Genomic DNA, 45,900 nt, shown 5'->3' on the forward strand with positions numbered 1-45,900 from the left:
CTCAGTTGCAGTTCAAATGCCCGTTGCAGTGAGTGGGTCGACCGATCAACGGCGGCTTCAACGGCCCAGATCCAGCTGCTGATCTGACCGACAACCTGCAGCACCTGCACATCCTGCTTAACCTGAGGCGCATTGCCGTGGCTGTACATCCGTTTACGCTGCGCGACCCCCTGTGACGCATCGCGTACTACGGCCCGGCCTATACCCGCCAGCGTGGCTAATAACACATGCTGATAAAATGCGGTCTGATAGCGAAAGCGCTCACTGAAATCATAAACATGCGGCTGCTCCACGCGGGCATGATGAAAGCGTGTGGTGCCACTGCCGGTCAGCCGCTGCCCGAAACCATCCCAGTCATCATCACGTTCCACCTCTTTCTGATGCGTGTTCACCAGCGCGATGACGTCGCGGCCGTTGTCAGTCCGCTGTGCATAGACATCAATCCAGTCCGCATAGAGCGTGCCGGTGCTGTAAAACTTCTCACCGCTGATCCGCCATTCTCCCTCTGCCGGTGAGACCTGGGTGTTGACCTCACCCAGCTTAACCGCTCCGATTTCACTCCAGCCACTGCCCACCAGCTCACCATCTACGAAACGGCGGAACCAGCGCCGCCGCTCTTCACTTTCTGGCTGGTTCAGGCGATCCTCAATAAAAGCGAAGTGCGCACGCAGCGCCTGTGGCAGATTCGAATCCGCTTCAGCCAGCGCGGTCAGCAGGGAAAAGAGCTGCGGCAGCGAGACGCCGAAACCGCCTTCTTCTTTAGGGATACGCAGGGTGCCAAACCGCGCCTCCTTCAGCCAGCGGATCGGCTCATGCAGCAGAGTACGGTTGATTTCACGCGCGGCGGCACCTTCAGCAATACGGTTGAAGAGGGGCCGGAAATGTTCGGTCAGCGCGGCAAATTCAGTATGGGTTAAGTCAGACATGTTCTTCTCCTGTTGCAGGTTGTTCATCAATGTCCTGTCGGGTCGGTTCAAACCGGATAATCAACAGGAAAATAATGGGGATAAGGGCGGCGAGAGAGACGATCCAGAACATGTTGGTGCCATAACGGGCCTGCAGAATGGGCAGGATAAATAGCGCCAGCGCACTGCCGATGCCGGAGAGCGAGCGACTAAAGCCCACGCCGGTTGCACGAATGTGGGTCGGATAGGATAGCGCCGGATAGATCATCAACTGCGCGCCGGGTCCAAATCCTTCGGCAAACAGCCAGAGTCCCAGCATCAGTACGGCAAATACCACGCCGATAGTCGCCTGCGGATGACCGATCAGCGCCAGCGAGATTAGCGCGATAAACTGCAGCGCAAAACCCGCAATCGCCACATGCCTGGAGGGAAATTTCCATGCCAGTCGCATCCCCAGCAGACCGCCGGTAAAGGCGAACAGCGCGTTCAGCCCCAGTGAGGCCGAGATGGTTTCAAACACGCCCGCGCCCAGAAATTGCGCCAGGATAGATGGCAGGAAGAAAGCAATGGCGGTGTACTCAAAGGCGATACAGACGTTCATTACTGCGCTGACGATGGTGCGTTCAAGGTATGGCTTCTGAAACAGCACGCGGAAACTCACCTTCGGGGCCGCTTTCACGGTTTCGGTTTTTTCGGGCTGCTCTTCATGCGCAATAATGCCGTAGGAGTCGCGCAGGATACGAACTGCTCCGCTCAGGTCTCCCTGATTGGCTGCCCACAGCGGTGACTCATTCATAAACTTGCTGCGTACCGCGATAATGAGCAGGGCCGGTACCGCGCCAAACAACAGCGAGGCGCGCCACAACCAGTCGATGTGTTCTGCAGGTAGCAGGAAATAGAGCGCAAAAATAATAAAGAAGCAGGCAGATGACGCGGCATACCACATCGGGCACCAGGCGGCGAGGCGCGACGCTTTGTTCCCTTTGCCGGAGAATTTAGAGAACTCCGCCAGGTAGGCCATGGCAACCGGCAGATCGATTCCTACCCCGATTCCCATCAGAAAACGCGCGCCAATCAATACCCAGACGTTGGGCGCCAGACCCGCAGCTATCGCAGAGACCACAAAGAACAGCATGTCCGCCATAAACACCGAGTAGCGGCCATATTTATCGGTCAGCCAGCCGCCAACCAGGTTACCGACGATGGTGCCGATCATAATTGAAGAGGTCACCAGTCCGGTCAGCACCGGGGTTAAGCCAAACTCTTTCACCACATCGTCAATACCATAAGAGAGCGTGGTGAGATCGTAGGCATCAAGAAATACACCGCCCAGCGCCAGGAACACAATCCAGCGGGCGTAGCTGTTTTTCTCGGTATTACTGTTGATCAGCCGGGCTACATCACTCACCGAACGAACCGGCGTGGAGTGGGGCGGCGGGGCAGTCAGGGTGTTGTCAATCTCTAATGTACTCATCATATCCTCGTTATTATATTCAGCAGGTAACGAGGGTTTTATAGGCATTCCCGGCTCAGTAAACAACCAACAAATAACGATAACTATTTCAGTATATTCAATAAGTTAATCATTAAAACACGACCACGACAGACGCCGGATGAATAGCAGGATTCATCCGGTACGAATTAAAGCATTACTCTTTTCCTGACCTGAAATCGGCGCTTTTCTCAGCCGTTAATAAATCTGTTAAGCGATGACTGAGACTATTAACCGGCAGATTTCATCCTGATTTTTCAGCGCTATTTACCCGAGTTTCTGCGTCAGCGTTACGACGATAACCGGCACCCGGGTGCGGCAACGCCAGCCGCGGCCCCTGGCCAAATAACTTTTCACGCAGCGTACCGGGCTGATACTCCTGCTTGTAGACGCCACGCTTTTGCAGTTCCGGCACCAGCAGTTCCACCACGTCAGTAAAGGTTTCGTGCGTCACGGCGTAGGCGAGGTTAAAACCATCGACGTCTGTCTCTTCGACCCAGCTTTGCAGCTCATCGGCCACCGTTTCGGCGCTGCCCACCAGCAGCGGACCAAATCCGCCAATGCCCACCCAGTCTGCCAGACCCTGCACCGTCCATTGGCGGTTGGGGTCGGCGGTGGAGAAGGTCTCAACCGCCGACTGAATGGCGTTGGTGTGCAGATGTTTTAGCACCTGATCCGGCTGATACTGCCCGAAATCGATACCGGTCCAGCCTGAGATCAGCGCCAGCGCGCCTTCGTAACTGACATAGCGTTTGTACTCCTGCCATTTCGCCTGCGCCGCCAGGTCGGTTTCACCCACAATCGCCGTCTGCAGATTGAAGATCAGTATGGAACGGGGATCGCGTCCCGCCTCAGCGGCCCTGCGGCGAATATCTGCCACAGTTTTCTTCAGCAGTACTTTCGACGGTGCCGCGACAAATACACATTCAGCATGCTCTGCTGCAAAGGCTTTCCCGCGGCTGGAGGCTCCGGCCTGGTATAGCACCGGCGTGCGCTGCGGTGACGGCTCGCAAAGATGAATGCCCGGCACCTGGAAAAACGTTCCCTGATGGTTAATCGGATGGATTTTATTGGGGTCGCTGAAAATATGACGTTCACGATCACGCAGGACAGCGTCGTCTTCCCAGCTTCCTTCCAGCAGCTTATAGATAACCTGCAGATACTCATCGGCGTAGTCGTAGCGCGCATCGTGGTCGGTCTGAGCCTGATGCCCGATATTGCGCGCACCACTTTCCAGATATGAGGTGACAATATTCCAGCCAATACGGCCTTTGGTCAGATGATCCAGGGTCGATATTCGCCGCGCAAACGGGTAAGGATGTTCAAACGACAGCGAGGCGGTCAGGCCAAAGCCCAGGTGTTCCGTCACCATGGCCATCGGCGTGATTAACGCCAGCGGATCGTTTACCGGTACCTGTGTAGCCTGACGGATGGCGGCATGGTTATTACCGTTGAGCACGTCATAGACACCCAGCACGTCAGCAATAAACAGCCCATCAAATTTACCGCGTTCCAGCAGGCGTGCTAAATCGGTCCAGTACGCCAGGTCTTTGTACTGCCATGAGCGGTCGCGGGGATGCGCCCATAAGCCGGGTGACTGATGACCGACACAGTTCATATCGAAAGCATTCAGGCGAATTTCACGTTGCGATGACATAGCGACTCCTGAGCGGATGCGGCAATTGCTTGCCGCCCACCTTTTAATGTGTGTTTTATAAGGAAGATTCAGTAGGTGAGTGAGTCGGGACATCGCTCGCTGAAGGGTAGCGGCGGGGCGGCGAGGAGCTGTCGTGCAACGGACTCGGCATGTTCCGCCACCTGCGGTAATCCCATCAGCTCGCCAAAACGACCCCGTGCGGCAGGCCCGGCAATATACAGTCCGGGATTAGCTTCACCGTTCACATTCAGCGTCTGAGACAGCGCATTAACCTGGATCCCCAGCGCCAGCGAGTCAGGCTGGATCACGCCATCGCCATGGAGCTGACGCAGCAGCGCATTGCTGTTAAGCAGCGCGTTGTGTGCAGGGCCGGTGGTGACAAGGACTTTCTCCACCTCTAGCATGTGTGATTGCGCACCACGCAGGCGCAGCGTCAGCCGGAGCGTTGCGCCACCCGATTCAGCGGCGATAAGGCGCGCCGCCAGCAGATTCAGCTGACCGCTGGCCTGCTGCTGGCTGAGAACCTGGCTCACCTGTGGCGCAATACGATAGCGATGAACATCCCACCAGGGACGGAGATGATGCAGAAAGCGCTGCTGCTCGTGCAGCGACAGACTCTGCCAGATGCGCTGACCGTTACGGCGAATATCATCCAGCACCAGCTGCCAGGGCAGATTCAGCGCCGCCGCCTGTTTAACTTCCTGTCGCACACGATGCAACCAGCCGCGCGCGGTAGCAGGTTGCGGCTGACTGAAATCCAGGGCGTAAGTCTCATTGTTGCCACTCAGATTGGCACGCGGCAGCTGGCCACGACGGGAGAAGACGGTAATCTTTCCACGGTGCTGCTGGCGATGCAGCGAGGCCACCACGTCAGACATCGTCAATCCTGAACCGATAATCGCGACCCTGTCGTCAGGAGCCACCTGAGCCAGCGCATCGCGCTGCCAGGGATTAGCAATCAAAGCCGGATGGCCCTGTAGCGGCTTCAGCAGAGCAGGCAGATCCGGTGGGGGATGGCTGATCGCCAGCACTACCTGATCGGCATGAATTTGCTGCCCGGAGGCCGTGGTCACCACGCCATTCTTAAAGGCAACCGCACTGTCACGCAGATGACTCAGTTTTACCGGCGAATGCTGCTGCTGATGCACAAACTGCGCATTGACCCAGCGCCCGAACTCACCACGCTGCGGGTAGACGTTGTCGTCATGCCACAGTGCCTCCGGGTCGTTGTTAAAAGCAGGAGAGGCGCGATAGTCGCAATCAAATGCCCCTTCTTCATCACCGGCAAGCTGCATTCTGGTGGCAGGCACATTAATGCGGTGAGCTGGATCGGTGGTGCCGTATGCCACGCCCTGCGCCAGCTGCGCGCGGGGTTCAATTACCGTCACCTGCAACCCCGCCTGGCCAGCCCGTGCCAGATGGATCGCCAGCGCGGTGCCGGTGAACCCGCCGCCGATAATGACAATCTGCTGTTGTGACATAAGCGAGCCTTTTTCCTGTTAACTGACTAGCTGGCGCTGGTCTGTTTAGCCGGGCGACGGTCGCCGCCGATGGTTTCACCAAACGGACCGGTGTTGACGCTGCGCTGTTTCTTTTCGGCGTTGGCGGCCAGCGGCAACAACGGCATTACCAGCTCAGCAAAGCGGTGTGCCTCTTCAAGATGCGGATAGCCGGAGAAGATAAAGTTCTCAATGCCCAGTGCCTGATACTCCCGGATGCGATCGGCAACCTGCTGCGGATTGCCGACCAGCGCAGTTCCTGCACCGCCGCGCACCAGGCCAACGCCCGCCCAGAGATTGGGACCGATGCGCAGGCTCTCACGCGACCCCTGATGCAGGGCACTCATCCGCGCCTGACCGGTGGAGTCCATGCGGGCAAAGATTTTCTGCGCGGCGGCGATAGTTTCTTCATCCAGGTGAGAAATCAGCCGATCGGCCGCCGCCCAGGCTTCCTCTTCCGTTTCACGTACTATGACATGCAAGCGGATGCCATAAGAGAGCGTACGGCCCTTCTCCTGCGCCCGCTGACGAACCACCGCCAGCTTCTCCGCGACCTGTTCAACCGGCTCGCCCCACGTCAGATAGGTGTCGATCTGATTTGCCGCAATGTCGATAGCTGCCTCCGACGAACCACCAAAATAGAGTGGCGGACCGTCTTCCTGCACTGGCGGGAAGAGGATCTCAGCGCCTTCCACGCGAATATGCTCACCTTCAAAGTCTACCTTCTCGCCTTTCAGCAGGCGGGAGTAAACCTCAAGAAACTCTTTGGTCACCTGATAGCGCTCTTCATGACTCAGGAAGATGCCATCACCTTTGTTCTCCACCGGATCGCCACCCGTGACCACGTTGATCAGCAACCGGCCGCCGGAAAGACGGTCCAGCGTTGCCGCCATGCGCGCCGCCAGGCTGGGCGGTTGCAGGCCGGGACGCACGGCCACTAAATAGCGCAGCTTTTTGGTGATCGGTGCCAGTGCCGAGGCGACCAGCCATGAATCCTCGCAGCTTTTACCGGTCGGGATTAACACACCGTAGTAGCCCAGATTATCTGCCGCCAGCGCAACCTGCTGTAAATAGGGTAAATCGACTGCTCTGCCGCCTTCGGTGGTACCCAGATAGCGCCCGTCGCCGTGAGTAGGCAGAAACCAGAAGAGGTTGGGATTTTCCTGTGTCGCATGGCTCATTAGCAGATTCCTTTATAACGATATTCGAATTTATCACATAGGGTTAATCCCTTTGGTTATATATCCCCTAGCAGGATGCGTGCCAGTGCGGTTAAATAATTTTATTTTTAAAATTCAATGATTTATCATTTTTATGGCAGATGTTAATCTGCTGTATTCGCAACAGAAGGAGTTGTACTCTGCTGCATCGGCAACAACCTGGTGTGTTTCAGCTCTCGTTTCAGCGTCAGCGGCGCGGTATGGTCATGACTTTCCTGCTCACCCGGTAAAAAAGATGCAGATAGCCAGCCCTGAGTTAATTGACCCCGCATCACGCGCCTTTAAAAGCGTGCTGGATCAGCTCGCGCCCACCGATGCAACCGTATTAATTATTGGCGAAACCGGCACCGGCAAAGAGGTGATGGCGCGCTACCTGCATCATCACAGTGCGCGCAGCCGACAGCCTTTTCTGGCCGTTAACTGCGGCGCACTTACCGAGAGCCTGGCGGAGTCGGAGCTGTTTGGTCATGAGAAAGGCGCCTTTACCGGCGCACAGGATAAACATCGTGGCTGGTTTGAGGCGGCAGAGGGCGGCACGCTGCTGCTGGATGAGATTGGTGAGCTAAGCCCGTCGCTGCAGGTGAAGCTGCTACGCGTGCTGCAGGAGCGTGAGATCACCCGCGTGGGATCCTCCAGGCCAGTAAAAGTCAATGTGCGGGTCATTGCCGCGACCAACCGGGATCTGGTGATGGCAATTCGTGAGCGGCGATTCCGGGAAGACCTTTACTATCGGCTGAATGTGGCCAGCGTCACACTGCCGCCGCTGCGTCAGCGCTGCGAAGATATTCCGGTGCTGGCCAGTCACTTCCTGCAGCTCTATGCGCGCCGTCTTGGTCGTCCTCAGCTTCGCCTCAGCGATGAAGCCATGACGGTGTTGATGAACTACAGCTGGCCGGGCAACATCCGTGAACTGGAGAACACGCTGCACAACGCCGTGCTGCTCAGCAAAACCTCACTGGTCACGCCCCAGCAGCTGCGGCTAAGCCCTCTTGCGGGGAGCGATCTGCCGCAGGGAGAGGAGGCACTGGATCAGTTTTTACGCCAGCAGATGCAGCAGAGTGACACGCCGCTCTATCCGCGGGTAATTGCTGCGCTGGTAAAAAATGCGCTGGAACTCACCCAGGGTAATCAGTTACAGGCGGCCGCGCTGCTGGGTATCAGCCGACATACATTGCGCACGCAGCTGGGGCATCTGGGGGTGATTAAACCGCGCCGCGGTTCAGTGCGTCAGCGCGATGCTGCTCCTGGTCAGCAGCCTGAGCGGGAGCGGGAACTGCGTATTGGTTATCAGAAATTTGGCAACCTTGGCATCCTGAAAGCCCGCCAGTCGCTGGAACAGCAGCTGGCCGGGCAGGGCGTCAGCGTCATGTGGAGTGAGTTTCCTGCGGGTCCCCAGCTTCTGCATGCGCTGAGCAATAAGGAGATCGATTTCGGAACTACTGGTGAAGTCCCCCCCTTGTTTGCACAGGCCAGCAATAGTCCGATGGTCTATGTCGCCTGGGAACCTGCCGCCCCGCAGAGCGTGGCGCTGCTGGTTCCGAAGAGCAGCCCGGTTCAGCAGATTGGCGATCTCCGGGGCAAACGCATCGCCGTGAATCGCGGTTCCAACGTTCACTATCTGTTATTGCAGATTCTGGATGAGGCGGGTTTAGCGCTGGATGATGTGCGCATTGTCTATGCCCCACCTAAATATCCGCTGACGCCCAGCGATCTCAACGCGGTGGATGCCTGGATGATGTGGGATCCGTTACTCAGCGATGCGGAGAACAGCGGAGAGTTCAGGGTAATTGCGGATGGCACTGGCCGGGTCAATAACCATCAGTTTTACCTGGCTGAGCGCGGATTTGCGACGCACTCTGGCGATCTGTTACAGGTTCTGCTTAACGCGCTCGAGCAGACCGGCCGCTACATTGATGCGCATCGTGCTGAAGCTGCCGGGCTGCTCTCCACGGAACTCGGCATCTCTGCCACCTCACTGATGCACGCCTTAGCCCGGCGCAGCCATCAGACCCAGAGAATGAACCTGGCCATTATCCGGGAACAGCAGACCATCGCGGACCGCTTCTATGCGCTGGGGTTATTCAGTCGCGCCATTCGCGTACGCGAGTCGGTCTGGCATCCATAGCGTTTTTTTAGCTAAGCATCGAACATTTCATCGCTAAGCGCTTCAACCCGCGTTTGTTATGTTGCGCAGACAACAAACAGACTCAGGAATGAGAGATGAAACAAGTTTTACTCAGCGCTTTGATTATTGCCGCCCAGGCGGGTTTCGCGTTCAACACCCAGGCAGCAGAGAAACCCGAGACAGTGAACATCGGTTTTCAGAAAGCCAATATCTTTGCGCTGCTGAAGTATCGCGGCACGCTGGATCAGGAATTAAAAAAGCAGGGTATTGCGGTGCACTGGATTGAGTTCCCGGCCGGACCGCAGATGCTGGAAGGCTTAAACATCGGCAGTATCGATCTGGCCGCTACCGGCGACGCGCCACCGACATTCGCTCAGGCAGCGCAGGCCGATCTGGTTTATCTGGGACACTCGCCTGCTAACCCTAAAACCGAAGCGATTGTGGTGCCCGCAGACTCGCCAATTAAAAGCGTGGCGGATCTCAAAGGCAAGCGTGTGGCGCTGAATAAAGGTTCTGACGTTAACTATCTGCTGGTCACCGCGCTGGAGCAGGCAGGGCTGACTTATAAAGACATTACGCCAGTCTATCTGCCACCTGCGGATGCGCGCGCCGCTTTCCAGCGCGGCGCGGTAGATGCCTGGGTCATCTGGGATCCCTACTACGCCGAAGTGGAAACCAACGCCCATGCGCGGCTGCTTAAAAATGCCGAAGGGCTGGTGCCGCACTACACCTTCTACCTTGCCAGCCGCAAGTTCGCAGAAACTTATCCTCAAATCGCCACTGAGGTGGTGGATGAGCTGGGTTCGCTGAGTCAGTGGGCTAATCAAAATCAGGAAGAGGCAGCAAAAATCATGTCCACCTCAACCGGTCTGCCGCAGCCGATCTGGCAGCGCGCCCTGGCAAGGATGCCGTTTGGCGCAGAGCGGATGACGCCAGACGTCTTCACCCAGCAGCAGGCGCTGGCAGATACCTTTACCCGGATTGGTCTGTTGCCGGTGAAAGTCGATATCCGCAGCGCGACGTGGTCGCAGGATAAGAAGTAGGCAAGCATCAGGCGAATATTTATCCGGATAAGCTTCGTCTGACATCTGATAATCAGTCTCTCTAAATAGCAACCGGCGGCCTTGCTAATCTCTTTCCGGTAATAGGTCCGTAGCATTACAGCAGGGTGAGGATAAGCAGAAAGGCGGGGAAGACAAAAGGGAATTTAGCGAAGCGGTGTTTATATTTCATAGAGTTACACGATGTTAATGTTAGCAGCCTGCTTCATAATCTGTTCTACACTTACGCATTCAATTACGCCCGTTGATTGAAAAGCAGCATCACGAAGAGGGTACGCGTCAGCAATGCATCATGCAGTCGCCACCCTCAAAACTGATCATGCCCGTGAGGTAAACATTATGAAAGCAGTTGTCTATAACGGACCTTTTGACGTTTCAGTCAAAGACGTTCCGGATCCGAAAATCGTTCGTCCCACCGATGTGATTGTCCGTATTACCACCACCAATATCTGCGGTTCTGACTTACATATGTACGAAGGGCGAACCAGCTTCGAGCAGGGTCGCATCTTCGGCCATGAGAATCTGGGCCAGGTTGTTGAAATCGGTAGCGGTGTAGAGCGGATTAATGTCGGTGATTATGTCTGCCTGCCCTTTAATATCGGCTGCGGCTTCTGTGAAAACTGCGAGAAAGGGTTAACCGGTTACTGTCTCACGGCAAATCCGGGTACGGCCGGTGCCGCCTATGGCTTTGCGGAGATGGGCGAATGGGAGGGTGGTCAGGCGGAGTTACTTCGTGTTCCCTTTGCTGACTTTAACTGCCTGGTACTGCCGCCGGATGCGGCAGAAAAGGAGGAAGACTACGTTATGCTGTCCGACATCTTCCCTACCGGCTGGCATGCCACGGAGCTGGCAGGATTACGCCCTGGCGAGAGTGTTGCCATTTACGGTGCTGGCCCGGTCGGCTTAATGGCGGCACATTCGGCCATGATTAAAGGCGCATCACAGGTCTTTGTGGTCGATACCCATCCTGACAGACTGGCGTTAGCCGAACAGATTGGTGCAGTGGCGATCAATGGCGTGGGCGATGAGGCGGTCAATAAAATCCTCGAACTCACCGATGGGCGCGGCACGGATTGCGGTTGCGAGTGCGTGGGTTATCAGTGCTGCAATAAACATGGCCATGAGGACAACTCCGCAACGCTGAACAGCCTTGTTGCATCAACTAAGGCCACGGGCGGGATTGGTACGGTAGGCGTTTTTGTTCCTCAGGATCCCGGCGGTGCAACTGAGCTGGCTAAAGAGGGTAAAGTGCCGTTCGATTTTGGTACGTTCTGGTTTAAAGGTCAGTCAATGAAAACCGGCCAGTGTAACGTGAAAGCCTACAACCGCCAGCTCGCCAGGCTTATCCATCAGGGCAGAGCTAATCCGGCGCAGATCATCTCACATCGTCTTGCACTGGCAGATGCTCCCGAAGGCTATAAGCATTTTGACGATCGTGATAATGGCTGGACAAAAGTTATTCTGAAACCCTGAATCGTGAGCCATAGCCGCATAAGCCACATTCAGGCGGAAATGAGAAGGAGAACTAAAAGCCTGTCTGTGGTTTGATGCTTTCAGCGTGTGTTATGACTCTTATGAGAAAGAGGCGAGGTGAAAGCGCCGGGGCGTTTTGCAAATCAAATCGAACGGCTCTTTGCAGAATGATTTAGCGTTTAGCTTTTTTGATAAAGAACACATCAGTTTCAACGGGTTCTGAACATGCCGTGGCTGATTAACAGTGCCTCATGCTGATACGATAAAACGCTGTCAGGTAGCCCTGGAGGGGTTATGTCATACATAGTTTTGCGATACCCGTGCCCGCACAGAGGCGCTGAAAAGCGATCCCATTGCCATTGTTAAAGCAGGGAAGGGTTATCCGGTCGCAATACTCCACCAAAATCAGCCTGCATTTTATTGCGGCCCGGCAGAGCTTTACGAACTGATACCTGATGCCCTTGACGATAATGAACTGGTTAAACTGGTCCACGAACGCAGCAACCCGCCTCTGCTTGATGTCGTTCTGGATCAGCTTTTGTGAGTTATATCTTCGATACTCAATCGCATCAGTAAGATACGGCTGGTTCGTGTTTTGCAATGGTTCGGGCTTGTAACTGCTATTCAACACCGACAAATCCACTGTTTTAGCCGTCCGATCAAGGTCATAGGCAACCTGAATTCGAAGCTACATCTCAGGTGTACTGCCGATAACAGCAGCCAGTTTGATAGCCATCTCAGGCGTTGCAGCGGTGATACCAGAAACCATTCCTGATGCTGTAGAGGGTGCAATAGCCAAAGCACGAGCCAACTCCCTGATTCCATTGTCGAGATCTTCCATGATGTCGGAAATAACTTCACCTGCGTGTGGGGGATTAGGCATTGTCTTTAGCGATAGTCCTCATAATTTAGAATCCAGGCGTTACCGTTTTTAAACTAAAAGTAATGCGCCCCTTTCCCGTAACAATTATGTATTATTTAACATAATTAGTATTATGCGCTCTGTTTTCAGGCTTGAATTACACCTGGTTTTGCTAATCTACCTTCAACCCTATCGCTGCCTCCACACCTTGAGCAATCTTCCTCAATGTCCTACCTTCAATCAGCGCCCAAACGCCTCACAATCACACTCGTCCGATCTACCGGAGGCCCAATGAGCAACATTAGCAGCCCCAAACCCTATAGCGGCACCCTGTTTTTCGATGTGAATGAAACCCTTTTGTCCACTACCGAACTGAACCATGCTGTCGCGCAGCGGCTTGGCAACAGGCCGGAGCGCGCCGAGGCCTGGTTTACCTCACTGTTGCATCATTCACTGGTCGAGTCAGTGACCGGCAGCTGGCACAGCTTTGGTGATATTGCCGAAGCGGTACTGAAGATGACCGCTGCGCGTTACGGCGTCACTCTGCCAGCTCACCCGACGCCGCTGGCTGACATTATCGCCGCCATGCCCGCCCATCCTGACGTTGCCGCAGGACTGACGGCCCTGAAGCAGCAGAGTTTTACGCTGGTTGCGCTGACCAACTCCTCTGCCGCGCTGGCTGAAAAACAACTCAGCTCAGCCGGACTGGGACCGTTGTTCACTCGCATTCTCAGCGTGGAGGAGGTTCAGATTTATAAGCCCGACCTGAGAGTTTATCAGTGGGCAATGGAGGAGATGGGCAAACCCGTGTCTGAGTGCATGATGGTGGCGGCGCATGGCTGGGATGTGGGCGGCGCAAAACGGGCAGGCATGAAAACTGCCTTTGTCAGCCGTCACGGACAGGTACCTTATCCGCTGGCACCTGCACCTGATTTGATCGTCAGCGATATCCAGGCGCTGGCCGCACAGCTTAAACTGCCCGGCTAAGCATAGTGCTCAGTGATTCCCGGTAAAACCCAGGCAGTCAGTCTGCCTGGGTCTCAAACGCCGCTCTGACCGCTTCCACGATGCGCCCGGACAGCGTCGTATCGTCCAGCACCGGAAACGCTTTTTTAAGCTTGCCAGAGATCTGCCAGCCATTTTCCTTCAGCGAACGAATAATGCGACTCGCGTCCTGATCGGGCATTTCAACGACGTCCTTCAGACGCTGCTGTGCACGCTGAAATATCACCAATACGCGCGCTTCATCAGCCATCTCTTTTCTGACGGTATGCTCTATAACTTTGCAGGTATAAAGCACATGCTCGGTTAAGTCGGGATAGCGCCAGGCGAACCGGGCATCCTCATACTCGCTGAAACTGAAGTTGCTCAGCGTGTCATCTTCATAGGTTTTCAGTTCGCCAAACCGATAGCAGCCCGCATAGCGCCGCATCAGCCGTTTCGAGAACACGTCCAGCGTGCGATCGTAGCCGACCCGAAAATCCATCGAACTGGTGATAGTGGCTGAGACCGGCAGGATGACCCCATCCGGTATCGCTCCGTCACGAATCAGCGTGTCATTGATTAAAAATCGGTGGATGCGGCCATTGCCATCACGCATCGGGTGGATATAGACGAAGCCAAACGCAATAACCGCGGCACGGGCCAGTGGCGCGGCACCCCGCGTCGCCAGGTCAAAGGCTTTCAGGCCCTGCATGAAGCGAGGAACATCATCATAGTGCGGCGCAATATAGTGGACGATATCCTCACGCATTGTCGACTGCCCGACAAACACGGGTGAGCGGCGCAGGCCCAGTCCCAGTGCGTCCTGGCCAAGAATGCCCTGCTGTATGGTATGCAGGCTGCTATCACTGAGCGAATCGTCAAGCTGTCCGCAATACTGCGCAATAACGTGAGCAAACCGCTGAATGCGGTCGCCCTGATCCGACTCTTTCTCAATGAGAAAACTGGCGCGCGACTCTTTAAATGTCAGCCAGCTGGCAGTGCGCATCAGAATGTCTGCGCCAAAGGCGTTATCCAGATCGTTTAAGGCATCATTGAGATCGAACGTAAGCGCCTGCTCAACGGCCGCGGTCCTGCGTACCAGCGGGCAGAAATCCACCGATCCTGGCAGGTTATCATTGATGCGCCAGCGTCTGACGCGCTTTACTGTCGTTCGGGTCAGATAGGCTTTGGATGAAATGGCCTCAATATAACCTCCATTGGTGACATCCGGTACCTGCAGCGTGTTGCCGGTCAGCCATTCATAGAGAAAGCCAGCCCGTCGCGCATACTGTCCGAACGGCTCCTGACGGCACCACGCCTCCAGCGGTTCCGGGCCGACAGCGGTAAACAGGCGGGCAAAAAACTCCAGGTGAATCTCTTCGTACTTGAGACCAAAGGCAAAGTGACCGGCAAAATCATCTTCCGGTTGATAGCCAGGTGGATAATGATTTTCAACCTGGCCCTGGCTGTCATGATGAGAGCGTACCGTTCCAATAGCTGACTTAACGCGTAATGGCTGCGCCAGTTGGATAGCATAACGTTCGCGCAGTGCGCTAAAGCCGACCAGCATAATGAATCCTTTATCCGTTGCCCGAAAACGATAACAAAAAAGATTTTTAACACTAAAACGCTAATATGCCTATCATGGCGACATTAATTTTTGCCCGAAAACGATAATAACAATGATTTATGATGCGGAAACGCTAACTTATCTGTTCAGGGCTTAACCACAATGCACAGCAGCCCGATAACAATAATCGCTACGCCCGCCAGGCTATGCCAGCTGAACGCCTCATGGAATACCGGCACGCAGACCGCCACCAGCCAGACCAGCACGTAACTCAGGCTGAGCAGCGGATAGACCCGATTCAGCGGAAAATAGTGCAGCGCGCGAATCCAGCAAAGCATCGAGACACCATACGCGCCCAGCCCGGCCAGCAGCAGCAAGGCGGGCAGTATGGCAACAGCAGGCAGAGACACAATGCTGCTGGCATCGGGCAGCCGCGGCATCGCCCAGCGCATCATCAGCTGTGCCGCTGAGACCAGCAGCACGCTGCAGGCGACCCATCCATACCCTTTCATAGCTGACTCGCCATCAGCGCCACACCCGTCACCACCAGCAGCGTGCCGGCAATCTGGCGCAGCGTTAACCGTTCGCGCCAGAGGATGCGCCCGGCCAGCGCAACGAAAATGAAGTTCAGGCTCAGCATGGGATAGGCCTGACTCACCGGCACCCGCTGCAGTACCAGCAGCCAGAGGAGCATCGCAACGCCTAACAGCAGCACGCTCATGCCAATCCAGCTTAAGCGAATTCGGCGCGAAGTCGCGTGGGTCGCCTGTTTCTGGCACAGCTGCGCGCTGCAGCTGAGCAGACTCACCAGCACAATCAGCAGCAGCATTACTTCATCTGACCGTAATAGAGGCAGACCAGCCTGCCCTGACGATAGACCGCATCGGGCACCGGCACATCCTCACCGATATCGCTGTGCACCGAGTCGACCAGCAACATCAGCGACACGCTTCCGATACGGCGATGGTCAGCAAGCCAGCCGCCAAAGTCAGCCTGAGAGACAAAGCGGGACTGCGCATCCGGGTAGCTCAGCCCATATTCCAGCTCGCCTTTAGTGTCATAGAAACCGATATCGCTGCGTTGCAAATGCCAGGCTGCCGCAGAGGCTACGCCAGGATTGTCCGCCAGGATAAAGCGGCTGGAGGCCAGACGCGCGCTAATCGTGGCAACAAAGTGCTGCGGCTGTTTAGCATCGCGGATTTTATCCGGGATCGCAGCGCCAATAAGCAGTGCGACCCCCAGCGGGCAAAGTGCGGCCGCCAGCCAGCGGCGTTGTGAAGATCGACAACTGTATGCGCCCACCAGCCCCCAGATGAGAAATGCCATCGCGCCCAGTACTAGCTTCAGCATCTCATGCGTAGCGAACAGCGGATGATGCGTCACGCTCCAGGGCGCCAGCACCAGCAGGACCGTTGCCAGAGTAAGGATGCTGAAAATCAGGTTAAGCCAGCCATTGACCGTTAAAGCGCGCCCTGCACGCTGGGCGGCGTTCAGCCCATAGTGCGCCATCAGCAGCGACAGCGGCACAAAACAGGGCAGTATATAAGTCGGCAGCTTGCCTTTAGCCAGGCTGAAAAAAAGCAGCGGCATGACCGTCCAGCTCAGCAGATAGAGCGCGCCCGGATGGTGCTGACGTTCGCGCCAGCCGGTCATTAATGCACCCGGTAACAGCGCCAGCCACGGCAGCGTGCCCAGCAGCAGAACCGGCAGGTAATACCAGAACGGCGCCTTGTGTTGTGCATTGTCCTCAGCAAAGCGCTGAATATGCTCAACCCAGAAGAAGTAGTGCCAGAAATCCGGTGCCTGATGATAGATCGCCAGCGCCCAGGGTGCGCTGATCGCCGCGGCTGAGAGCAGCGCCAGCGGACCGAAGCAGAGCAGTTCGCGCAGTCGCTGCCGCCAGAACGTCCAAGGCAGAATCGCCAGCACAGGCACTGCCAGCGCCAGAAAGCCTTTGGTCATAAATCCCATGCCGCAGGCGAGACCTAGTAGCAGATAGCCGCCCGCGCGCCCGGCGCGTCCGCTGGCCTCCGTCGCCAGCCAGAAGCTGCACATCCCGGCCGCCAGCCAGAGCATCAGCATGGGATCGAGCACTGCATAGGTGCCGACGCCATAGACCAGCAGCGAACTGAGGAAAATCAGGCTACTGACAGCGGCGGTGCGCGCCGAACCAAATATCCCCCTGCCGAGCCAGAAGATCAGCGCGGCAGTAATCGCCGTTGAGAATATCGCTCCTGCCCGCACGCCAAAGTTGTTATGACCGAACAGCCACTGACCCAGCGAATTGACCCAGTAGCCAGCAATCGGTTTTTCAAAATAACGCAGGCCGAAGAAGTGCGGCGTGACCCAGTTACCCGTGGCCAGCATCTCCCGACTGATCTCCGCATAACGGGTTTCATCCGGTTGCCAGAGGTCGCGGAACATCGGTGGGATCAGGTAATAGAGAACAAAAAAGCCGAAAAAAAGTAGCCACTTCGTGTTGTTATGTATCCGCACTAGTTCGCCTCTTCAGTCAGTTTCTGGCAGCCCAGCCACCCTTCCCGTCCGGGAATTTCGCCTCTGACGACCCTGCCCATCGGTAACGTGCTGAGATCATCGGGCAGCAGCTCGCCTAACGGACAGAACTGAATACCGTTACGTTCTGCAGCATCCAGCAGCTGGTCAAAGTCCGGGTAGCCGATGATCCCCTCGACTTCGGCATGTATGGTGTAAACCGCGCCCTCATCAGACGCGAGCATCTTCGCCAGAATGTAGTCGTTATAGCCTGCTGCGCTGACCTCGCGGCCAACCACTTCATCCCATGTGGGCAGCGTCACCGGAATCTGTACCGTGCCGATCTGCCCATCCGGCAGCAGAGGCCGGAACGGGCCGCTGCCCCGACAGTCGCTGTTGTAGTGAAAGCCAAAGTCCTGTTTGGCAGCGATGACCCGGCCATCAGCGCGCCAGCCTGCAACGGCCGAGCAGCTGACCGGGTGACCGAGGATTTCACTCAGCGTTTCGGTGCCGCGCGCTATCTGCTCAACCAGCTTGTCCTGCGGCCAGACGCCGGCCCAGGTCTGCCAGGCAAAGTGGTCCCAGGCATGCAGGCCGACCTCATGCTGACGGGTGGCGTCCTGCATGATTTGCCGCAGGCCGCGTCCCATCTGCTTTCCCGGCCAGGCCGTGCCGGCGAGCAGAATGTCCCAGCCATAGAGCGATGCAGCACGGGAACGCAGCATCTTCATGAGAAACGCCGGTTTCACCAGCCGCCAGAGATGACGGCCCATGTTGTCTGGTCCCACGCTGAAGAAAAAGCTGCCCCGCACCGCATGACGCCGGAACAGCTCAAGCAGCGCCGGCACACCCTGCTTCGTGCCGCGCCAGGTATCTACGTCAATCCGCAGACCAATCTTCTTCATCACTTATCAGCCTGTTGCTCGACGGTGCGCAGGAAGAAGTCGAGGGTGTTGTCGATAGTGACATCCATCGTGACGGTCGGTGTCCAGCCGAGCAGGCGACGCGCATTACGGATAGCCGGTTTACGGTGCTCCACATCCTGATAGCCTTTGCCGTAGTAGCTGCTGCTCTCCACTTCCCGGAAACCGGCAAACGGCGGAAACTGGCTGCGCAGCGGATGACGCTCGAAACTTTCCAGCAGCTGCTCGGCCAGCTCTTTGATGCTGGCTTCGTTGTCCGGGTTACCGATATTGATGATCTGACCATCACAATTCTGCTGCCTGTTTTCGATGATGCGGAACAGTGCTTCCACGCCATCCTGAATATCGGTAAAGCAGCGCTTCTGTTTGCCGCCATCGATCAGCTTAATCGGCGAGCCTTCTACCAGATTGAGGATGAGCTGGGTAATTGCGCGTGAACTGCCGATGCGTGCCGCATTGAGGTTATCCAGACGCGGTCCCATCCAGTTGAAGGGACGGAACAGGGTAAAACGCAGCCCCTCTTTTTCACCATATGCCCAGATCACGCGGTCCAGCAGCTGTTTAGATACGGAGTAGATCCAGCGCTGTTTGTTGATCGGCCCGACCACCAGATTTGAGCAATCCTCATCGAAGCTGGCATCGGTACACATGCCGTAGACCTCAGAGGTGGACGGGAAAATGATGCGCTTCTGATACTTCACACAGTCGCGAATGATTTTCAGGTTCTCTTCGAAATCGAGTTCAAACACGCGCAGTGGGTTACGGGTGTACTCAATCGGCGTCGCGATCGCCACCAGTGGCAGGATGACGTCACATTTTTTGATGTGATACTCGATCCATTCGGAGTGAATAGCGATATCGCCCTCAACGAAATGAAAACGCGGATGTTCCAGGAAACGGCTGATAGCGTCTGAACTGATATCCAGGCCGTAGACTTCAAAATGTTCATCCTGTAACAAACGCTCGGTGAGATGGTTACCGATAAAGCCGTTAACACCGAGGATCAGCACGCGGGTACGGCGTTGCAGCGCCGACTGCGGCTGTGAATAGAGCAGCGCACCTGGCACCATGCCCAGGCTCTGCGCCAGCTGGCTGCCGTTCATATAGACGCCATGCTCAGACTGTCCGGTCTGGATTTCCAGTGCGCCTTCGCCACAGGCGATCAGGAATGGCTGTTTAGAGATGACAGTGCCCGGTTTTGCCTGCTGCTGCTGCGGATGAACCCGGCTCTTCCAGACGATAAATTTAACCGAACCGGCAAAGGCGAATGCCCCAGGCCAGGGATCGGTGACCGCTCTGACCAGGTTGTGAATTGTCTCAGCAGGCTGATTCCAGTCAATGCGGCCATCTTCGGCCGTGCGACCGCCCACGCGGGTTGCCTGGCTCTCATCCTGTGGCCACTCACTGACTTCACCCTGACGCAGGCGAGGCAAGACGTCGCTTAGCAACTGCTCTGCGGCCTGGGTCAGCTTGCGATGCAGCGCCAGCGCGTTGTCCTGAGCGTCAATGGCCACTTTCTGCTGCGCCAGAATATTACCGGCATCTGCGCGCTTCACCATGCGATGCAGCGTGACGCCCGTTTCGCGCTCGCCATTGACCAGCGCCCAGTTCAGCGGTGCCCGGCCACGGTATTTTGGCAGCAGGGAGCCATGCAGGTTAAAGGCCCCCTTCTGAGCGCATTGCAGGATCTCATCGCTCAGCAGATGGCGATAGTAGAAGGAGAAGATCATCTCTGGTGCCATGGTCCGGATGCGGTCAAGCCAGATCGGATGATTCGCCTCATCCGGCGCATAGACCGGAATGCCGTGTTCTGCCGCCAGGCGGGCTACCGAGCCGAAAAAGTTATTTTCGGTCGCCACGTCGTTGTGCGTAAAAATGGCGGTGATCTCATAGCCTGCATTCAGCAGGGCATTGATGCCGACACAGCCCATGTCGTGATAGGCGAAAACAACGGTCTTCATGATTGAGTATCCTGTACTGAAGGCTCTTCAGGAGCCTGAACAATGCGTTGAACGAAATAGCGCGGACGCGCGCGAACGTCGTTATAAATGCGCCCGATGTACTCCCCGAGCAGTCCCATACCCACAAACTGGGCGCCGATAAACATGAACAGCACGGCAAACAACACGAAGACACCGTCACCCGCCCAGGCCGCACCAAAAAAGAGTCGCAGTACGATGAGCACCAGCGAGAAGGCAAAGCCGGAGAGCGCAATCAGGCTGCCGACCACGCTGAGCAGTCGCAGCGGCGTGGTGGTCAGGCAGGTCACCAGGTCGTACATCAGATTGATCAGCCGCATAAAGCTGTATTTCGAATCGCCAAAAGCCCGTTCGGCATGGATCACCGGCAGCTCGATGGTGTGACGGGCAAAGGTGTTGGCCAGAATCGGAATAAAGGTGCTGCGTTCGTGGCAGTTGAGCATCGCTTCGACGATATGGCGGCGATAGGCGCGCAGCATGCAGCCGTAGTCTCCCATCGCTTTGCCGGTAACCCGCTGAATCAGGCGGTTAAGCGTGCGCGAGGCCTTGCGACGGAACCAGGTGTCCTGGCGCTGTTGCCGGACGGTGCCCACCACGTCATACCCCTGACGCGCAGCCTCGACCAGCCGCGGGATCTCTTCCGGCGGGTTCTGCAGATCGGCATCAAGGGTAACAATCAGATCGCCACGGACCTGGCTGAATCCGGCCATGATGGCGGAGTGCTGCCCGTAGTTGCGGTTGAGCAGCACGCCGGTTATCCGGCTGCCGGGAACGGTGGCGGCCTGTTCAATCAGTTCGGCAGAGCGGTCACTGCTGCCGTCATCCACCAGCAGAATTTCATATTCAAGGTTGAGGGCGTCGCAGGCGGCGCAAGTGCGCTGCAGCAGCTCAGGCAAACTCTCCTGCTCGTTATAGACCGGGATCACCACGGACAGCACATTGATCGGTTTGATATCGCGCATCTCAGGCTCCGGCAATGTCATGTAAAGCCTGAATCACGCGTTCTGCATCCTGATCCGTCATGGACGGAAACAGGGGAAGTGAACACATCTGCTGGCTGTTACGTTCACTGGCGGGCAGACGCAGATCGGGATAGCGCTCGCGGTAATATTTGTGGGTATGTGCTGCACGGAAATGCAGGCCGCTGCCGATATCTCGCGTCTTCAGCGCCTGCATAAAGGCATCACGGGACAGCCCGCAGCGTTGTTCATCAATGCGGATAATAAACAGGTGCCATGCATGCTGATGTGGCCACTCTGGCCGTGAAAGCGGTGTAAAAGGTAGCGAACGCAGCGCCTCAAGATAGCGTTCGGCAATCTCACGGCGGCGTGCAATAAAGCCCGGCAGTTTCTGTAACTGCACCAGCGCAATCGCTGCGCTGATATCGGGCAGATTGTATTTGAAGCCCGGCATCATCACTTCTGCCTGCGGCAGACGCCCCTGGGTCTGGCGATCAAACGCATCCACGGCAAGGCCATGAAACTTCAGACTGCGGATACGATCGGCGAGAGCAGCGTCATCGGTCACCACCAGACCGCCCTCCGCGCAGGTAATATTTTTGATGGCGTGAAACGAGAAAATTACCGTGCCGCGATGCCCGACCGGTCTGTCTTGATAAGTCGTGCCCACCGCGTGAGCCGCATCTTCAATAATGGCAATGCCATGCTGCTCAGCCAGCTGATAGATCGGTGCGATATCGGCAGGCGCACCGGCGTAATGCACCGGAATAATGGCGCGGGTGCGTGGCGTAATGGCCTGAGCTATCTCTTCCGGCGTCACCATCAGGTTATCCGGGTCGACATCAATCATGACTGGCGTGGCACCCAGCAGCGTAATCAGGTTAAGGGTTGAAACCCAGGTCATGGACGGCGTGATCACCTCATCGCCAGGCCCGATCCCCATCGCCATCAGCGTGACATGCATCCCGGCAGTGGCAGAGCTGACTGCAATGGCGTGCGGGTTGCCGGTCAGCTGAACAAAGGCCTGTTCCAGTTCGGCGCATTTCGCCCCGGTTGTTATCCATCCGGAGTCGAATACCGCTTTAACAGCAGCCAGCTCCTCATTGCCGAATGAAGGGCGGGAAAATGGCAAAAAATCCATGCTAAAACTCCTGCAAATCAAACCCATAAACTGTCGCGCGTTGTTAATCGGATACAACGCCGGAAAGAACTGAAATAGTGATTTATCAACACCCGGCAGGCAGATAAGACATAACAGGTTTCCCGTTATGGAATTAAGGTTACCGGACTGCTAATACAAGCTAACGTATGAAAGTTAACTGAACATTAAATGAAGAGGTTTAATTACAATAAAAACAACGAGGATTGAGTTAATGGATTTCTGAAAAGTTCACTATCATTTCAATAATACCGCCCCGGAACTCAACTCTTTTTGAGTTATTGATATTGTGTTTAAAAAACAGGAAGCCCAGCCTGTTATCAGCTCCGATGAAGCTCGCCTGACATAAATTTCCTTTAACGAGAAAACCTTAAGCCACTGATTACGATAAGCTAATTTCATATCGCAAATTGCCCCCTTAAGGGTGTCAAATACCTCCACTCAGGATTTCAGTAAAACGAAAGATTAATAAAGTCGACTTAATGTATTCTTAATATTTCCTGGGGTTGATATTCTGCCCGCGGAATAATCATTACATTTTGGTGAATTTAAGGTGGCAGTCAGTTAATATCTTTAAGATTATCTGTGCCTCTGTGGTAAAAGCAGTGCTAATAAAAGCGAATAAGATCGCGGTTTCAGGCGTTAACGTTTGGTCTGTCTAAAAGAGAAAAAGTGATGATACGTGCCGCCTGTTTATGCACTCTGTTTGCCCTGATCAGCCCGGTGATCTGTGCCGCGCCGGTAACCTATGCCATTACCCCCGATAAAACGTCGATTGGCCTTTCGTGGCGTGCCTTTGGACATGACTTTTCGCAGGCCAGACTGCAGGGCGTGACCGGCACGGTTACGCTTAATCCGGATCAGGATCGTGACGATCGTATTGAAGTGAATATTCCGGTGGGAACGCTGGTGGCCTCGAACAGCCTGTTAACCTGGCAACTGAAAAGTGATCTGTTTTTTGACGCAGAGCGTTACCCGCAGATTTATTTCGTCAGCAGTCGCGTGGCTGCGTTGGGTGACGGTAATTACCGGATTTTTGGCACGCTGACGGTTAAAGCTGTCAGCCGGCCTGTCGTGATGCTGGCCTCGCTGGACAGTGGGAACACCCTCGATCCTGCCTCACGCTTGCTGGCGCTGCATGCCTCCACCGCCATCTCCCGCTCCGCCTTCGGTATGGACCGGCTGGTCGGGGTGGTGGACGACCGGGTAAATATTGCGCTAAAGATTGCAGCGCAGGTCAGAGAGCCGCGCTGACCGTCACCGCTGCGCGTGCTGCCGGATTACGTGAGCGCTGCCTGTAATGTTTCAGCGGTGGACGCCAGCTGCGCTGAGGGGTTGCGGCCAATCAGCACATATTGATAACCGTCGCGCGTCCACCAGGCCAGCTGCATGCCGTGGCGCTGTTCGCGGGCAATCGGGTTCGTGTTGTGCGGTGCGGGCGAGATACAAAGCGCCATCGGGCCATAATCTGCGTGCAGCCAGGCGATCTGCGCAATTGACGTCCGTTCGTAGCGCAGGATACGCACCATTTTCAGTTCAGCCCCCGCTACGTGCAGTTGCTGGGGGTGCAGCTGCAATCCTAAATCGAGTCGGGTGCGGTCCAGCCCCTTTTTCAGCGAAAGAGCATCACCGGGCATGTCGGCAAGCGTTTCAGCACTGTAGAGCGACATATAACGTGCTTCAAGATCGCGGATGGCCTGGCTTTCATCCTGCTCATCATCTGACGGTCTTGCCAGGAAACCGATACTGCTGCCCACCAGCAAAAAGCTGACAGACGCGGCAATCAGTGCCCGACGGCTGTATCCTTTGGCTGGCGGGGACTCGGGTGCGGTGATGGCCGCCAGCTGCTGTGCCATTCTGGCCTGTGGAGCCTGTTCCAGCAGCGGTGCAAAAGCCTGTTCAAAATCGAGACTGCTTTGCCGGAAATTCGCGGCCCTTGCGGCCAGTCCGGGATCTTCAGCCATCGCCAGCTCAAACTCTGCAGCTTCCTGTGGCATCATCTCACCATCCAGCCAGGCAACAATCGCCTCATCGCGCCACGGTGGCGTAAAAGTTTCCCTGTTCATTTCCGATTCTCCTGCGGTACGGGCGAGGCCGCTGTCTGCCTGGCCAGCGTGGCACGCGCTGCAGCCAGACGGCTCATAATGGTGCCAATCGGAACAGCCAGCGTTTCTGCCGCTTCCTGATAGGTCAGTCCTTCGACATAAACCAGAAACAGCGCATTACGCTGCGCTTCGGGCAAGGCGTTAACCTTTTGCATGATGCGCTGGTAGTGCCGGTTGTCGTCGCTGAAAGCATGGTTATCCACGGCCAGCAGTGCATCGGGATCAACGAATCCCTGGCCCTGTCTCACCTTTCGCGCCCGTAAGTCGCTGATCCAGATGGAGTGGAGGATCGAGAAAAGCCATCGGTCAATGCGTGTGCCCGGCGTGAACTGTGCGCTGCGCTCCAGCGCGCGCACGCAGGTCGACTGTACCAGCTCTTCTGCCATGTCACGGTTGTGCGACAGCACATAGCCGTAACGCCAGAGTCGCGTCAGGTGTTCTGCAAGGTGCTGACGGATGTCGCTGTGAGTGATTTTTCGCTCCTCCGTGCCGAGTCACACCTCGGGATGGCCATTAATTGCGGCCTGCAGATCGCGGTACTCCTCGCAATCGGTGCCACAAATCCCGGCAATGGTTTTTAACTGTTCGCGCGCCAGGTCGGGTCGCCCTTTGATCATCCAGGCTTCACCAAGATATTCACGCACTTTAGCGTAACGGGGATCGAGCGCAATGGCGCGCTGATAATAGCCAATGCCCTCATCTGTGCGGCCCAGCTTGCGGGTAGCATAACCACGATAATTCCAGGCTTCGCGGGTATCCGGGTTTTTCAGCATATCCAGCAGGTTCAGCGCTGACTGATATTCACCTTTTTTCGCCAGATGATAGGCGTAGCGCGTTTTGTCTTCGTCACTCAGCCTGCTGGTCTTCTCCGGTACACAGCTTTTGGTCTGACTGTCATAGACCTGACCTTTGGGGCAGTCAGGCGTCTTTTTCTCACTGTCATTGTCACCCATCGCCATACTTAGCGGCGAGTGCAGCAACAGTAACAGGGCCGGAACGGCAAGCAGAGGAATACCAGAACGTGTTGTCATCATTTATCCTTATCGGGTCGGGGAGGCAGTTGATGAAACCTGCCAGAGGCACTCCGCCAGCGCAGCGCTATACGGTAAACAGCTCAGCACCGGTTTCTATTCGATAAAAATAAACTTATTTTCTGGCCGCCAGCCATGCCTGATCAGATCAGCTCGTTTTCCACCTTACTGAAGTGTCTTTCCGCCAGAGAGATCACCGCAGCTTCCGCAATCGCCTGTGCCCTGAGACCATCCTCCAGGCCAGGCAGATCGCCAACCTGCTCCCCGTTCAGCGATCGGATAAATGCATCAAGATGAGCATAATAGGTTGGCTGCACCCGGCTGAACCAATCGGGCAGCAGACCTGGCTGCTGAATCTGCGCGCCCTGATAACAGCTGACGCCGCGCTGCGGCTGAGAGGCCGATTCCAGCATGCCGTCTGACCCCATTACACTGATACGCTCGTCATAGCCATAGCCGGTACGGCGGGTATTATCGAGCTGTGCCAGCGCCCCGTTCTGCAGCCGCAACAGCAATATGCTGGTGTCCACATCACCAAATTCACTGATAGAAGGCAAAGCCAGTGCTGCTCCCATCGCTGCGACTTCTGTTACCTCCTCTTCTGTCAGCCAGCGCAGCAGGTCAAAGAAATGGATAGCCTGATCGCGCATCTGTCCCCCTGACGCCTTAAGATAGGCCAGCGGTGGCATAGCCGAGGAGCGGCAGACCATCTGAATCAGTTCCACCGGGCCAATCCGCCCCTGACGGAGTTGCTGCTTCAGCTGCTGATGGCTGACATCGAAACGGCGATTAAACCCCACCGTGACCGGCACGTTGTAAGGGAGAACGTTAGCCACGGCCTTACGGGCACGCTCAAGAGAAAGATCGACCGGCTTTTCACAGTAGATAGCTTTACCGGCGCGCGCAGCGGCTTCCAGCAAATCCGCATGTGTCGGCGTCGCGCTGGCGATAAGCACCATGTCAATTTGCGGATCGTTTATCGCGTCTGTGACAGATGCGACCCGGGCACCATAGCGGGTCGCAAAGTCGGCAGCGCGGGCGGGTTCCGCATCCGCCACCCACACCAGCTCTACCCCGGGATGCGCCTGAAGATTCGCGGCATGAACTTCACCAATAAAGCCACACCCCAGAAGGGCAACACGTTGCTTTTTATTCATTATTTGAACTCCATCATAGTCCGGCAGAAAGCTGCATCAGCAGAATAGCGCTGCGTTTTACACTCACAGCATGATGTTTTGAGGTGTTTACCTCAGAGGAGAGCGGCATGTCGCTGAAAGAGGTCGCCCTGCGGGCAGGTGTAGGGCTGGCAACCGTGGATCGGGTGCTTAATGAACGGGGTGGCGTTGCACCGGAAACGGTTCACAGGGTGCTGCAGGCGGCACGGGAAGTCGGACTCAGGCGAATTTTACCTGAGGAGCATCGTCATCCGTGGCAGATAGAACTGTTGCTCAGCAGCAACGATTCGTTTTTCTTTAAGCAACTGGCGCAGGATTTTACGGAGGTCGCATCCCATCTGGGCTATCGCCGGTTGACGCTGCATCGCACTTTTGTCCCGGAGGCGCAGCCTGAACGACTGGCAAAGCTTATCAGGCAAGGCAGTGAATTGCGGGATGGATTAATCGTTTTTGCCCATGAACATCCGGCGATTTATGAGGCGCTGGAAGATTGCCGGGTGCGTGGTGTACCGGTGATCTCGCTGGTCACCGATTTGCCCGGTGCCGCCCGGCTCTGTCATGTCGGGATCAACCAGTTGCAGGCAGGACGCACCGCCGCTCAGCTTATGGGCAAAATGCTGCATCAGCCCGGTGAGGTATTGATGGTCAGTGGTCACAGGGACTACAGCGCGCATCGTCAGCGCATTGAAGGATTTTGCACGCTGATGACTGAACGCTATCCCCATCTTCAGCTATGTGAAGTTCTGGCGGCTCAGGAAAATAGGGACACCCTCAGTAAGTTGCTGGAGAAGCAGTTGGTTCAGAGCAGAAATCTGCAGGGAATTTATAATACCGGCCTGGGGAACACTGAAATAGGCCAGACGCTGGCACGTCATCGTCGGCTGAATCAGTGCGTCTGGATCACCCATGAGCTTTACGCCACGACACGCACGCTGATGGCGCAGCAGAGCGTTGCGCTGACGCTGGATCAGAATACCCGGCAGCATGCTCAGCTTGCGGTACAGCTTATGCTGAATTATCTGGAGCAGAAAGTGAAACCCGATGAGTATGCCAGTGGAAAAGTAGACTTTATGATTTATACAGCCGAGAACGCGATATGAAGTAATCATCACGTCATACTCTCCACCGAGGACCGCATTTTCGTTATAAATGCCAGACGTTGAATCTGTTTAGGCTATTGATAATGGCACAGTGGGCAAACCACTTTTCACCTCCTGCAGCCTCACCTTTACGCTGTACTTCTGTATCGCAATCGCTTCAGAACGGTAAATGACGCCGACATACAGTTTTTAAACCTACTTATCATCTAAATATTAAAATATAAATCTATATACGCTCAATTTTCTATTTTAATATTTCACTCCATCTCAGAGTTGCTATCATCGCCTCGAATCCGACAGGCCATCACCGCATGCAGTGAAAAACTTACCAGATTAACCATTCTGGACCCGGGTCGTTGAACAGAAAGAGTAATTCAGGAGCAGGTATGCTAAGGCGCATCGCTGATAAAGCACGTTTTGTAAAAGATTTGATAAATATCAAGCCTGCCTGGATTTTTATTGGTAGTTACCCGTTACGCTTTCACTTTATGACGGTGCGATGCTAAATTCTCATCCGTTTAAGGCAGGTGAATGCCCAGCGCTTTGAATATAATCGGACTGAGCAGAAGATTATCCTGAATTTTATCTTCACCGGTAACGGTGCCTGACGGATTAATGAGAGTGTGATTTGGAACAGTGTTTATCTCCGGTACGCACCACCACAGAAAGAGTGCTGCACGCAGTTATTTTCGAAGTCGTTGCTAATGTCCTGGTTTTCATCATTCTGATTATTTTTGCCTCGGCAGCACCTTCGCAGTCGGCACTGTTGACTATAGTTTCATCAACGCTGGCGATGGGATGGAACTATCTGTTCAACCTGATGTTTGACAGCGTTCAGCTGCGAATCGGATTTAAAAAAGACTGGCGAATAAGATGTCTCCATGCCGTTTTATTTGAGGCAGGTCTGTTATTCGTATTGATACCTTTTGCAGCATGGTGGCTGGATATTACGCTATTCGCAGCGCTGAAACTGGAATGTGGGTTAGTGCTGTTTTTTCTGGTTTATGCTTATCTTTTCAATCTGATATGGGATTACGGCAGGGCTGCACTTAAAAAATAACTTTAGAAACAACAAATTAAAAATACATTAAGATAAAAGCTGATTTTTAATCTTCCGTTTAGCCAGGCCAGTGAAGCGTCAGAGGCGACGCGGCGCATCTGAACGTATCCAGTGCGTAAGGACACACGTATATCTGTTGTCAGGTTTTTATCTTCCTGGCAGCATCGATAGCACAGCGAGTCAGCTTAGATAAAGTTAAGACCGCGCATAAGCTCATTTTTACAGGTTAACTTCAGCAAAAAATTATGAACAAAGTCTACTATCTGAATAAGTTAAGAAACTGCCCGTCAACCGATATCCTGGATATCGTGACAAGCTATATGCGGAAAAAACTTCCTTCTGACGATCTCTCTTCTTTTGAGGGCGCATACGATCATCGTAAAGCTGAACTAATAATGAATGAGACTTACAACGAAGTGCCTGCGGAAGTCTGGCGATTAGTTTGCTGACGCTGAAATAAGGAGAAAATATCAACATTAATACATTATCCTCTGAAGATTTACTGCTCTGCAGATTATCCTTTTTCGTCTTACGGCTACGTCCGCAGGCTGATATTTTCCAGCAGGAATAATGTATCGATAAGTCAGAGCATCACCCCTTCATGAAGTGATGCTCTGATATTATTCCGACACGGATATCAGAAGTGATATGACAGGCCGATTAAACCACTGTAATCCGTTTTAAATTCACCACCAAAACTGCTCTCTACTTTCGCATTTAGTGAAAGGCCGGGCGCGATAATGCCTTCCAGCCCTACACTGCCACGATAACGGTTATCTGACCAGGCGCTGTATTGCCGGTTTGACTGACGATCGGAGAGCGTGGTTGTGGAGCCATTTTTACCAGGTGAATACTGATAGGCCAGACTGGCGCTGACGTTAATATTCGGCATTAATGCGCCCAGACCGCGTTTCTGCACCATGAACCCGCTGCTGGTGAAGTAAGGTGTGGATGAACTTAACGAAACTGACGCATCCTCCCCTTTCAGGGTATAGCCGGACATGACACCTGCGGTCACACCAACAAACGGTGAGATAAACAGAGTATCGTCAGCGAGCGCAAACTGATAGCCAGTGCGCAGGCTGCCTGCCAGCATATGGCTGTCCTTTTTCATGCCATTTATATTTAAAGCAGGATCCAGCGTTATCTCCTGATTCAGATACATATAACGACTGGCCGCATCAAAGAACCATCCGGCATCAGCCTGCCAGGAATAAAATGCACCGACAGTAGCCAGTCGATGTTTTTCATGACCTTCCCCTTTTACCTCACCCTGCGTATAACTGGCGCTGATACCGGCTGTTTGCTTGTCGCTGCGGCTATCCCAGCCCACGTTCAGTGTTTGCTGGTTGACGTCGAGTCCAAGAAAATGCCCTTTTTTCTGCTCTATTGTTGCCCATGATCCGCTGCTTTCTGGCGAAGCGCGCAGACTGTCAGTGCGGTTATGCAACTGGCTGACCGCTTCACTGAAAATGTACTGCCGCGAGGCGATTAAGGCACGCGTGCGCTGGATCAGTGGCAGGTTGTCGTAAACAGAGAACCAGTCATCCGGATTGAACGCCGGTTTTTTGGCTTCCTCTTCTGCTTTCGCGGCTTCCTCTTTCGCTTTTTCTTCAGCTTCGGCTTTCGCTTGTGCCTCGGCCTCTGCTTTGGATTTGGCGTCTTCCTCTGCTTTCTCCACAGCAGCTTGCTCAGCAGTGGCATTATCCGCTGACGAAGCGTCTGGAACAGGCGCTGGCTCAGGGGTAACTTCCGGCGCTGGTGTCGGTTCCGGCTCAGGGGTAACTTCCGGCGCTGGCGTCGGTTCCGGCTCAGGGGTAACTTCCGGCGCTGGTGTCGGTACCGGCTCAGGCGTGACTTCCGGCGCTGGCGTCGGTTCCGGCTCAGGGGTAACTTCCGGCGCTGGCGTCGGCTTTGGCTCTGGGGTAACTTCCGGGGCTGGCGTCGGTTCCGGCTCAGGGGTAACTTCCGGCGCTGGCGTCGGTTCCGGCTCAGGCGTGACTTCCGGCGCTGGCGTCGGCTCTGGCTCTGGGGTAACTTCCGGGGCTGGCGTCGGTTCCGGCTCAGGCGTGACTTCCGGCGCTGGCGTCGGTTCCGGCTCAGGGGTAACTTCCGGCGCTGGCGTCGGTTCCGGCTCAGGCGTGACTTCCGGCTCAGCCGACTTGTTACTTTCCAGCACCCACAAAACACGGTTGTTATCGTCTTTCACCTGATAATTGGGGGTGTAAACGCTAAATCCTCTGTAGCTGTCTGCAAAAGAGAAATAGCTGTGAGACGTGCCAGCAGGTGCATCAACCATCACCAGATCCTGGGTCAGCGCAACGTCCTCTTCACTTCCGATTAGCAGACTTACGTCCAGCAGGTTGTCGCCACCACTCACCGAATTTTTTACAATCAGTTTGTCGCTTTCCAGTGTGGAGGGTTTAACGCCTAACATCAGATTTAACCCGGTCGCATTCAGCGTATCGACATTCAATGTTTTGGCGCTCCAGTTGCCCGAAGGCACCATTGAAAGTGTCGAACCACGTTTCGCCAGAAGTGAACTGACATTACTGTTGCCGGTCATCGTCCAGTTCGCAGTGGCATCCAGCGTCATAAGGTTGCTGCCCGTTGATGTCACGGCCCCCTGATAGTTAACCTTCCCAAGATAAAGTGAGGCGTTGTTCGCCAGCTGAACATCACCTTCCACTTCACTGGCGGGCAGCAGTGCCAGTGCATCCGCGCTTCGCAATGGCTGACTGCAGGAAACATCATCAGAATAGATGGCAGAATAGCAACGCCAGCTTTTCTCGCCTGCCAGCTCGCTATCGTTATAGCCAAAAGAGAGCGTTGACGAATCAGCAGCAACAATGTTGGCTTTCACACCAGCGTATTCTCCCACCTGGAAATGCGCACCAGTACCTACATTGATCTGATCGGCTTTAAACAGTGAAGTGTTCCAGTCGTCATCAATGACAACGCCTCCCGCATGTGGAACCGGCTGACCAGATAACACCACCGTACCGCTATCAACGTTGAGATTGCCGTTCAGGTTCATACCGCCGGTCAGTGCGGTAATCGCGGTGGCGTTACGCGGTAGAATGTTAACGTTCATCACGCCATTCAGCGCATTTTCCAGCGTTTCACCCAGAAAACCGCGGAACACCTGAACGTTCAGCTGTGTCAGGCGATGATTGATGGCTTCATCCGCATCGGTACCCAGATACGTCCAGGTCGACGTTGAAGATTTATCCGTGGGAAAATACCAGTATGATGTGGTGTTTAACTGAAAATATTCCGTATCTTTGGTATAGGGATTTTTATACTCATAGATCGTGCCCGGTGTACCTTTAGGGTTACTCCCCTTGAAGGTGTAAAAGGGAACGTCTGCAGCGGTGTAACCCGTGATGTTGAGTGTTGCGTCTTTATCACTGTGGTTAACCAGCGTTGCGCCGCTGTCGGTATGGTTGATCTTTTTAAAACTCAGCGCGTTACCATTTAAATCTAAACGACCACCGCGGTAACCAAAGAAAATCTGGTCAGTCGCGACCTGATTTTCATCGTTCAGTATAACGGTTGGCCGCCCACTCACTAAAGTGACTGACGAAAACGCCTGTTTATTGCCCGAGGCATCAGCTTGTTGATCGAGGATAACGGTACCCTCTCCCACATTCAGCGAACCCGGGTTTGTACCCACAGCATTGATATGTAGTGTACCTGCGCCGATTTTATGCAGCGCATCGCTTGCCAGGCCATTAACCTGCCACAGGACTTGTTTATCTGCGTCAACTTCAACACCGCCGCCTGCCCAGGTTGCATTCACGCCCTCTTCTGAAGCCACGGTATAGTTGTTAGAAAACTGAAGTTTACCTGCGCCCATATTGATTGGTGTATTCAGCGTAATCAGGCCGCCCGCCCCGTTGAAGCGCAGATCTTTGGTGGCATCAAGTTCTTCATTGGTGGCGGTAGAGGGGGCCGCTGACGCATAGTCCGCTCCAAGGCCCGCCCATGACCAGGAGGATCCGTATTGCGTTATCGCGGTGTTGTCCCAGAAAATCGTGCCATTGCCGGCAATATCCACGACATCAGGTGAGGTATTGATGGCCTGTACCGAAGCAATAAAATCACCAGGCAGATAGCCCGCAACTGCACGCTTTTTGTAAAGACCGCTATCCAGGTCATACCCAACATGGACAGCGACGAGCTTCCATTGCTGATCTATTTCATCCCATGCAAATACCGGACTACCGCTATCCCCAGCGTTAGCACCGATCGAAAGAGGCGTGGTATCCGCATCATCAGGACCTAAATTGTAATAACGCAAATAAGTGTTATTAGAGATGTCACGTACATTAGCAGCGCTGATTGTACCGCCTGATTTCCAGTTATAGGCGCCCGTCAGATGAACACGTTCCGTCTGGTCGTCATTAATTTGCTCCTGCGTTCCGGTTCCCACACGGGTATACCAGGAATAGCGTGATTTATAATCAGCAAGGAAGTTTGATTTAGTTACGTAGCTATACGGAGCAGCCTCAGTAACCACCTTATTAAGCCGCGGCGCATGGAAATCCTGGGTGCTGAGATCGTTACGATTGATGAGATTGTAGGCTGTACCATATTGAGCGCCATTGCCAAACGCTAACGTTTTATATCCGGTATTATGTTTTACACTGACAACATACGAAGGTGAAATAAGCGTAGAGTAACCCATAGAGGATACACCGCCAAAATCAGGAATAGGGAAATCAAGGTAGTCAGAGAGTGAACCATCTTTAGTGTATACAGGGGCACTCACTCTTCCCACATTATAATTCCCCAGATTCTCAGCAAAATCACGATATTCCTGAACATCGATATTGTTGAGCATTATGCCCGCATAAGATTTGGTGCAGATAAAGAAGGTGCAACATAACGCTGCGCTTCCAAAATGTTTCAATGGATTATCCTCATGAGGCTATTATTATTTAAGAAAAATACCTTAATTAATGAAATAGTATCATTATGACAATCGGTAACAGAATCTGAGTTTTATATAGATATTGATTCAGATCAAATAAAGGAGGCAGGTTAGCGTAAAATTTGTGATAACTCATTGTATTAAAAGGCCATAAAAACCCATTATCAAATTGGATTACAAGCTTCAGATTTAATATTTTTCTTGAAAACTATGTCAGGACAATTGCCAAATGAGATCAAAATAGATATAAAAAAACACTTACTGATAAAAAATAATTTATTAATTCAGAAAAGTCACTCCCTCTACCTTGATATTAATTCTTCCCTAAAAAATCTTATAATACTTTGTAGAAATAATATTCATTATCATTCATGGGATTAACCAATTCAGTGTCTGGTGTACATAAAACACGCGGTTAACCCCATTCATGGAGTCAGAACGACACGAGACATCCGTAGCAGTCCACAAAAAAGGACTGCGATAAATGATCGGGTGTCTTGCAAAGATTTAGCCAGCATTGAGCTAAGACAGAGCCTCAGGTTAATTATCTTTGCATTTCAATGGCTTTCGTTAACCCTACTGGTGGAAAAATTGAAAAGTGATTATTGCGGATGATCGCGATGATACAACGCCCACTGCTCAATCCTTTCTCCTGAAGGTAACAGGCAGTAGAGTGTGCTGGTGTTCAATGATTCATCCTTTACCTGCTGTCCGCCACGCTGCAGGCACCATTGACTTGCAGGATTTTGCATTACCAGGCGCTGTGGCTCAGCATGATGGGGCGTGCAGGCACTAATGTGTAGCGTGGCCAGCATCAGGGAGCCAACTGTTATTCTGTTTATGATTTTCATATAACCCTCTCTCAGCATCAATTTCAGGTCGGTGAGACTTCGCTTCTCATGCTTACAACGCTTATGGCACAAAGCGCAATAACGATTAGCGCATTAATTAATTCGCTCTTTGTCATACGTTTTTCATCGGCCATGGCTTCAGATTCCTTTCTGACCAGTTTATGGAAAAGTCTGGTATGTATCTGAGCGTGTAATAATGATAGCACCCACGCGCTAAACCCTCTCTTAACAACACCTATTGCTACCAGCATTCTCATTACTGACCTGCGAAACACAACAAATAAACACCAAAAGAGAATGACTGTAATAATAAATAACAAGACTTCCCGAGTGACAGTTAACACATAAGCTTAATTTTCAATGGAAATTCCTTTGTGGTGCTTCGATTCTTTTAACCTGTCGTCAAAAAACGCATACTTTCACTCTCTTTACATAATTAACGCCTGACCTGCATAATCCTGCCGCCCTAAGTAAAAATGCTGTTATTAATGGATTCTATTAACAAGACATTTAATTCGTATCGGGCCTGAGAAGCGTATGAAGTGCGAAATGGCATGCCTGTTTAACACTTTCAGAGTCCCCCGGCCCTTTAATAAAACCTTAAGGAAGAGTCACAGATATGAATAATAATACTGACTTAAATAAACGCGTAAAAGCGATGGTACTGGCGGGTGGTATGGGTATGTTGCCTCTGGTCAGTCCGGCGGCTATTGTCGGAAGCCAGAGAGGCGGAGATATTACGCTGGCAGATGGCACCACATTAATCGCCGATCAGTCATCTGGCGATGGTTATTATGGCATTCTTGTAACAGGTGCAACCGCTGCTGAAGTGACAGCCGGTTCGGGCAGCACAGTTACGGTGAAAGACCCTGAGCATTACGCTAAGGGAATTTTCATCCAGGCTGCGAACAGTCACTTTACTGCTGATAAATTAATTCTCAATGTTTCAGGAATATCCGCAGTGGCGATGGAGCTCAGTGGAAAGCAGGTTACTGCCAATCTGGGATCAGGTAGCTCCGTCACATCGATTGGATCAGGTATTGCTTACGCAGAGGGGGTGGTTGTAAGCAATCAATCCTCGTTGCAGGCCGAAGCATCGAGTATCAGTACCCAGGGCACCAACGGTATTGCACTGCGCGTCAGCGGTTACGGGTCAAACGTTGATTTAGGCCGTGACAGTAGTATACAGACCAACGGGACCAACAGTCATGGCGTACAGGTGGATACACTGACCGGTGATGCGATGAATAGTGCCGCAACGCTTAAAGCGGAAGCGCTGACCATTAATACTCTTGGCGACACCTCGCAGGGCATCAATATTCAGGATAATGGCTCGGTTGATCTGGGCAGCCACTCAACCATTATCACCACAGGTCAGACTTCTGCAGGCATCTGGAGCCTGGGTGAACTGACTGCCGATCATCTGACAATCAGCACATCTGGCACGACTTCTCCTGGCATTTCAGCCAGAGAAAATAGCCTGATAAATGTCGGCGCAGGCAGCGTGATCTCATCAGCGCAGACTGGCGGCCTTGTTGCAATGGATAATAATGCCATCCTCAACTTTTCAGGCAGTGAAGAGGAACGCAACACCATTCAGTCTGGCGGTTATGGCGCATCCGCGCAATCGACAGGTGCAGTGATCAATCTGGCAAACACAGATATTGTTCTTAAAGAATCAGATATGGTCGGCAGAGGCCTTTGGTCTCTGGGGGGAGGCGTGATTAATGGCGAAGACATCAGCATCACCGGCCCTGATACAGGAATCGGTGTTGTCGCCTGGAATGGTGGCCAGACCAATCTGACAGGCGATCTCTCTATCAATATGGCCTCTCCGGACGGAGTAGCAGTAGCAACACTCTACGCCGAAGGGTTTGCCCCGGGCGTTATTACTTCTCAGGGGAAAGCGGAAATCACCGGCAGCGTAGTATCGCTGGGGGGCCTGATCGATCTTAATTTAGAGCCGGGTTCACTGTGGTCCGGTAGTGCTACCAGCGATAATGTGAATGGCGGTCATTTAAACGTCAGCCTCACTAACAGCACATGGAACGTTAGTCAAACATCTAATCTTGATAACCTGACATTAAATAACTCACTGGCAGACCTTTCAGCAGCAACAGACGATGCGACCTACTCCACTCTGACCATTGCTAACCTGAGTGGTAGCGGCAACTTTACCCTTCGTACCAATCTGGTCGGCGATGGTGAAGGGGTAAATAATACTGGCGACAAAATCGTGGTGACCGAAAGCAGCGCAGGTGAGTACGGTCTGAATATTCTGAACCGCGGCAGTGCCATTACCACAGGAAATGAAGTGCTGACCGTTGTTGAAACTACCGATGGTGTCGCGACGTTCAGGGGCAACACCGACGTTGAGCTGGGTGGCTATGTCTATTCGGTCAACAAACAGGGGACTAACTGGGTTCTCTCATCGCCAAAAGCGCCTGAAGCGCCTGCTGCAGATGAGCAACCCGCTATTCCAGCGGATAACAACATTCAACCTGCTTCTGATGAGAAACCCTCAGCAGACCAACACCCCGTAGCCCCAACGGATAACAACATTCACCCTGCTTCAGATAAAGACATTAAAGAAAATGGAAATCCTACACAGCCAGCAGAACAAAATCACAATTCAACAATCACTACCACAGCGAATGCAGGCGCCAACTTCCTTAACATCGGTTATCTGATGAATTATGCCGAAATGCAGACTCTGATGCAGCGTATGGGTGATGTGCGCCAGGGAAAGACGAGCGGCAATGTCTGGCTGCGCGGAATGGATGGGCGTTTTAGTGGTTTTGCCAATGGCAAGCTGAGCAACTTCAGCATGAATTATTCAGGCTATCAGTTTGGGGTAGATAAACGCCTGTCCGATGATCTGCCGATTTATCTGGGCTTGTTTATGGGAGCAACAGAGGGCTCGCCTCATTATCGTGCTGGCGATGGCACGACTAAATCTGAACATTTTGGTATCTACGGCACATGGCTGAATGATGCAGGCTTCTACCTGGATGGCGTACTGAAATTCAACCGCCTGAGAAATCAATTCGATGTCAGCGATACGCAGAATAATCGCGTATCCGGACAGGGTGTCTCATCAGGCCTGAGTGGATCACTCGAAGCTGGCAAGAAGTTCAGCTTCTCTGACGACCTTACTGGCTTTTACCTGGAACCACAGCTTCAGCTGACTGCCGGTCATCAGGATGGAACCTCTGTACAGGCGTCGAATGGCCTCAACATTAATCTCTCAAGTTACAAATCGATGATGGGAAGAGCCAGCGTACTGGCAGGTTATGAAGTCAATCAGAGCAACTACAAACTCAATGCTTATGTCAAAACAGGTGTTTTGCGCGAGTATGACGGGGATGCTGCTTATGCTCTGAATGGTTCAGATGAGCGCCTCTCGTTTAAAGGTAATGGCTGGAATAACGGTATCGGTGTCAGTGCGCAAATCAGTAACCATACCCTTTTTATTGAAGGAGATAGGGTAAATGGAAATCGCTTCAACCAGCGCCAGGTTAACGCCGGTTATCGTTTTAGTTTTTAGTCAATAAACCAACAAATGATGGGTATTAAAGGAGACGTAAATGAAGAAAATATTATGGATGATCCTGGCCTTCATCACTTCAGGCTCGGCATATGCCCGGCAGGAAGTCACGGTCGCAGTGGCGAAAACCCTGCGCGACGATCGTCATGTTACGCTCACGGGAACGATCACTGGCAGGGCCGATGATGATCACTACTGGTTAAAAGACCCGACTGGCCGCATCCGTGTCGATATAGACGATGATGATGACGATGATCGCTATCTGATTGGTAAAAAGGTACGGGTCAGCGGTGAAGTTGACCGGGATGATGGCTACAGCGAAATCAACGTAGATCGTGTTTATATTCTGAAATAAACATCTGAAAAAAAAGCCAGTGGCAGCACTGGCTTTTTACTTGTCTTAACTTATCAGAAGCTTCAGGTTCCTTACCGTTTGTAAAAGTAATTAGTACAAACAGTGTACCCATGTACCGATAGCGCCTGAACGTCATTATTTTTCAAAACCATTGATTTCAAATGCTGGTTAGCCATCCGGCTGAGCATTCACGCGTTTGTCCGGAAGATTTCTGTGTACTTATGTGCGTTTCTTTGAGTGTCGGCGCAGACTAAGAAGGATAACGGCTTCCCACGCCTGACTTAAACGCATCGGGAAGATGAAGTACGGGTGCAGCAACCACATCGTTACTGTAAATACAGATAACCATCCCTGACATGAGTGCCGTTACCCTTTTAAAAGGGATGACCAGGGATTGGTTTTTTCGCGGTTCTTTTTTCACATAAACCTCTCAACCCTTAACGACCAGAAGACAGCCTGTGAATGCCGTTATGCATCACAGAAAACCCGGACATCAGAATTAACGCTGTAATTTGCAGGATCACGGACATATGAGATGCATAAGGAGTTAAAATTTTGCAGACTCAATAACCCCCTTATAAAGCTCAAGCAAAGTCAGATCATTGATGAAGGCGTTAAAGGCCATATCACCACTTAGCGAAAACTTCTTCATGACATTGTATTTATGTGCATAAATTGTCTTAGCGGAGAGATTCAGCCGTTTAGCTGTCTGCCCTACGCTATACCCTTTCTTAAGAAAACTTAGCACCTGCAGCTGGACTACTGTAATACGCGCGAAATCGCAATGTGAGCAATCCGTGGGTACAAATCCTCTGGCGCTCCCCTGATTTCCCAGCCAGAACCGGATGATTTTGTCAGCAATATCGCGAACAGAATCCCTGCGCGAAATGATAATCAAAGAACGATAGCAGAGAGGCAAATGCTCAGGAGTGATGTCTTCAATATCGTCAACAAAGACCATTAAAATGCTACCGGGCTTCCGATCCCGGTAGGCAGGCTGACACATATAAAGGCGCCACTGTGCAACACTAATCAGTATAAAGTCCGCCTGACATAAATTTTTCGCGTCATAGGCGGGTAAGAATTCTACTGACGTATCTGATAACAGTGCCTCCTCAATAATTTTTGAGATGCCCAGCCGAAAGAAGTAGTTCTCATTTGTACAAACGACTTTAAAATGCATTTTTCCCTTAAGCATCCCAAAAGTTAAATAAAAAAATCAGGTAAACTTGCCATTAACCAGGGTCAGTTCACCTTTCTCTTTTAATTCTTTCAAAACCCTGCAAATGGAGCTTTTTGAAAGATGAGAACTGTTTTCAATCAGGTAAAGTGCCGAAAAGCGCTTCTTAAGATGCGGTGGCAATTTTTCCCAGCGACCAATTAAAGAAATCACTTCATCATATGAGTTATTCTTGGGTAGCTGAATGTAGTTCATCAGGTCTGAGTACTGGCCCGAAAGAATGGACATGGCATCGTTAAAGAGGTCTTTCTCAAATACCAGTCGCCAGAACACATCGTAATCAATGAAGCTGACCTTCCCATAATCGATTCTTTCCAGATAGACAGGAGGTTCATCGAGTGCCGGTGTGACACCGACAACAAAGGGAGCAGACAGAATATTTAAGACCTTATTTTCACTCTTTAATTTCAGTAAGAAGTCACCATCAAGAATGAACATTACACGGCGTACATTATCTTTAGTGAGATGATAACGACGCTTACCGCGTGAAATCTCATCTGGATTAGCAACCTGGGTGTACCCGGCCAGCGCATCGATGATCCGCTCATGATTCTCAGTCACTCTATACATAATAATTAACTCAATCTAACTAACACGAAGTTAGTGATTAGTAGAAAAATTAGTAAAAATCCGTTTGTTATAGTCTCTTTTTTTCGCCTGGTGTATTTCTGATCTCTGGCCTTCCCCCGGATATAAGCCATAGAAGAGGTCGTTATTGGTTTCACTATAGTAAAACCATTGCGATAAAATTCAACACCACAAACATGCAAAAAGGAAGAGCATTAAGCCAGCGAATAGCATAACAACCAGATATTTCACCGCTTTAAAGTCATTTAATCAGTAATTCAAACTAACAAGTAGAGACTTACTGATAGGGTTATAACTTTTTTCTTAAAAAAGGAATCAATCATAACCATATGGAAATTAATGTTATAAAAACACCGTATTAAAAAAACAAGTACGCAGTGGCATTTTAAAAACCTGTAATAATCTTCACATGGTTACTCATAATAGAATCATTGTTAATTCCTCCGTAAAAATAAAAAAAACCAACACAGCACCTGATGGCATAAATTAAACCATAGCATTCCTATAACAGACATTTAAATCGACAAATGATTAATATATAGATTTAAATTCTATTTTTTTATATTTTCTAAGTGTTATACTCCATTAATGGGTAAGGCTCTAAGCGCCAGGATTTTACTTTACGCTTCATATGAATCTCACTTACTCAGAATCAGGCTGTTTTAAGAAACCCCTATAGATTATTCTCAAAGCCTTTACATCGCAGAATGTGTACCATTCTCACCGCCTGAAATTGATAGTGCCGCCTCAACGCAAGACACCTCAACAAATATGAAGTGAAATAACTTACCCATAATATGAACAACCTCACCTCACCCGTCCAAATTATAATGAATGTAAAAAAAATGTAATGAATTCAAACTTTATATAGCCAGTGAAAACCGCACCAAAAATCAATTATGGATATTTTACTATTTTATTTTTTATGGCCTCCGAATCTAATAACGCCGTTCGCTTGAAGCGGCATTTTAAAAAATTCATTACTGAATAACTGAATAACTGAATAATTGATTAATCGTGGAGATATAAATGAGAGAGTTAACATCTGTTGAAATGCAGACCGTTTCAGGCGCAGGTTTTTTTGATTTCATCGGTTCAGTCGTTGTAGGTGCAGCTGCAGGTATTACTGCTTTCGGTCTCAAATGGGCCATGAGCGGCGGTAGCGCGGGCGGCGTATTGGGCGTTGGTATTATCTCTGGCGGTGTTGGACTGATCGTAGGTGCCGTTGTGGGTCTGGTCGATGGCGCACTTTATGGCGCGATGAATGGCTGGGAAACAACTGCAGGCTGGTTCAATAATATTGTTGAAAACCAGCTCGACCTGGGAACAGGTGTAATTACTGCATAAGGAAAAATCATGCGTGAATTGAAAACTAATGAAATTGAAGGCGTCAGTGGCGGCTCACTAACTTCCGTAATTTTAGATTTCTTTAAACAGATTGGCGGAAGCTCCAAAGAAAAAACTGAGTGGGTACGTCCGGAATCAATACCAGAAGCTAACCCGGTTAGCGGTACTGCTTTTGGCATGGGTATTGTCGGTGTTGCTGCGGCCGTAGTTTTCGGCCTGCTGATGTTCTGATTTATCAGGAAGGCAATAGACTTCCGGAAAGGAATGGGCGCTTGTCATAAAACTCAATCGCTCATAATTAAATGTTGTTCACTATTTTATACAAAGGAAAGTATATGAAAAAGGTATCTATGGTTGCTATGGGTCTGCTGCTGACAGCGGCGCAGGTTAATGCAGCAGAAGCTTCAGATGGCACCCTTAACTTCACCGGTACCATTGCATCTCAGACCTGTACCGTAAGTGTTAACGGCGGAAGCAGTACTGCCACAGTTACCCTGCCGAAAGTAGCAGCCGGTGTATTAAATGCGGCAGGTGCCGTTGCGGGCAACACTCGCTTTACTCTGGCGCTGAGCGACTGCTCTGCAACAACTGGCGATGTCTACGCTTACTTTGAGCAGGGCGCTGGTGTTAACGCCAACGGTCGCCTGACTAACACGGGTACTGCTACAGGTGTTGATCTGCAACTGCTGGACAGCGCCAACAAAGTCATCAATGCAGGCAGCACTGAACAGTCTACCTCTCCTGCAACTGTCGCTCTGACAGCAGGGGCTGGCAGCCTGTCTTACTCAGCTCAGTACTATGCAACTGCTGCTGCTGAAGCGGGTAGCGTTGCATCAACAGTAAACTATTCAATCAATTACCTGTAATTGATTATGGTGAGGGCAATGCCCTCACCACTCTTCCCCTTTCATCACTTCAGTTAATATCATGAAAAAAAAAATTTTTAAATTTTTAATCTCCTGCTTGCTCACTTGCGCAATGACTTCGTCTGCCTTTGCCAGTGTGACCATTATTGGTACCCGGGTAATCTACCCTGCCTCCGAAAAAGAGGTTACCGTTCGTCTGGATAACCGCGGCGATCATCCCGCACTTGTTCAGGCATGGGTTGATAACGGAAACCCTGACGAAGCAGTAGATAAAATAAATGTTCCTTTCGTTTTATTACCTCCGGTTTTCCGTATGGAGGCGAATAAAGGGCAAACGTTACGTATTGTTTTTACGGGCGCCAATTTGCCAACCGATAAAGAATCTATCTTCTGGCTTAATGTCCTTGATATACCTCCTCGAGATAAAAGCCTGGCTAACCAGAACCAGTTGCAAATGGCGATCCGGAGTCGCATCAAGATTTTTTATCGTCCAGTTCAGTTTGATACAGCGCAGGCCAATAAAGCTGCGTCAGGGCTGGTATGGCGTCACGGTCAAAAGCCTAATTTTCTTTCCGCAACTAACAATTCACCTTTCTACGTTAACGTCTCACAGATTAATGCAGAAGATAACTCAGGTCATAAATTAGTCAGTGAAAAAGGGGAAATGCTGGCACCAGGCGAAACAAAAGAATTCCCGCTGAAAGGCATGAGCACAAGTCAAATAAAAACAACGTTTAATTATCAGTATCTGGACGACTTTGGTGCAGCACGTAAGGTTGAAAGCAAAATAAACGAGTAGCTTTTGGTAATTATCCAGGGGAAATTATGATGGCAAGGACGGTATTTTTTAATAAATCAACTGGCAAAATTTGTTATCGCTCTTTTTTGGCGCTGTTTCTGACCGCAGCAACTCAGTCAGCGTTTGCTGAAACTGCTTATGATTTCGATGAATCATTTGTAAAAAATTTAGCTGGCGTAAAAGTAGATGTTTCCCGCTACGCAACAGGTAACCCCATTGATCCCGGCGTCTACACGCTGGATATCTTTTTAAATGGCCGTCAGATTAGTCGGGAGAATGTTCAGGTTGTACGTGAGGGAGCAGGTACTAAGGCCTGTCTTTCCTATGATCTGGTAAAAAGCCTCTCCATTAAAGATACGGTATTCAGCTCTGAGCAAGCTGAAGAGTTACGTTCCGGTAAGCAATGTATAGCACTGGAAGATGTGGTTAAGGAGAGTCATGCCGCAATCAACTCCGCTGATATGCAGATGGACATCTCAATTCCACAGATTTATCTGCTGCGCTCAGCACGTGGCTATGTTGCTCCAGAATTCTGGGATAAGGGCGAAACGGCGTTAACACTTAACTATGATACCAACTATTACCGCTCTGTTAACGACGGACGTGAATATGACTCATTTTATGGCAGAGCGCTGGCAGGTTTTAACCTTGGCGGTTGGATGTTTCGTCATGATGGTTCATTAAGCTGGCGACGCCAGCAAGGTAAGGAGTCTCATCATTATAATGCCATCAACACCTATGTTCAGCGTGATATCCCGCAACTGAAATCACGCTTACTGTTAGGTGAAGGTAATACGAGTGGCGAGCTCTTTGATACCCTCTCATTCCGCGGTGCACAGATATCGACTGTCGATCAAATGTGGCCTGATTCACAACGTGGTTACGCACCAGAAATTCGTGGCGTTGCGCGTACTAATGCTCAGGTAACTGTATCGCAAAACGGCAGTAAAATTTATGAGACAACCGTTTCGCCAGGCCCCTTCAACATCTCTGACCTCTACCCTACCGGCTACGGTGGCGACTTAGATGTCACTGTAAAAGAAGCTGACGGCAGCGAAACGCGTTTTTCAGTACCTTATGCAGCTATGACGAGACTGAAGCGCCCGGGCATGACGTTCTACTCTGTGACGGGAGGTGTGTCGCGTAAAGACAACATGGCTTATACGCCTTCTGTTTATCAGGGCACCCTTCAGCATGGCTTTACCAATAGCCTGACCGGTTATACCGGTATTCTGGGATCAGATAACTATATCTCAGCGCTGTTAGGCGCTGCATTTGGGTTACCGATCGGCGCTATCTCTCTTGATATCACCGGTGCTCAGACAAAATATGGCGATGAGAAAAAGCAGGGTGTGAGCTATCGTGCGACCTACAGTAAAAAAGTTTCTCAGACTGACACCAACTTTACCCTCGCAGCATATAGATTTTCGTCATCGGGCTATTATAGCTATGACAATGCCCTGCAAATTAATAACTATTACAAAAAGAATAAAACTAACGGGGAAAATTATCTCTCCCGGCCTAAACAACGCTTTTCACTGACTGCCAGCCAAAATTTTGGAGAGTCATATGGGAATATATATCTTACTGGTTTCGTTCAAAACTACTGGAACAGTACCGGTACAAACACCCAATTTCAGTTAGGCTATAATAATAGAATTGGTCGCGTGTCCTATACATTATCAGCAAACCGATTATTATATTCAACCGGTGGGCATGACACGCAACTCTCACTCGACTTCTCTATACCACTTGGTAGTGAAAATAAAAATTATGTAACCGGAAGCGCCACACATAATAAAGATGGTGTAACTGCGCAAACTGCAGTTAATGGCATGCTAGGAGAGAATGATCAATATAGCTATAACGTAAGTGCTGCACGCGATATCGATAATAAAAAGTCAGGTTCGATCGGTGGTCAATATCGTTCACCTTACAGCATGCTGACAGCGTCATATACCAAGGGAGAGGACTATTATTCAGCCTCAGCAGGTGCCAGCGGAACTGTGGTTGCCTTGCCTGATAGCATTAACTTTAGTGCCTATCAGTCAACTACGTATGCTGTAGTCAGTGCCGCTGATGCGGAAGGTGCTCGGGTGCTTGGTTATCCAAATATAGTGTTAAACGGAAGCGGCAGAGCAATAGTACCTAATCTTAACCCGTACAGGATAAATGAACTGGCGATTGATCCAAAAGGTATTCCGCTTGATGTTGAGCTGGAGTCAACTCAACAGCGAGTTATTCCTGCTGAAGGTGCTGTAGTCAGACTGGACTATAAAACCACTAAGGGAAAACCACTTTTAATAAGGGCAAATCAGCCTAATGGCAATGCCTTACCTTTTGGTGCATCAGTTAATGATGAAAATGGCAATCTGGTAACTACTGTTTCACAGGGTGGTCAGATTTACGTCAGGCTGAATAAAGATGTCAGCCGCCTGCATGTTTCATGGGGGAAAACGGCAAATGACAATTGTCTGGTTAACCTTGAATCTGATGCCGTTCAGTCCAGTGAGAATCAGACACTGGCGAGACTGACGAC

General features: G+C 52.0%; 38 protein-coding genes (1 of these 38 running past the window's edge). 16 read left to right on the forward strand and 22 right to left on the reverse strand.

Annotated elements, in window-relative coordinates; all coding sequences use genetic code 11:
* From ACTJKZ_RS18905 to ssuD, 5 genes are all read right to left on the reverse strand, one after another.
* Positions 1–926, reverse strand: the 5' portion of a protein-coding gene (locus ACTJKZ_RS18905) for a monooxygenase (protein ID WP_253418475.1). It extends 286 nt beyond the left edge of the window; the window shows 926 of its 1,212 coding nt (coding positions 1–926); its start codon is at positions 924–926; its stop codon lies beyond the left edge, outside the window.
* The gene (locus ACTJKZ_RS18910) at positions 919–2,379 is read right to left on the reverse strand and encodes an MFS transporter (protein ID WP_161736464.1); all 1,461 of its coding nucleotides are present in this window, start codon (positions 2,377–2,379) and stop codon (positions 919–921) included. Before ACTJKZ_RS18910 ends, ACTJKZ_RS18905 begins: the two co-directional genes overlap by 8 nt.
* A 262-nt stretch (positions 2,380–2,641) precedes the next feature.
* A complete protein-coding gene (locus ACTJKZ_RS18915) occupies positions 2,642–4,054 on the reverse strand; it encodes an LLM class flavin-dependent oxidoreductase (RefSeq protein WP_440829928.1) in 1,413 nt (470 codons plus the stop codon).
* A gap of 68 nt (positions 4,055–4,122) precedes the next feature.
* Positions 4,123–5,535: an FAD/NAD(P)-binding protein gene (locus ACTJKZ_RS18920; RefSeq protein WP_440829929.1), complete on the reverse strand. Its 1,413-nt coding sequence runs from the start codon at positions 5,533–5,535 to the stop codon at positions 4,123–4,125.
* A gap of 26 nt (positions 5,536–5,561) precedes the next feature.
* Positions 5,562–6,734: an FMNH2-dependent alkanesulfonate monooxygenase gene (gene ssuD, locus ACTJKZ_RS18925; RefSeq protein WP_222925708.1), complete on the reverse strand. Its 1,173-nt coding sequence runs from the start codon at positions 6,732–6,734 to the stop codon at positions 5,562–5,564.
* 274 nt (positions 6,735–7,008) lie between these two features.
* Here ssuD and ACTJKZ_RS18930 point away from each other — a divergent pair, with 274 nt between their 5' ends.
* The 4 genes from ACTJKZ_RS18930 to ACTJKZ_RS18945 all read left to right on the forward strand — a co-directional run bounded on the left by ACTJKZ_RS18930 (position 7,009) and on the right by ACTJKZ_RS18945 (position 11,976).
* Complete coding sequence (locus ACTJKZ_RS18930; RefSeq protein WP_161736452.1) at positions 7,009–8,898, forward strand: sigma-54-dependent Fis family transcriptional regulator; 1,890 nt, start codon at positions 7,009–7,011, stop codon at positions 8,896–8,898.
* 95 nt (positions 8,899–8,993) lie between these two features.
* On the forward strand, positions 8,994–9,941 hold the full coding sequence (locus ACTJKZ_RS18935; protein WP_161736451.1) for a sulfonate ABC transporter substrate-binding protein: 948 nt from the start codon (positions 8,994–8,996) through the stop codon (positions 9,939–9,941).
* A 357-nt stretch (positions 9,942–10,298) separates the two neighbouring features.
* Positions 10,299–11,432, forward strand: coding sequence for a glutathione-independent formaldehyde dehydrogenase (locus tag ACTJKZ_RS18940; protein ID WP_285088930.1), 1,134 nt, complete (start codon positions 10,299–10,301; stop codon positions 11,430–11,432).
* A 337-nt stretch (positions 11,433–11,769) separates the two neighbouring features.
* Positions 11,770–11,976, forward strand: a complete 207-nt coding sequence (locus ACTJKZ_RS18945) for a type II toxin-antitoxin system Phd/YefM family antitoxin (RefSeq protein WP_440829942.1) — start codon at positions 11,770–11,772, stop codon at positions 11,974–11,976.
* 144 nt (positions 11,977–12,120) lie between these two features.
* Here ACTJKZ_RS18945 and ACTJKZ_RS18950 read toward each other — a convergent pair whose 3' ends face one another.
* A complete protein-coding gene (locus ACTJKZ_RS18950) occupies positions 12,121–12,315 on the reverse strand; it encodes a HigA family addiction module antitoxin (protein WP_309568533.1) in 195 nt (64 codons plus the stop codon).
* A 270-nt stretch (positions 12,316–12,585) separates the two neighbouring features.
* Between ACTJKZ_RS18950 and ACTJKZ_RS18955 the strand changes: the two genes are divergently transcribed.
* Positions 12,586–13,281, forward strand: coding sequence for a haloacid dehalogenase type II (locus tag ACTJKZ_RS18955; protein ID WP_440829930.1), 696 nt, complete (start codon positions 12,586–12,588; stop codon positions 13,279–13,281).
* A 37-nt stretch (positions 13,282–13,318) separates the two neighbouring features.
* Here the strand turns inward: ACTJKZ_RS18955 and ACTJKZ_RS18960 are convergent, their stop codons facing one another.
* The 8 genes from ACTJKZ_RS18960 to arnB form a co-directional block, all read right to left on the reverse strand.
* Entirely contained in the window at positions 13,319–14,848 is a 1,530-nt protein-coding gene (locus ACTJKZ_RS18960; RefSeq protein WP_161736625.1) for a Fic family protein, read from the reverse strand.
* A gap of 146 nt (positions 14,849–14,994) precedes the next feature.
* Complete coding sequence (gene arnF, locus ACTJKZ_RS18965) at positions 14,995–15,360, reverse strand: 4-amino-4-deoxy-L-arabinose-phosphoundecaprenol flippase subunit ArnF (protein ID WP_161736624.1); 366 nt, start codon at positions 15,358–15,360, stop codon at positions 14,995–14,997.
* Positions 15,357–15,677 (reverse strand): 4-amino-4-deoxy-L-arabinose-phosphoundecaprenol flippase subunit ArnE, encoded by a 321-nt coding sequence (gene arnE / locus ACTJKZ_RS18970; RefSeq protein WP_222925711.1) that lies wholly within the window; start codon positions 15,675–15,677, stop codon positions 15,357–15,359. Before arnE ends, arnF begins: the two co-directional genes overlap by 4 nt.
* Positions 15,677–17,344, reverse strand: coding sequence for a lipid IV(A) 4-amino-4-deoxy-L-arabinosyltransferase (gene arnT, locus ACTJKZ_RS18975; RefSeq protein ID WP_440829931.1), 1,668 nt, complete (start codon positions 17,342–17,344; stop codon positions 15,677–15,679). The genes arnE and arnT overlap by 1 nt, the downstream gene beginning before the upstream one ends.
* Positions 17,344–18,246 (reverse strand): 4-deoxy-4-formamido-L-arabinose-phosphoundecaprenol deformylase, encoded by a 903-nt coding sequence (arnD, locus tag ACTJKZ_RS18980; protein ID WP_440829932.1) that lies wholly within the window; start codon positions 18,244–18,246, stop codon positions 17,344–17,346. Before arnD ends, arnT begins: the two co-directional genes overlap by 1 nt.
* Positions 18,246–20,225 carry a bifunctional UDP-4-amino-4-deoxy-L-arabinose formyltransferase/UDP-glucuronic acid oxidase ArnA gene (gene arnA, locus ACTJKZ_RS18985; RefSeq protein WP_285088936.1) on the reverse strand — a complete coding sequence of 660 codons (1,980 nt, stop codon included), beginning with the start codon at positions 20,223–20,225 and terminating at the stop codon, positions 18,246–18,248. Before arnA ends, arnD begins: the two co-directional genes overlap by 1 nt.
* Positions 20,222–21,205: an undecaprenyl-phosphate 4-deoxy-4-formamido-L-arabinose transferase gene (gene arnC / locus ACTJKZ_RS18990; RefSeq protein ID WP_253418440.1), complete on the reverse strand. Its 984-nt coding sequence runs from the start codon at positions 21,203–21,205 to the stop codon at positions 20,222–20,224. The genes arnA and arnC overlap by 4 nt, the downstream gene beginning before the upstream one ends.
* Before the next feature lies 1 nt (position 21,206).
* A complete protein-coding gene (arnB, locus tag ACTJKZ_RS18995) occupies positions 21,207–22,343 on the reverse strand; it encodes a UDP-4-amino-4-deoxy-L-arabinose aminotransferase (RefSeq protein WP_285088938.1) in 1,137 nt (378 codons plus the stop codon).
* A 693-nt stretch (positions 22,344–23,036) separates the two neighbouring features.
* Here arnB and ACTJKZ_RS19000 point away from each other — a divergent pair.
* Positions 23,037–23,615 (forward strand): YceI family protein, encoded by a 579-nt coding sequence (locus tag ACTJKZ_RS19000; protein ID WP_222925720.1) that lies wholly within the window; start codon positions 23,037–23,039, stop codon positions 23,613–23,615.
* A 26-nt stretch (positions 23,616–23,641) separates the two neighbouring features.
* Here the strand turns inward: ACTJKZ_RS19000 and ACTJKZ_RS19005 are convergent, their stop codons facing one another.
* The 4 genes from ACTJKZ_RS19005 to ACTJKZ_RS19020 all read right to left on the reverse strand — a co-directional run bounded on the left by ACTJKZ_RS19005 (position 23,642) and on the right by ACTJKZ_RS19020 (position 26,654).
* Positions 23,642–24,427: an anti-sigma factor family protein gene (locus tag ACTJKZ_RS19005; protein WP_440829933.1), complete on the reverse strand. Its 786-nt coding sequence runs from the start codon at positions 24,425–24,427 to the stop codon at positions 23,642–23,644.
* Positions 24,424–24,873 (reverse strand): sigma-70 family RNA polymerase sigma factor, encoded by a 450-nt coding sequence (locus ACTJKZ_RS19010; protein WP_440829934.1) that lies wholly within the window; start codon positions 24,871–24,873, stop codon positions 24,424–24,426. The genes ACTJKZ_RS19005 and ACTJKZ_RS19010 overlap by 4 nt, the downstream gene beginning before the upstream one ends.
* Positions 24,874–24,960: 87 nt before the next feature.
* Positions 24,961–25,497 (reverse strand): tetratricopeptide repeat protein, encoded by a 537-nt coding sequence (locus tag ACTJKZ_RS19015; protein WP_440829935.1) that lies wholly within the window; start codon positions 25,495–25,497, stop codon positions 24,961–24,963.
* Between the two features lie 143 nt (positions 25,498–25,640).
* Positions 25,641–26,654: a Gfo/Idh/MocA family protein gene (locus ACTJKZ_RS19020; RefSeq protein WP_440829936.1), complete on the reverse strand. Its 1,014-nt coding sequence runs from the start codon at positions 26,652–26,654 to the stop codon at positions 25,641–25,643.
* Positions 26,655–26,761: 107 nt separating this feature from the next.
* On the opposite strand from ACTJKZ_RS19020, the gene ACTJKZ_RS19025 reads away from it, so the two are divergent.
* The 3 genes from ACTJKZ_RS19025 (at position 26,762) to ACTJKZ_RS19035 (ending at position 29,281) form a co-directional block, all read left to right on the forward strand.
* Positions 26,762–27,772: a LacI family DNA-binding transcriptional regulator gene (locus tag ACTJKZ_RS19025; protein ID WP_161736614.1), complete on the forward strand. Its 1,011-nt coding sequence runs from the start codon at positions 26,762–26,764 to the stop codon at positions 27,770–27,772.
* 628 nt (positions 27,773–28,400) lie between these two features.
* Positions 28,401–28,832, forward strand: a complete 432-nt coding sequence (locus ACTJKZ_RS19030) for a PACE efflux transporter (protein WP_440829937.1) — start codon at positions 28,401–28,403, stop codon at positions 28,830–28,832.
* Between the two features lie 245 nt (positions 28,833–29,077).
* Positions 29,078–29,281, forward strand: a complete 204-nt coding sequence (locus ACTJKZ_RS19035; protein ID WP_150015823.1) for an Hha/YmoA family nucleoid-associated regulatory protein — start codon at positions 29,078–29,080, stop codon at positions 29,279–29,281.
* Between the two features lie 188 nt (positions 29,282–29,469).
* Here the strand turns inward: ACTJKZ_RS19035 and ACTJKZ_RS19040 are convergent, their stop codons facing one another.
* Positions 29,470–33,678 carry a S6 family peptidase gene (locus tag ACTJKZ_RS19040; protein WP_440829943.1) on the reverse strand — a complete coding sequence of 1,403 codons (4,209 nt, stop codon included), beginning with the start codon at positions 33,676–33,678 and terminating at the stop codon, positions 29,470–29,472.
* 692 nt (positions 33,679–34,370) lie between these two features.
* A complete protein-coding gene (locus ACTJKZ_RS19045; RefSeq protein WP_440829938.1) occupies positions 34,371–34,619 on the reverse strand; it encodes a putative hemolysin in 249 nt (82 codons plus the stop codon).
* A gap of 619 nt (positions 34,620–35,238) precedes the next feature.
* Between ACTJKZ_RS19045 and ACTJKZ_RS19050 the strand changes: the two genes are divergently transcribed.
* Complete coding sequence (locus tag ACTJKZ_RS19050) at positions 35,239–38,166, forward strand: autotransporter outer membrane beta-barrel domain-containing protein (protein ID WP_440829939.1); 2,928 nt, start codon at positions 35,239–35,241, stop codon at positions 38,164–38,166.
* A gap of 40 nt (positions 38,167–38,206) precedes the next feature.
* Positions 38,207–38,521 (forward strand): NirD/YgiW/YdeI family stress tolerance protein, encoded by a 315-nt coding sequence (locus ACTJKZ_RS19055; RefSeq protein WP_285088943.1) that lies wholly within the window; start codon positions 38,207–38,209, stop codon positions 38,519–38,521.
* Between the two features lie 547 nt (positions 38,522–39,068).
* Here ACTJKZ_RS19055 and ACTJKZ_RS19060 read toward each other — a convergent pair.
* Together ACTJKZ_RS19060 and ACTJKZ_RS19065 are read right to left on the reverse strand one after the other, a co-directional pair.
* Positions 39,069–39,704, reverse strand: coding sequence for a helix-turn-helix transcriptional regulator (locus tag ACTJKZ_RS19060; RefSeq protein ID WP_161736945.1), 636 nt, complete (start codon positions 39,702–39,704; stop codon positions 39,069–39,071).
* A 36-nt stretch (positions 39,705–39,740) separates the two neighbouring features.
* The gene (locus ACTJKZ_RS19065; RefSeq protein ID WP_161736946.1) at positions 39,741–40,331 is read right to left on the reverse strand and encodes a helix-turn-helix domain-containing protein; all 591 of its coding nucleotides are present in this window, start codon (positions 40,329–40,331) and stop codon (positions 39,741–39,743) included.
* 1,047 nt (positions 40,332–41,378) lie between these two features.
* Here ACTJKZ_RS19065 and ACTJKZ_RS19070 point away from each other — a divergent pair.
* The 5 genes from ACTJKZ_RS19070 to ACTJKZ_RS19090 form a co-directional block, all read left to right on the forward strand.
* On the forward strand, positions 41,379–41,696 hold the full coding sequence (locus ACTJKZ_RS19070; RefSeq protein ID WP_061060988.1) for a hypothetical protein: 318 nt from the start codon (positions 41,379–41,381) through the stop codon (positions 41,694–41,696).
* A 9-nt stretch (positions 41,697–41,705) separates the two neighbouring features.
* Positions 41,706–41,927 carry a hypothetical protein gene (locus ACTJKZ_RS19075; protein WP_161736961.1) on the forward strand — a complete coding sequence of 74 codons (222 nt, stop codon included), beginning with the start codon at positions 41,706–41,708 and terminating at the stop codon, positions 41,925–41,927.
* A 104-nt stretch (positions 41,928–42,031) separates the two neighbouring features.
* Positions 42,032–42,562 carry a fimbrial protein gene (locus tag ACTJKZ_RS19080; RefSeq protein ID WP_440829944.1) on the forward strand — a complete coding sequence of 177 codons (531 nt, stop codon included), beginning with the start codon at positions 42,032–42,034 and terminating at the stop codon, positions 42,560–42,562.
* Between the two features lie 61 nt (positions 42,563–42,623).
* Positions 42,624–43,361 (forward strand): fimbrial biogenesis chaperone, encoded by a 738-nt coding sequence (locus ACTJKZ_RS19085; protein WP_440829940.1) that lies wholly within the window; start codon positions 42,624–42,626, stop codon positions 43,359–43,361.
* 26 nt (positions 43,362–43,387) lie between these two features.
* Positions 43,388–45,900 (forward strand): fimbria/pilus outer membrane usher protein (locus ACTJKZ_RS19090; RefSeq protein ID WP_440829941.1); only part of this gene is annotated, 2,513 nt, incomplete at its 3' end.

The sequence above is a fragment of the Pantoea sp. 22096 genome (genome assembly GCF_052045955.1).
In the GTDB taxonomy this organism is placed as follows: Bacteria; Pseudomonadota; Gammaproteobacteria; order Enterobacterales; family Enterobacteriaceae; genus Pantoea; species Pantoea alfalfae.

Coding starts and splice junctions, on each gene's coding strand:
- ACTJKZ_RS19065 (WP_161736946.1), bottom strand. CDS start 40,331: ATGTATAGAGTGACTGAGAATCATGAGCGGATCATCGATGCGCTGGCC.
- ACTJKZ_RS18960 (WP_161736625.1), bottom strand. CDS start 14,848: ATGCTGGTCGGCTTTAGCGCACTGCGCGAACGTTATGCTATCCAACTG.
- ssuD (WP_222925708.1), bottom strand. CDS start 6,734: ATGAGCCATGCGACACAGGAAAATCCCAACCTCTTCTGGTTTCTGCCT.
- ACTJKZ_RS18930 (WP_161736452.1), top strand. CDS start 7,009: ATGCAGATAGCCAGCCCTGAGTTAATTGACCCCGCATCACGCGCCTTT.
- ACTJKZ_RS19075 (WP_161736961.1), top strand. CDS start 41,706: ATGCGTGAATTGAAAACTAATGAAATTGAAGGCGTCAGTGGCGGCTCA.
- ACTJKZ_RS18915 (WP_440829928.1), bottom strand. CDS start 4,054: ATGTCATCGCAACGTGAAATTCGCCTGAATGCTTTCGATATGAACTGT.
- ACTJKZ_RS18940 (WP_285088930.1), top strand. CDS start 10,299: ATGAAAGCAGTTGTCTATAACGGACCTTTTGACGTTTCAGTCAAAGAC.
- ACTJKZ_RS19000 (WP_222925720.1), top strand. CDS start 23,037: ATGATACGTGCCGCCTGTTTATGCACTCTGTTTGCCCTGATCAGCCCG.
- arnB (WP_285088938.1), bottom strand. CDS start 22,343: ATGGATTTTTTGCCATTTTCCCGCCCTTCATTCGGCAATGAGGAGCTG.
- ACTJKZ_RS19005 (WP_440829933.1), bottom strand. CDS start 24,427: ATGAACAGGGAAACTTTTACGCCACCGTGGCGCGATGAGGCGATTGTT.
- ACTJKZ_RS19035 (WP_150015823.1), top strand. CDS start 29,078: ATGAACAAAGTCTACTATCTGAATAAGTTAAGAAACTGCCCGTCAACC.
- ACTJKZ_RS19040 (WP_440829943.1), bottom strand. CDS start 33,678: ATGCTCAACAATATCGATGTTCAGGAATATCGTGATTTTGCTGAGAAT.
- arnF (WP_161736624.1), bottom strand. CDS start 15,360: ATGAAAGGGTATGGATGGGTCGCCTGCAGCGTGCTGCTGGTCTCAGCG.
- ACTJKZ_RS19025 (WP_161736614.1), top strand. CDS start 26,762: ATGTCGCTGAAAGAGGTCGCCCTGCGGGCAGGTGTAGGGCTGGCAACC.
- ACTJKZ_RS19080 (WP_440829944.1), top strand. CDS start 42,032: ATGAAAAAGGTATCTATGGTTGCTATGGGTCTGCTGCTGACAGCGGCG.
- ACTJKZ_RS19085 (WP_440829940.1), top strand. CDS start 42,624: ATGAAAAAAAAAATTTTTAAATTTTTAATCTCCTGCTTGCTCACTTGC.
- ACTJKZ_RS18950 (WP_309568533.1), bottom strand. CDS start 12,315: ATGCCTAATCCCCCACACGCAGGTGAAGTTATTTCCGACATCATGGAA.
- arnD (WP_440829932.1), bottom strand. CDS start 18,246: ATGAAGAAGATTGGTCTGCGGATTGACGTAGATACCTGGCGCGGCACG.
- ACTJKZ_RS19060 (WP_161736945.1), bottom strand. CDS start 39,704: ATGCATTTTAAAGTCGTTTGTACAAATGAGAACTACTTCTTTCGGCTG.
- arnE (WP_222925711.1), bottom strand. CDS start 15,677: ATGCTGCTGCTGATTGTGCTGGTGAGTCTGCTCAGCTGCAGCGCGCAG.
- ACTJKZ_RS18920 (WP_440829929.1), bottom strand. CDS start 5,535: ATGTCACAACAGCAGATTGTCATTATCGGCGGCGGGTTCACCGGCACC.
- ACTJKZ_RS18955 (WP_440829930.1), top strand. CDS start 12,586: ATGAGCAACATTAGCAGCCCCAAACCCTATAGCGGCACCCTGTTTTTC.
- arnC (WP_253418440.1), bottom strand. CDS start 21,205: ATGCGCGATATCAAACCGATCAATGTGCTGTCCGTGGTGATCCCGGTC.
- ACTJKZ_RS19020 (WP_440829936.1), bottom strand. CDS start 26,654: ATGAATAAAAAGCAACGTGTTGCCCTTCTGGGGTGTGGCTTTATTGGT.
- ACTJKZ_RS19015 (WP_440829935.1), bottom strand. CDS start 25,497: ATGACAACACGTTCTGGTATTCCTCTGCTTGCCGTTCCGGCCCTGTTA.
- ACTJKZ_RS19055 (WP_285088943.1), top strand. CDS start 38,207: ATGAAGAAAATATTATGGATGATCCTGGCCTTCATCACTTCAGGCTCG.
- ACTJKZ_RS19050 (WP_440829939.1), top strand. CDS start 35,239: ATGAATAATAATACTGACTTAAATAAACGCGTAAAAGCGATGGTACTG.
- ACTJKZ_RS19070 (WP_061060988.1), top strand. CDS start 41,379: ATGAGAGAGTTAACATCTGTTGAAATGCAGACCGTTTCAGGCGCAGGT.
- ACTJKZ_RS18910 (WP_161736464.1), bottom strand. CDS start 2,379: ATGAGTACATTAGAGATTGACAACACCCTGACTGCCCCGCCGCCCCAC.
- ACTJKZ_RS18935 (WP_161736451.1), top strand. CDS start 8,994: ATGAAACAAGTTTTACTCAGCGCTTTGATTATTGCCGCCCAGGCGGGT.
- ACTJKZ_RS19045 (WP_440829938.1), bottom strand. CDS start 34,619: ATGAAAATCATAAACAGAATAACAGTTGGCTCCCTGATGCTGGCCACG.
- arnA (WP_285088936.1), bottom strand. CDS start 20,225: ATGAAGACCGTTGTTTTCGCCTATCACGACATGGGCTGTGTCGGCATC.